Below are 51,695 nucleotides of genomic sequence, written 5' to 3'. Positions count from 1 at the left end.
CATGTAAGATAACGAGTGATTTTTGACTTTTTGATCGAATGATTATGTACGTACGATTTTGTTGTAGCGTTAAAATAAGCTTTTTTTTTAATTTCAATATTTTCTGAGTTTTTTAAATTGTTTGTTATTAAAATAAATAAAAAACATTTAATGTAGAAAAAACGTTCTCATTTTTTGAGATTTAAAAAAGATTGGTACAGATTTACATGCTGTTATATATATATTTAACATTGTGAAAGTATTTGAAAACTCTAATTTTTTAACTGCGAATAAAGGAGAAACCTTGGTTTAACTGTATATCTATCTTAGATAACTTTCATTTTTTTAAAAAATAATTTTAAAAAAAGCTAGCTATTTAAATGTTGATTAGGTATAATAGGGACAGATAGAGGGATTTCATGATCCTCTGTTACAAAAATGTGGCTATAATCACAAAAAGGAGTGATGCACGTTGTTAACACTATATACTTCCCCAAGTTGTACTTCCTGCAGAAAGGCTCGTGCGTGGTTGCAAGAGCATCAGATTCCATTTGTAGAGCGAAATATTTTTTCAGAACCACTTAATAGCTCTGAGTTAAAAGCGATCTTACAAATGACGGAAGACGGAACAGAAGAAATTATTTCTACACGTTCGAAAGTTTTTCAAAAATTAAACATGGATCTTGATGAGTTACCATTACAAGAACTTTTAGAACTTGTACAAAACAACCCAGGATTGTTACGTAGACCAATCATGATCGACAACAAACGTCTACAAGTTGGTTTTAATGAGGATGAAATTCGTCGTTTCTTACCACGAGATGTTCGTCAGTTAGAATTACGTCAAGCCCAGCTAATGGCTGGCTTATAGAAAACACAGATCAAGCTTAGGAAGATAAGAAGTCTTCCTAAGTTTTTTTTTATTAAAAATAGATTGTGTTTTTTGAGGACTTAATTATTTTTTCTTTACATTTATTCTTATTTCGCTACAATTAATCTATATGGATAGTTGGGAAAAAGTGAGGTGTAGCAAATGGAAATGGAACATATCAATGAGAATACGATTCGTGTGATGATCGGTCATGAGGACCTAGAAGAACGAGGTGTCTCATTTTTAGATTTATTAGGTAACCACAGAGAAATAGAAAACTTTTTTTATAGTATCTTAGAAGAAGTGGATATTGAAGAGGAGTTCCAAAGTAGCGAAGCTGTCACTTTCCAAGTTTTGCCAAAAGGAGATGGCCTAGAACTGTTTATCAGTAAGAACATGCCAGACGAAGAGCTGGGCCAAAACAATGAATCGACATTGAATAGCGCAGATGTTAGTGAGTTTCTTCAAGGGCAAATGCTTGCGAATGAAGAGGAAAGCGACTTAACAGAATCTACTACTGCAAGTGAGCAACGAGCAATCTTTGTGTTCAGTGACTTTGAACAAGTGATCCAGCTTGCGAATGACGTTCAGCTAGAATCAGCTTGGACAGATCTATACCAATTAGATGGACGCTATTATTTAGTCGTTCACTTCTGGATGGAGAATCTAAACCAAACGGACGTTGAAAATCAATTTGCACGTATTTTAGAATTCGCCGAAAAAAGTACACGAACCGCTGAAGCATTGAATGAATATGGGCAACAATTGATGGAACGAAATGCTTTGGAACGTGTGAAATTTTATTTTGAATAAAGCAAAGATAAGTTACCATAGCGACAGTTGGAACTGCTAGGTAGGCTTTATCGTGGAGACTGAGACAAAAACCATAAAGAGTCTCTGCTTGACCAAATAATTCGTTATCAATAATGACTGAAGTGTTTAATCGAAAAAGATCCGGAAGAAAAGTTGTTTCATTTTTCTTCCGGATTTTCTATGTTATAAACGAGATCAAAGTAAATAGACACGTACCATTAACTATATACGACGCATGGGAATCTCGTTATTAGCAGGTTTTACGATTAAATATTGCACTACATCAATATTACTTGATTGAAACCCGGCTGCACTGGCTTGTAGATATAGATCCCACATCCGATAGAAAGTTTCTCCCTTCATAGAAATCACTTCTTTTTTGACTGCATGGAAGTTACTTATCCAATGTTCTAATGTCAGTTGATAATCTCTTCTCAAGCTTTCGAGATCAATAACATGAAGATTATTCGTAGTGATTGTATCAACCAATTCTACGACCCCAGGAACATATCCCCCCGGGAAGATGTATTTGTTCAACCAAGCATTCGTTGCTCCGCCTTGTTGCCTGCTGATGCCATGGATAAGTGCTGTTCCCTTTTCTGCTAGTAATTGATCAATACTCATAAAGTATTCATTCAACCCGTCTTGACCAACATGTTCAATCATTCCGACACTTGTTATATGATCAAATTTTTTCCCTTTTAGTTCACGATAATCTGCTAAAATCACTTCACATTTATCTTCTAATTTTTCTTCTTTTATCCTTTGTTTAATATAGTGATATTGTTCGCTACTCAATGTAACCCCAGTTGATTTCACATGGTATTCCTTCGCTGCTTTAAGAATCAATGTTCCCCAACCACATCCTATATCAAGTAAGGTATCCCCTTTTTTTATAAATAATTTATCTAAGATACGTCCAATTTTATTTAATTGAGCAGTTTCTAGTGAGTCTTCAGGATTTTTGAAGTATGCACATGAATAAGTCAATGTGGGATCTAGCCATAAGCGATAAAAATCATTTCCTAAATCATAGTGATGTTCAACATCCTTTTTATTCTGTGTTTTGGTGTGTCTAGCTAATTTAGGTAGGAATTTCATATATTTACGTGATCGCAAGAAGCTATTTTGTTGAAGATAAGCATCAGCAATAATTTTTTGGATGTTCCCATTTATTTCAATTTTCTTATTCATGTATGCTTCTCCAAAAGTAATCGATGCATTGTTGATCACTTCTTTGATAGCTATTTCTTCATTAAAAGTAATTGATGCTGCTAAATCTGTCGTTGGTGATCCGTATCTCTCATTACTCCCATCCCAATAGGTTACTTCTATAGGGATTGAAAAAGATTCCGAAAATAATTTTCTATATATCTGTTTATCTAACATATAATTTTCTCCCTCGCTCTATTAATGTATACAACTAATTTTATTTAGAAGACTACTTTTTATAGTTTAGAGGGTAGAGTGGCTCTAAGGTCAAATGATTTTATGAACCATTTCTAAAATTGCTTACTAGTATGAGTATGATTTTAATGGCTTGCGTATTTACCCAGTGAAAGGGAGTGAGTAGATGCTGCTTGCAAAAGACAAAGAAGGTTCTGTTTTTTTAGCAACTGAGGCGAGAAAAGAGCGCAAGTACTATTGTCCAAGTTGTGGGAATCAAGTCTTTTTAAAAAGAGGAAAGAAAAGAATCGCCCATTTTTCTCATCATGATCCAACGAACTGCCAAGTGTTCAGTGAGGCAGAATCTGAAGAACATCTTTATCTGAAAAAACAATGTTTTGGCTGGTTAAAAAAAAGCTATCCAAGAGTAGAGATGGAAGGTTATTTATCACCATTGGCACAACGACCTGACATTATAGCTGGACATCATGTGTTTGAGATTCAATGTTCGCAACTATCCTATACTCGAATGATCGAACGGACAACCAACTATCAAGCAAATGGTTATATTGTCTGGTGGCTGTTAGGAATGAAGTTTTTCAAAAAGAAAGATCGGTTGATTCCAGAAAAAAAGTTCTGTTACTACGACCATTTACGAGGTCTTCATTTTTGGCAAATCGATTGGTCCACACAGATGATTTATTTATATAGTCAGATCATTACAGGTTTATCGGGAAAGATCAGATTTGAACAGTTTTCTTGGGCCTTTTTTGAGAAGGATCTATTAACGGTGTTAGAACGAGGAAGTGAATCCTTGCGAAAAGCAACAAACGCACATTCAGTGAAAACAAAAGACTGGTTAGCAAAACAAATTCTTCGCAAAAACAAAAGAGTATTAGCAGTGCAAGAACAGTGTTACCTAAGAAAGAAGCACCTGCTTTATCTTGAATCATGGATCTACAAAGAAAGTGACTTCTTTTTCTTTTTTACTGAACAAGTCTTCTTTTATCGGCTGTTGTTTTCACAGGTTATAAGTAAAAAGACTGATTTAACAACAAGTTATTTCAATACGTGGTATCAAAAAATCAAGGAGTATAAAAGCGAGTGGTTATTTCCTTTGATCGAGGAAGAAAACATTTATCGTTTATTTTATGAGGAATGTAAACGATTGGTAGAAAAATAGGAGAAGAATTCTCTATACAAAACATTAAGGAGTTATGATAAACTCAAGAGAGTAAATAAAAAAGTAACTGATATTTTCTAGGAAAATAAGTCTGGTTACAAAGATGATCAAAAGGAGTGGAACAGATGAGCGAAACAACAAAGTTACCAAAAAGAGAAGATTTGCCTGAGAAATTGACGTGGGATCTAACACCGATCTTCTCAAGTGATCAAGAATTTGATAAAAAATACCAAGAATTGACTGAAGAATTAAAAAATTCTGAGCATTACAAAGGTACATTGGGTAATGGTGCAACAGCATTTTTGGATGCGCTTGAATTTGTCTTAGCGATGTATCGTAAAGTTGAGCTTATTTATGTCTATTCCCATTTGAAAAATGACCAAGATACGACAAACACAACGTATCAAGCACTATACGCACGCGCAGGAAGCCTACTTTCAAAAGTCAGTGAAGCGATTGCTTGGTATGAGCCAGAAGTACTACAACTTTCTGACGAGCAAATTTGGCGCTATTTTGAAGAAGAGCCAAAATTAGAGGTTTATCGTCATTACGTAAAACAAATGGTCGATAACCGCAAACACGTCTTATCAGCGGACCAAGAAGCGTTACTTGCTGGAGCTGGAGAAATTTTTGGCGCCTCAAGTAGTACGTTTGCAGTATTAAATAATGCTGACTTAGAGTTCCCAACGATCACTGGTGAAAATGGTGAAAAAATCCAGCTGTCACATGGTGTATATGGTCAACTATTAGAGAGTACCGATCGTGAAGTACGTGAAGCGGCATTTAAAGGTCTATACAGCGTATATGAGCAATTTAGAAATACCTTTGCTTCTACGCTTGGCACACATATCAAAGGGCATAATTTCAAAGCAAAAGCACGTAACTACACTTCTGCAAGAGAAGCATCATTGAGTAATAACCATATCCCTGAAAGTGTGTATGACACATTGGTGACTGTTGTAAACAAACATTTGCCACTATTGCATCGTTATATGGAATTACGTAAACGTTTATTGGACGTAGATACATTACACATGTACGATCTATATACCCCAGTATTAGGTGAAGCGCCAATCAAATTCACGTATGAAGAAGCAGTGGAAAAAGCGATTGAATCACTTGCACCAATGGGCGAAGAATATCTTGCGGTTGTCAAAGAAGCTTTTTCAAGCCGTTGGATCGATGTGGTTGAAAATAAAGGAAAACGCAGTGGCGCTTATTCTTCTGGCAGCTATGATACAAATCCATACATCTTGATGAACTGGCATGACACGTTGGATCAATTATTCACGTTGGTCCATGAGATGGGACATAGTGTTCACAGCTATTTCACACGTTCGAATCAACCTTTCGTCTACGGTGATTACTCAATCTTTTTAGCAGAGATTGCCTCAACTACAAATGAAAATATTTTGACTGAACATTTATTAGCGACCGAAGAAGATCCTCGTGTCCGCGCCTATGTGTTGAATCATTATTTAGATGGCTTCAAAGGCACGATTTTCCGTCAAACACAATTTGCTGAGTTTGAACATTTCATGCATCAAGAAGATGCAAAAGGAACACCTTTGACTAGTGAATATCTAAGTGAAAGCTACGGCGAATTAAATGCCAAATATTATGGTCCAGCTGTTGAGAAAGATCCGGAGATCAAATATGAGTGGGCACGTATCCCTCATTTTTACTATAATTATTATGTCTATCAATACTCAACTGGTTTCTCTGCGGCATCTGCTTTAGCGAAAAAAATCTGGGATAAAGAACCAGGTGCGTTAGATGCTTACCTAACTTATCTAAAATCAGGAAATAGCGATTATCCAGTAGAAGTAATGAAAAAAGCGGGTGTCGATATGACAGAAGCTGCTTACATTGAAGATGCGATGGCTATGTTTGAACAACGATTGAATGAATTAGAAGCATTAGTGGAAAAGCTATAAAAAGCTTGAGCTGAGGGATTTTGTTGATTTGATCATTAATCATTCTTTTTAATCTTAGCAAAAAACGGAAAAGTATGGAGTGAGGAACTCGCAGGCTTTTCCGTTTTTGCATCATTAAAAATAACATGAAAATCTAAAAATCAAGGTTTGGATTTTTAGTTTGTAGTATACTGACAAAGATCGTATAGTTTATGCGGTGGCTAGCCTTTAAGAAAGAGGTGATGCCTATGTTGATCTATGGCTTTCTCCTGGAAAGGAATAAGCATGTCTGTGTTTGAGGCATTGATGTTTGCATTATCATTTGCAACATTGGTTCTGATAATCAGCGACAAAGACAACAAAAAATAACCGCCACTTAAACTTTGGAAGGTTTAACGGTTATTTTTTGTAAATATCTAAACTAGCCATTGTTTTAAACGATGCTATCTGAAGGGGAGTTGTTGATGCAACTCCTCTTTTCAACGTCATGATACCATAGTTGCTACATAAAAGCGAGTTCACTTTCTTTTGTTCTGGTAGAAGAACAAAAAGAGGTAGAAATCGCAATACTAAAAATAACAAGAAAATTTAAAAATTAAGGTTTAGATTTTCAGTTTATAGTATCCTGACAAGGATCGTATAGTTTATGCGGTGGCTAGCCTTTAGAAAAGAGGTGATGCCTATGTTGATCTGTGGCTTTCTCCTAGAAAAGGAATAAGCATGTCTGTGTTTGAGGCATTGATATTTGCATTGGCATTTGCAACATTGGTTCTGATAATCAGCGACAAGATAACCAAACTAGTCACCAGTAAAACGGTGTTATCTGAAGAGAGAGTTGTTGGCGCAACGCTCTTTTTCAAGGCCATAATACCATAGCGAATACATAAAAGCGAAGACATTTTCTCCCGTCTCGTTGGTAATAAGAGGATTATAATTGTTTTCATTTGACTTGGAGTTGACTCAAGGGGCTATACTAGAAGCAATCAATCGAAGGAGTGGAAGCTATGAAAGCAACAGTATTTTTAGAGCCAGGGAAAATGGCCATTAAAGAAATTCCAAAGCCAGAGTTGCAACGAGAAAACGAAGCCATCATTCGTGTGGTACGAGCGAGTGTCTGTGGTTCTGATCTATGGTGGTATCGGGGAATCTCTAAAAAAGAAGCAGGTTCTTCAGCAGGTCATGAAGCGATCGGTGTTGTGGAAGAGGTAGCGAAAGATGTAACAAATGTTCAGCCAGGAGATTTTGTCATTGTGCCATTTACTCATGGCTGTGGGGAATGCGAGGCTTGTTTAGCTGGGTTTGATGGCGACTGTTTATCAGATACTTCGGGTTCAACAGGTTATCAGGCAGAATATATTCGTTATCGTAATGCGAACTGGGGATTGGTGAAGATCCCAGGAAAACCAGAAGATTATTCTGAAGACATGTTAAATTCGTTTGTTACGTTGGCGGATGTCATGGCGACTGGCTATCATGCAGCAGTGAGTGCTGAGGTGAAAGAAGGAGATACGGTCGTCGTGATCGGCGATGGTGCTGTAGGTTTATGTGGCGTGATTGGCGCAAAATTGTTAGGCGCATCAAGAATCATTGCGATGAGTCGACACGAAGACCGCCAAAAGCTAGCTTTGTCATTTGGGGCAACAGATATCATTGCGGCTCGCGGGGAAGAAGCAATCGCTGAAGTCATGAAAATGACAGGGGCTGGCGCAGATGCAGTGTTAGAATGCGTTGGCACGCAACAAGCGGTTGAAACGGCAGTAAAAGTTGGACGCCCTGGTGCGGTAGTTGGACGTGTAGGTGTTCCTCATGTGGATGAATTGGATACGAATGCTTTGTTCTATCGAAATATTGGCTTACGTGGAGGGATCGCTGCGGTGACGACCCACGACCGAGCTTCACTATTAGAAGCAGTCTTATCAAATGAAATCGAACCAGGAAAAGTCTTTACGCAACAATTCGAGTTAGATCAAATCCAAGCTGCTTATGAAGCGATGGATGAACGAAAAGCAATCAAATCCTTGTTGGTCATCTCGTAATCCTTAAATTTGAACAATTGAGGAGTTAAGGATCTTGTTGCTTAACACACTTCATCAGCCCTGAAATCGTTTGTCAAACGGTTTCAATCATGATAAACTGAAAGTATATTAGAGAAAAGGAGCGATGTGACATGTGGTTGTTTTATTTGGATCAAGTATTTTTAAACAATTAATTGAATCGTTTAAAAACAACTTGTAAATGACAATTCACGGGAACCTTGCTGTTTTTCTATGCTTATTTTAGTATGGACAAATTTCTTGAAGAAGTAGTCTTTCACAGGCTGCTTCTTTTTTGTGTTTCCGTCAGAAAGCTGTTCATTTGCACAAAAGGAGTGCAAACAATGGAAGCATTAGCAGTAAAATTAAAAGATATTGAGATTAGTTATGATGGAAAAGAAATTTTAGCAATCAAAGAACAAGCAATTTATGAAAATGCGCGGATCGGTATCGTTGGGGATAATGGCAGTGGCAAATCCACGTTACTTAAACTGTTAGCTGGAGAAATCGATGCTGAAAAAGGAAGAGTGGATCGAAGGGTGGATTTCCACTATTTTGCGCAGATTGAAGCGTTGGAGCAAAATCCAATCGCAGAAATCGATTTTGAATTGCTTAGTCGTTTCCAAGTGCCCGATCAAACTGCTCATTTTAGTGGCGGAGAAGAAACAAAATATCGTTTGGCACAAGTATTATCTACGTATACACCAGGTATTTTACTAGATGAACCGACAACTCATTTAGATCAACGAAGTGTGCAAATGCTGATTGAGGAACTCCGTTATTATTATGGAACCTTAATCTTCGTGAGCCATGACCGCTTATTTTTAAATGAGTTGGCTGACAAAATATGGGAAGTATCGGAGCAGACGATAAAAGAATATCAAGGCAACTATGATGATTATCTCAAGCAAAAAGAGCAAGAAGCAATTGCGCAAGAAAACGCGCATGACGACTATTTAAGAGAACGAAAAAAGTTAGAAAACAGCATCATCAAAAAAGAGCAGCAAGCGAAAAAATTAGCGCAATCGGCTAATCAAAAAAGCAGGAGTAATAAAAATAGTCGTAAACCTGATCGTTTGTCAGGGACCAAGCAAAAAGAGAGCAGCCAAAAAAGTGTAATGAGAGCGGCTAAATCAATCGAGAAACGTTTAGAAAAATTAACGGAAGTAGCAAGCGTACAGAAAGACCGTCCGATTGATTTTCCACAATCTAAAACGACCGTCCTACACAATAAATTTCCGGTGGCAGGAGAATCCGTGATCCTCCAGTACGAAGAAAAAATCTTACTTGATCAAGTTGATTTTGCTTTTGACCGAGGGAAAAAAATTGCCATTATTGGATCAAATGGGAGTGGGAAATCTAGTTTATTGCGTCATATCTTGCAACAAAAAAATGGGGTCAAAGTAAGTCCTAAAGTAATCTTTGCTGTCTATGAACAAATGGATTATCACCTTGTTGAGGATGTGAGCGTTTTGCAGTATTTGCTACGTCAAACGGAATATCCAGAAAGCTTGATCCGCAGTATGCTTCATCATTTGGCTTTTTCATCAGAGACGATTCATCGATCTGTTTGTGCGCTAAGTGGAGGAGAAGCAACACGATTATCCTTGGCTGTGCTATTTGCAAAGCCCTCGAATGTTTTGATTTTAGATGAGCCAACTAATTTTATCGACTTACGGACAATGAATGCCTTAGCGTATTTTTTAAAACAATATCACGGAACTGTTTTGTTTACTTCACATGATCCGTATTTTGTTCAACAAGTGGCAGATCAAATTTATGAAATCAACGACCAGAAATTGATTCGACGAGATTGAATGAGTCATGCTAGAGAGGTCTAGATAATAGAAGCAGTGGAATCCAAATTAGGAAAAAACTACTTTGGATTCTACTGCTTATTTCAAAGAAAATATTTTGAGAAATTTCATTTTTGTTTTTATTTTTAACGTAATCACGCATGATTGATTCTGTTCGGTCCATCGAAATAGAAAGTCAGGAATCAAACTGCGCTGAAATGTGATAGCGTTTCCAACGGAGAGATACTATAGTTGAAATGGGGGGACGGGAATGATCAATTACCGCTTGAGTTATCTGTTTGAAGAAACAAATCTACAGAAATTGATAGATCTAACGAAGTTGGAGGAAGAAACACTAAAAAAGGAATTAACAAGAATCAATGTTTTTTCTGAAAAAACGTTTGGGCAAAAAATAAGAATCAATGGCGACGAATTACTGATTCCAGAAGGGATTAGACGACGATGGTCGGAAGTCCTTTTCGAAGTATCGAAGCAAGAGCTGTACTTTTCAGAAGAAGAAAGGCAAGCCATGATTTATCTTCTTGCATTCTCGATGGTCGATGACCTATCCGTATATTATTTTCAAGAATTCTTTAATGTAAGTAAGAATACGGTTTTGAAAGATGTCAGGAATTTAAGAGTCAAACTTCAAGAGGAGCATATCCGTTTGCTTTATTCGAGAAAAAAAGGCTTCTACTTAGACGGGGATGAATTTGCACTGCGACGTGTCGCTTCTTCTACCGTTGGGCTACTAACAGATACTAAGACCGGTCACTGGTTACTTTTTGAGGGAATCTATGGTAGTTCAAGAACGAACTATGTTGTAGTGAGAGATCGACTGATTCGCATTTTAGAGGAATTCGATTTAGTTATCGTTCCTAGTCGATTTGAGGAAATGTTGTATCTGATTAGTTTCTTATTGTCACGTATCACCAAAAAAGAAGTTTTTCTAACTGAAAAAGACAAGCAAATGTTGACTTCTTTGACTGTCTATCAAGCCAGCAAGAAATTTTTAACAGACTTTGGACAGATCAAAAACCAAGCAGAAGAAGAATGTTACATGACTGTGCTATTAAAGACCGTGATCCAAGGAGATATCGAGGACCATTCTGTAGAGTTTCTATTGGAATGTGCAAGAGAGATCATCCACGAGATGGAACGTTTATCAGCGGTACGGTTTGTCGATTATCGGAAATTGTTGATGAATTTCTTTTATCATCTTGTCCCAGCATATTTTCGTATCCGCTATCGATTCACATTGAATAATGTGTTGATCGATGAAATCAAAAATCAATATCATGAATTATTCGAATTGACTCGTTTAGCCCTTTATCCGCTCAAACAATTAGTTGGTGAGATCCCTGACGCAGAAATCGGCTATTTTACGATTCTGTTTGGAGGAGAGATCAGAAAACAAAAAGAGCGACACCATTATCAGCGATTAAAGGCGATGATCGTGTGTCCAAGTGGCATCAGTTCTGGTTTGATCATGGAATCAGAATTACAAGAGTTGTTTCCACAAATCGAGTTTTTGCCGGCACGATCGACAGAAGAATATCAGATGCTTCGTTTTTCAGAAGATATTGATATGGTCTTTTCCAGTGTCCCGTTGAAAACGCCGGTGACAAGTTATGTCGTGAAACCCATCATGACACCTTTAGAGAAAAATGAGTTAGTAAAAAAAGTCCAACAAGCATTTTATGCTTCAGGAAGAGGCGTTCATTCAATCGAAGAGATTTTGGAAGTGATTTTTCCTTATATCGAATTGAGAGAAGGAATGACAAAGACGAAACTACGACAGATCGTCGAGAGAAAAATAAATAAAGAATTGAACAGAAGGGAAGATCAACGGCCGATGTTATCTGAATTATTAACAAAAGAAACGATCCAATTTACGAACGAACAACTGACATGGCAAGAAGCTATCACTGAAGCAGCACAGCCTTTGTTAGCGACCAATAAAATTGAAGAAAAGTATGTGGGAGCAATGATCGAAAAGGTCAATGAACATGGGCCTTTTATTCATATTGGCCAAGGGATTGCTTTACCTCATGCACGACCGGAAGAGGGGGTCAAAGAAATCGGTATGTCCTTATTGAAGGTAGTCGATCCAGTCTTGTTGAACGATGATGAAAAACATCCGATCCAGTTATTTATCTGCCTAGCCGCAGTGGACAACGAGATGCACTTGAAAGCTTTAGCTAGCTTGACGAAAATTTTGTCGAATAAAGAACGTTTAGCGTTATTACTCGAAGCAAAAGATGTAGAAGAAATAATCAATGTGATCAAAGAAGGGGAAGATGAAAAATGAAATTTGCAGCAGTATGTGGGTCAGGATTAGGATCAAGTTTTATGGTGGAGATGAATATCAATTCAGTATTAAGTGATCTAGGCGTGAGTGGCGTGGAAGTCGCTCATTACGATTTAGGAAGTGCAGCACCAGAATTGGCGGATGTCTTTTTTGTAGGGAGAGACCTAGCAGATAGTGCCCAGCATTTAGGAGAAATCGTCGTGTTGGAGAGTATCATCGATCTAGATGAATTGAAAGAAAAAGTAGCTGAGACATGTAGACAAAAAGGATTACTATAAACAATTTTTTTGGGGGAGGAAAAATAAATGAGTAGTATTTTAGATGTGTTAATCGATATTGCAAGTACACCAGCGATCTTAGTTGCATTGATTGCGGTACTAGGGAATATGTTGCAGAAAAAAGACGTTGCAACGATTGTTAAAGGCGGAATCAAAACATTTGTAGGTTTTCTTGTTGTCACAGCTGGTGCGGGAGTCATCGAAAGTTCTTTGGCGCCATTTGGAGAGATGTTTCAAGTAGCGTTCAACATGCAAGGGGTTGTTCCCAATAATGAAGCCATCGTGGCTTTAGCGCTAACGACTTATGGAACGTTAACTGCTCTTATTATGTTAGCGGGTATGGCATTCAACATCTTGATTGCTAGAATCACTCGTTACAAATATATCTATTTGACAGGACATGCCACACTATATATGGCATGTATGATCGCAGTTATTTTAAATGTTACAGGGATGAGCACTTTTAGTCTTGTTTTATTTGGTGGATTAGCACTAGGGATTTGTAATACGATTTTCCCAGCAATTGCCCAGCCTTTCACTCGTCAAATCACCAAAAATGACTCTGTTGCTTTAGGACATACAGGGAATTTCGGTTATGCGTTGAGTGGGTTGATCGGTAAATATGTGGGAAATAAAGAAAAATCAACCGAAGACATCAACTTTCCTAAAGGTTTAGCTTTCTTACGTGATTCAACAGTAAGTATCACGATTACGATGGCGATCGTTTATGTGATCGTTGCGTTGTTTGCTGGAAGTGACTATATCACTAGCACATTGAGCGATGGCACGAATTATATTATTTATGCCTTACAACAAGCAGGTTCATTTGCCGCAGGTGTTTTTGTCATTTTAGCCGGTGTCCGTTTGATCTTAGCAGAAATCGTGCCTGCATTTAAAGGAATCTCTGAAAAATTAGTGCCAAATTCAATTCCAGCATTGGATTGCCCAATCGTATTTCCATATGCACCGAATGCTGTCTTGATTGGCTTTTTAACAAGCTTTGTTGGTGGCTTGGTAAGTTTGGTGATCATGGTCTTCACAGGAACAACAGTGATCATTCCTGGCGTAGTGCCACATTTCTTCTGCGGAGCGACAGCAGGCGTTTATGGAAATGCGACTGGCGGTGTACGTGGAGCGGTCATCGGTTCATTTATCCACGGGATCATCATTAGTTTCATGCCAATTTTGTTGATGCCAGTAATGGGCGATCTTGGTTTCCAAGGATCGACTTTCTCAGATACAGATTACGGTGTTGCAGGAATCTTTTTAGGAAACTTAGCAAATATGGGCGGACAAATTGCAGTTATTTCTGGTGTGGTCGCTGTACTTGCTGTCTTGATCGGTTTGACGCTTTTAAAGAAAAGTAAAAAAACAGATACAGTAGCAGAGTAAGGAGGAATTACTTTGACCGTCAATGAGGAACAGTTAAAAGAGCTGGAACGATTAGCGACAAAAATACGATTAGATACGTTGATCAGTATCAAACATATGGGGCAAGGACATCTAGGTGGATCATTTTCGATTGTTGAATTGCTAGCGGTTTTATATGGCAAACAGATGAAGATCGATCCGAAAAATCCACAGTGGGAAGAACGTGATCGATTAGTCTTATCTAAAGGACATGCAGGTGCCGGTTTATATAGTGCATTAGCCAATGTTGGATATTTCGACAGAGAATGGTTATTGACGATCAATGAAGGTGGAACACGCTTGCCTTCTCATCCAGATCGCCAAAAAACGCCTGGTGTTGATGCAACTACGGGTTCTTTAGGACAAGGCACTTCTATAGCTGCGGGGATCGCTACCGGTTTTAAGCACGCAAAAAAAGATAACTATGTATACTTGATCGTGGGCGATGGAGAATTGAATGAGGGGCAATGTTGGGAAGCATTCCAATATATCGCTCACTTTAAATTAAATCATTGCATCGTGATCATCGATGATAATAAAAAACAATTAGATGGGGAAACAAAGGACATCCTTGACCCGTTCGATATACAGAAAAAAATGGAAGCATTCGGTTTCTATACCTTAAAAGTAAAAGGGTCAGATCTACAAGGAATCGATGCTGCAATCAACGAATGTAAAGAAGTGATTGATCAAGCAGTGTGTATTGTACTTGATAGCGTGAAGGGACAAGGGATTCCTTATTTTGAAACGTTAGATGCCAATCATTCTGTAAAATTCAATACGGAATCAGTCAATCAAGCCGCAGATGACGCCATTCGAATGCTTGAAGAAAAAATCGAAAGGATGAGATAAGGGATGTTCCATTTAAGTAAATCAACTGCTATTGAAAAAGAATTACGAACTTGTGTAGTAGAAACAATCAATGAACTGATGGACATCGATGAGCAAGTCATTGCGTTAGATGCTGATTTAGGTTCGGCAAGTGGCTGGACTGCAATTGGGAAAGAACACCCTGACCGTTTCATCAACATGGGCATCGCCGAAGCAAATATGGTAGGTGTTGCTGCTGGATTGAGTTTGACGGGATACACACCATTTATCCATACTTTTGGTCCATTTGCGACACGGCGGGTATTTGATCAACTGTTTATTTCAGGTGGTTATGGCGGAAACACGATCAACATCTACGGTTCAGACCCAGGATTTGCAGCCGGCCATAATGGTGGGACTCATACGACTTGGGAAGATGTTGCATTGATGAAAGCCATTCCTCATTCCGTAGTCTGCGATGCCGCAGATGACGTCCAAATGGCATGGATTCTCAAAGAATTCCATCAAATGTCAGGCATCCATTATATTCGTGGAAATCGTAAAGGTGTCACACCTGTGTATGAAAAAGGCTCAACGTTCGTGTTAGGAAAAGGAAATGTTTTACGTAAAGGTACCGATTATCTGCTGATTGCGGCGGGACAACTTGTTTCTGAAACGTTGCAAGTAGCCGAACAATTGATGGAACAAGGAATCAGCTGTGAAGTGATCGATATGTTTACGATCAAACCAATTGATCGAGAGCTGATTCTCAGTGAATCAGTCGGTAAGAAAAAAATCGTAACCATTGAAAACCATTCGATCACGGGCGGGTTAGGAAGTTCAGTCGCTGAAGTTCTTGCAGAAGAAGGGGTTGGCGTTCCGCTGAAACGAATCGGCGTCAATGAACGTTTCGGTCAAGTGGGCACACCAGATTTCTTGCAACGAGAATTTGGGTTGGATGTTGCGAGTATACAAAAGCAAATCATTGAATAAGTGAACTATTATTTGATAGCGAATGAGGAGTAACAAAGGAGAGCTGATCCTGTGTTACTCCTTTTTTGTCCTTGTTGAGTGGATGATCTACTAGTTATATAATGAATACGTATAAAAGAAATCTATTGCATACGTCATAAAATTTGGGAAATGAAAGTGTGTTGACTAACTGATAAGAAAGCGGGTAAGTAAATGTTCGATCAACAAGTATAGGTTATTAATCTAAGACGGAAGTATGTACATATGTTTTTTTTAGTAAAAGGTGAAATTGATTTCTCAGTGGAGAATAAATCAATAAACACTAAATGGAGGAATAGGCGTTGTCGAAATTAACAAAGAATATCCTTATAGTAGGATTTGGGATTGCCATGTATTTATTTACTGAGTACGTTTATCGACATGTGAGTGTGTTTGTAGAGCCTTTGGATCAATTGTATCAATCCGATTCTGCCATTGTTCAGGGATTTGCCAATTTGATGATCGTACTATTGTTTACTCCTGCGCTGAGAATCATTAGTATCATCATATGTTTGATTTTATTAATTGTTGTCAATAAAAAAAGAAAGTTGAATGATTCTGCTAATTCAGATAGATAGTTTGGTAGCTATTTGTATCATTTATAACTTAATAGAAGCCTTTGGAGAATCGTAGGTGTGTCAAGAAGCCGACGATTCTCTTTTTTATTCAGATTCAAAAAAATATATATTTATATTTATAGAATAAAACAAAAAGAAGAAAAAAAGGATAGAATTCAATCGCTTTTTATCATAATTAACACACTTATTAAATATAAAATAAATAGTGTTGTATTACCATTCAAAAGAAATTTAACAAATAAAAACATGGCATACTATGTTCAACAAATCGATTTGTATCAAATAAAAACAAAAAGGGGAACTAAAAATGAAAACAGTAACAAAATTTATTGTAGGAGCATTTGTAGCAACGGCGTTAGGTGTAGTAGGAGGAAGTCAAACAGTCTCGGCAGATATAGAAGAAAACATACCTGGTCATGATGTTTCTAATTACTTTAATAACAAAGTAGTAACGATTTCAAGTGAAATGGATAGAAGAGTGGCATTGGACTGGGATCAAGCGAATCTTGATCAAGTAATCTTGTACAATAATAACGGCTTATGGAATCAAAAATGGAACATGTTTTATGATTTTAATGCTAAGACATATACTATCTCAACTGATCCTCACCAAATTAATGGCTATATCAGATCAGCACAGTTGGCTGTATCTGAAAGAGTTTTTGACAGTCAAGGAAATCCAAAGATTGCTACGACTGGATTAAGAGTGAATTGGAAATTATACAAAGTAGGCAAAGTCGATGAGGGTGACGTATATGTATTAAAAAATATTGAATCGGGTAAAGTTTTAGATATGGAAAACAGAAACCCTTACGATGCTAAGGGACTAGTTGCCCGTGAAGGCCAAGGAAGAGGAACAGCTAGTCAACGTTTTGTTATTAAAATAGTAGGTGACGTTTAATCTTTAGACATATATTATTTCCTATAAATCGACGAAAACTGAAAAAATACATAAAATAAAAGGGGAACTAAAAAATGAAAACAGTAACAAAATTTATTGTAGGAGCGTTTGTAGCAACGACATTAGGTGTAATTGGAGGAAGTCAAACAGTTTCGGCAGATTTGGACCCAAATATACCAGGATCTAATGTTGGCAACTTCTTTAGTAACAAAGTTGTAAGAATTGAAAGTGGTATGGATTTGGGAAAGGCACTTGATTGGGATCAAGCGAATCTTGATCAAGTAATCATGTATAATAATAATGGTTTATGGAATCAAAAATGGAATATGTTTTATGATGATATTTCTGATACGTATAGTTTTTTAACCGATCCTCACCAATTCAATGGTTTTATCAAAGCAGCATCCTTGTGTGTATCTGAAAGAGTGTTTGACGGTCAAGGAAATCCAAAGATTGCTACGACTGGATTAAGAGCGAATTGGAAACTTTATAGAGTAGGAGATGCTGTTGGCGCTGGTGTTTATGTTTTAAAAAATGTTGAATCGGGTAAAGTATTAGACCTACCAAATGGTAACCCATACGATGCACAAGGACTAGTTGCGCGTGAAGGACAAGGCACCGGAACAGCTAGTCAACGCTTTATTATTAGAGTAACAGGCAATCTTTAATCATTAGCTATTTAAATCAAAAAAAACGAAAAAAGACATAAAACAGTTTACCTTGTTTTGTGTCTTTTTATTTTGTGTGATACACACATCTATGATTTAATTTGAAAGCAAAGATAAATGGCTATTTCCGGAATGGAGTTGTGCATTCGTTGCTTGTAATGAGTGGCTGTCAAATAGGTGATAATTGTCTTCGCCTTGACAAATTGCTTTGATTTGGCGAACGCTATTCAAGCCTTCTACTAATACACCAAAATTCTGTTCACGATCATAATTGTAAATAACAGCTGATGGATGTTTCTTTATTCCCATTTCACGGGCCATTTTTTGGTCTGAGAAAAATGCTTCTTTGACAAACTCAGATTGACGATCTTCCTTGAACATGTTTAGATCTCCGATTTCTGAAAATATCGATTCAGCAAGATGTTGAGAATATGGAATTTTTTTACAGCTGACGGCTTCTTGTAATCGACTAAGAAATTGTCTTCCTTTTTTCTTTCCTTGGAAATGCGCCGCTTTGCAATCTAATGCGGCTGAATAAGTCGTTGAAAATAGTTTGTTACGCTCTTCTAGATTAGTTTGAGAAATTCCGTTAGTTTGCATGACATCCCCGATTGTCTGCAAGTTAACTAGTGGAAGAAAACGAAATTGTATTTTGAATTTAGGTTTCTTAGTATATTCCTCATCAATAAACTGAACAAGCTGTTGCTCTAAATGAAAGCAGTTTTTCCCCAATGGATTAACAAAAAAATAGATTTCGATCATACGAATCTCCCCCAAATTAGATTCTATGCAAATGATGAATAATATTCACATCGTATAACTTACCAGAAAAACTCGAAAAAATGAACTCAAGTGCCTTGGGAAAATGATAGAATTCTAATTTTTAGCCTCGAACATTCGTTGGATTTTATTTTTGGAAGGATGATAAGGAATCGATTGTCGCTGAAGAAAGTGCTCAAATGCTTTTTTACCGCTTTTAGCATCAGTGACTTCTAGTTCTAATTCATAGTCGTGAAGTTGCTCTCCCCAACTTTCGTCAATCGCTAACAAGCCTTCTTCAATAGGAAATTCGGCACGCTTCGTCGTGAGATGCCCAATGTTGATCAGTTGGCTTGAATCGATCGACAACTCCTGAAGTTTTTGAAAGACAGCTCCAGTTCGTGGCAACCTGTGTTCTTCGATCATTTTAGTGGCTTCTTGGACCGTGTAGGAATCCGTTGTTTCCAATTTACCTTCTATAGCTGGCGTTTTTAACGTGTATTCTGCATAATTATCTAACACACGAATACGTAAGCCGCAGCCATTTTGTTTTAGTTGGAAATCGGGCGTGTCGTAATAGAAGTTCGTTTGGCTATGGAAACGGTCTGCTGTAAGCTGATAGTGCGAAAGCAAACGCATGTAATCCTCTTTTGTTAGTAGTGTTTTAAATTCGATCTCTACCATTTCTGTCATTGGCTTCGCCCCTTTCCTTTTATTTTGCCTAATTTTTTGTTTTTGGTCAACTTCAAAGACAGAAGGTGCAAAAAAACTATGTTTATATGTTAGAATAACTATGAATGTTAACAAAGTAGAGGTAACGATTATGGAACGAGACTGGGAAGAGTTTTTAGCACCTTATGAACAGACAGTGTCAGAGTTAAAAGTAAAATTACGAGGAATACGCAAACAATTCAGAGAACAAAACCGACATGTCCCGATTGAGTTTGTGACGGGACGGGTAAAACCGGTAGAAAGTATCATTACTAAGTCCCAATTACGCCATATCCCAATGGCACGTTTAGAAGAAGAAATGTCAGATATCGCTGGGTTGCGGATCATGTGTCAATTTGTGGAAGATATCCATCAAGTGGTTGACATCATCCGTAACCGTAAAGATATGAAAGTCATACAGGAACGAGATTATATCACCAACAAAAAAGCGAGTGGGTATCGCTCGTATCATTTAGTGATCGAATATCCAGTCCAACTGATCAGTGGTGAAAAGAAAATCTTGGCAGAAATCCAAATTCGCACATTAGCCATGAATTTTTGGGCAACGATCGAGCATTCCTTGAATTATAAATATCAGGGAGTATTCCCAGAAGAGATGAGTGAACGATTGCAGCGTGCAGCTGAAGCCGCTTATCAACTGGATGAAGAAATGTCGAATATCCGAGAAGAGATCCAAGAAGCACAACGATTATTCTCTCATGGAAGAGGACGATCTGAAGATGCCTATTACCGATCTTTGATCGACCAAGAGAATAAACAAGAGGAGGCCAAAGATGAAGGTAGCGATCGTTCATAACAAAGAACCGAAAACATTAGCAGTCACCGAACGATTGAAAAATCTTTTGGCTCAAGCAAATATCAAAATCGATGACCAACAACCAGAATTAGTGATCTCTGTGGGCGGTGATGGGACGCTGTTAGCGGCGTTCCATCGCTTTAGCCATGCTTTGAACGATGTACGTTTTTTAGGCGTCCATACGGGCCATCTAGGCTTTTATACGGACTGGCGCGACTATGAGTTAGAAGAATTAGTCGATAGCTTGAAAACTAATCGTGAACAAAGCGTTAGCTACCCTTTGTTGGATGTCCGAATCAGCTATTTAGATGACAAACCCGACCAACATTTTTTTGCGTTGAACGAGTCCACGATCAAACGTTCCAACCGGACAATGGTCGCGGATGTCTATATCAAGAACGAATTTTTTGAAAGCTTTCGGGGAGACGGCTTAGCATTATCTACGCCTACAGGATCGACTGCTTATAATAAAAGTGTGGGTGGAGCCGTGATCCATCCAAGTATCAATGCGTTTCAATTAGCAGAAATTGCTTCATTGAATAACCGTGTGTTTCGTACGTTAGGTGCGCCGATGGTCATCGCTCAAGATGAATGGGTAGAGATCCGTTTAGAGAATACAGCAGATTATTTAGTTACGATCGATCAACTGGATGTCTCAAAAGACAATATCCGAGCCATTTATTATCGGATCGCAGAAGAAAGAATCCACTTCGCTTCGTATCGGCACATGCACTTTTGGCATCGCGTGAAAGATGCCTTTATCGGTGAGGTCTAGCAATGGAGTTTACATGGACCTACGAAAAAGAACAGCCGCAGCAAGTGAAATATTTTTTGAAAGAAAAAGGGATATCGAAAGGCTTGCTAGCAAAAATCAAGTTCCAAGGCGGTACGATCATGGTCAATGATCGGGTGGAAAACGTCTTGTTTTCTCTGACGCAAAATGATAAGGTAACCATTGTGATTCCGGCTGAAGGTGAACATGAAACTGTTCTGTTAGATGAAACACCGATCGTGATCGTTTATGAGGACGAGCACATTTTAGTCGTGGATAAACCAGCTGGGATATCCTCGATACCAGCACAGTATCATCCGAATGGAACAATGGCGAATCGAGTGAAAGCATATTATCAACAACAAGACTATGAGGATCAGGTGATCCATGTGGTGACGAGACTGGATCGCGATACTTCAGGGTTGATGCTTTTTGCAAAGCATGGGTTTGCTCATGCCAAGCTGGATGTACAGCTTCGTGAAAAGAAATTCGTCAAAAAATATCAAGCATTGGTCAGTGGGTCTGTAGATACTTTGCAAGATCACGGGCAAATCGATTTACCAATTGCTCGGGATATGACATCATTATTGAAACGCAAAGTTACTCCTACAGGAAAAAGTGCGCAGACGGAATATTGGTTAGAAAATAAATCAACGGATGTAGCATTAGTGGATATCCAGCTGCATACAGGTCGCACGCACCAAATCAGAGTGCATTTCTCTGAAATCGGCTGTCCTCTTTTAGGGGATGACATGTATGGCGGAAGAATGGATCTAGGTATTGCTAGACAAGCCTTGCACTGCTATGACTTACGGTTCTATCATCCGTTTACAGAAAAATTATTAGAATTCAAACAGCCTTTAGCAAAAGATATGGCGACAATAGTGAAACGATTTGAAGATTAAGGTGAGGTGAGATTGGTTTGGACGAAAATCAAGAATTAGAGGAAAGATTTGCCCAGTTGGCTCTGGATCTAAGAGAAAACAACATCCAGGATTTTAGAAACAACTTCCTAGAGATGCACATCTATGAGCAGGGGCAATTCTATCAATCCCTTAAGGAAGCAGATCGTCAACAGATTTATACCTATCTTTCGCCTAAGGAATTGGCGGATATGTTCGATGTCATTGAAGAAGACAACGAATACATGAAAGAATATTTGGCAGAAATGCGCCCTAATTATGCAGCAGACATGCTTTCTGAGATGTATACCGATAACGCAGTCGACTTGCTGAATACATTAGATAAGAAACAAGTGGCGAAATACCTTAGCTTGATGCCAGCAGAAGATGCGAGCGAGATCAAAGACCTGTTACATTATGAAGATGAAACAGCAGGGGCGATCATGACGACCGAATTTATTTCGATCGTTGCTAATCAAACGGTCCGTTCGGCGATGTATGTCTTGAAAAATGAAGCTGATGTAGCAGAAACGATTTATTATATCTATGTCGTCAATCAAGACAATCAACTGGTTGGAGTTATCTCATTACGTGATTTGATCGTTAATGATGATGATGCCATGATTTCTGATTTAATGAGTGAGCGGGTGTTGTCTGTTCACGTAGGCGACGACCAAGAAGACGTAGCACAAACCTTCCGTGACTATGACTTTCTTGCTTTGCCTGTAACTGATTATGATGATCATTTGTTAGGGATCGTTACGGTCGATGACATCATTGACGTTATCGATGATGAAGCAGCGAGTGACTACTCCGGGTTGGCGGGGGTCAATGTCGAAGAAATCAATGAGAATCCTGTGAAGTCTGCTTCTCGGCGATTGCCTTGGTTGATCACTTTGTTATTCTTAGGTATGTCAACTGCTTCTTTGATCAGTCACTACGAAGCCTTGGTCAGTGAAGCGAGTATTTTAGCTGTCTTTATCTCTTTGATCACCGGTACTGCTGGGAATGCCGGCACGCAATCGTTGGCGGTCGCTGTGCGGCGTTTAGCGATCTCTGATGATAAAAATCATGGCTTTGTCCGCTTGATCGTAGCAGAAGTGTTGACTGGATTAGTCACTGGTGCTGTGACTGGTTTAACGATTTTATTGATCGTAGGGATTTGGAAACAAAACTTTATTTTAGGCTTTGTCATTGGTATTGCGATGCTCTTTGCGATCACAGTGGCGAATCTTGCGGGAAGTTTGATCCCTATGTTGATGGATCGCTTAGGCTTTGACCCTGCTGTTGCGAGTGGGCCATTTATTACCACTTTAAGTGACTTGACCAGTGTGTTGATCTATTTCAATATCGCTTCTTTGTTTATGGGGTATTTTATGTAAGAGATAAAAAAGATAGGCGAAGCTTCTCTTGTTTGAGACAAGGAGAGGTTTCGTCTATCTTTTGGTTTTACTCAGATAAAGGAACGATCTTTGTGCCATGGACTTCGTGGACTTCTAAAGCATCTGCAACTGCTTGTGCGTTTTCAGAAGTGATCCCACCGCCAGGTAAAATGATGATCCGGCCATTTGCATGAGCAATCAATTGTTTTAAATGCTCCAAATTCTCTTCGATGTTCGTGCCGGCAGCGCCACCGTGTGTCAAGATGCGATGAACACCATGTTCCACTAACCAATCGATTGCTTCGAATTGACGCTCTTGAGGAATCGCATCGAAAGCCATATGAAAGGTGATCTGCAAGCCTTCTGCGGACTCTATAAGGACTTCCAAAGCTTCTTCGTCTAACCAACCAGAAGGCGTTAAACAACCGATGACCACACCGTCAGTTCCTAATTTTTTTGCTTCAATCAAGTCAGTGTGCATGATTTTCAATTCGATATCGTTATAAACAAAATCACCGCCACGTGGTCGGATGATCGTCATGACTGGTACGCTTTTTTCACTCGCGTAGCTTAGTACTTCTTCGATCACGCCAGTACTTGGTGTAGTGCCACCTACTGCCAGATTGTCGCACAATTCGATTCGATTCGTACCTTTAGCAATCGCTAAGGGAATCAATGTATAATTCTCCGCACAAAATTCTTTGATCATATTCTTACTCCTTTGTGATGCCTACTTTTTTGAAAGTATACCATAGTTTTTACAGTTGCTAAAGCGTTCATCAAACGGTAAGATGAAGTGAATCGTACAATCGCACTAATACGTAACGTATGTTTTAAAAAGCTATTTTGTCTTGTTATTGCTTTCTCATTAAGTTTTTAAAGGAATGAATAATCATTATGTTAAAAAAAATAGACCAAGGTAGACTATTTTTATCAGAGAATGCTCAGTTGTTTCGCTGTCCGTTGTGTCATGAAGCGATTACTTCAACAGCGAACGGGCTCATTTGTCAAAACAATCATCGTTTTGATTTATCAAAAAAAGGGACGTTGTATTTTTTGTCCCATGCTGTTAAAACGGACTATGACCAAGGAATGTTTGAACCAAGACGGCGAATGATCCAAGCGGGTATGTATCAGCCTGTGATCGAATTATTAGCACAACATCTGCCGGCTGATGCAAGTGTGTTAGATGTCGGTTGTGGAGAAGGCAGCTTTTTGACTGCCATCGATCAATTACAGCCGTTAAAACAAGCAATCGGCTTTGACATTTCTAAAGAAGGCGTCTATGCAGCAACTGAACAGCCAGTAAAGGCGTTTTGGTGTGTCGCAGATTTAACGAATCTCCCTTTTGCTGATCAGCAATTTTCGACGATATTGAATATTTTTTCGCCTTCTCATTATCAGGAATTTCACCGAGTGCTTGCAGATGACGGTGTGGTGTTGAAAGTTGTTCCGCAATCAGGCTATTTAAAAGAATTACGCCAAGCCTTTTATCCCGATCAACCAGAAAAACACCATTATTCGAATCAGCGTGTCGTTGACAAATTCATGGAATCAATGGAGTTGGTAGAACGTCAGCGTGTGACTTATGAGTTTTCGATCCCTGAACAGAATCGACGAGATCTCTTAGCAATGTCGCCGCTCGAATGGCAAGTAACAAAAGAAATAAAAGAGGCACTTATGGCAGAACCTCTTAGAAAAATTACAATTGACATAGAATTGTTAAAAGGAAATAAGAGAAAACGATTCCAATAAGAATATTGTAGAGTTAAGGTTGCAAAATGCGTTTAATGGTGATATAGTAGCAACAAGTTGTTTTTTCATTGGTTTTTATCAGGTTCCTGTTCTGATAAAAGATAGTGAGAAGAGCTTCACTAACGTAACGACTCGCAGTGACTGACACCGAGTTGATACGTTTTTTTTTATGCAAAAATCAAGATTTAGTCTAAAATGGATTTCACATATACATGAGAGGATGGATAGTATGAACCATATTGTTTTATTTGAACCTTTGATCCCTGCAAATACAGGAAATATTGCGAGAACGTGTGCGGCAACGAACACCCCGCTACACTTGATCGAACCACTAGGATTTTCAACAGATGATAAACAGTTGAAACGAGCAGGGCTTGATTATTGGCATGATGTAGATATTACGTACCATGCCGATCTACCAGCTTTTATGTCTTATTTAGGAGATAGAAAGTTGCATTTGATCTCTAAGTTTGCGAATAAAGTATATAGTGATGAAAATTTTGCGGATGGCGAAGAGCATTTCTTTTTATTCGGCAAAGAAACAACTGGATTGCCGGAATCCTTTATGCGCGAACATGCAGAAAAATGCTTACGTATCCCAATGAATGACACCCATGTCCGCTCATTGAATCTATCGAATACAGCTGCGATGATCGTGTATGAAGCATTGCGCCAACAAGGCTTCCCAAATTTAGAGTTAACACATCACTACGAAAATGATAAGCTAGACTAAAGGTTGTGAGAAAGGATTTGCTCCTAATATCAAGGCGAAGTGAAGGACTTTTTGACCTTCGCTTGGCGTATAGTAGGAGCTTCCTTGCGAACACCGTTTATCGACACTGAGAATGAAGTGTTGCTTCTTGCGTATCGCTGATTGAAAACGAAACTACATAATTGGCAGAGGAGCTTCTTTACAATTGATTTCAGTGAGCATCGGTTGGCGAAAGCTTCTATTTTTTTTTTGAAGAAACAAGCTTTTCTACACAATCCACTGGCAAAATCCTATATGATAGATAGTATAGCGAAAAAAAGGAAGTACAGAGTGAGGAGTCTAAAACCTATGGAACTATACTTTACAAGACATGGTAAAACGGAATGGAATCTTGAAAGACGCTTTCAAGGGAGCCAAGGAGACTCACCGTTGTTACCTCAAAGTTATGAGGAAATCAAAGCATTTGGTCAAAAGGTCAAGTCGATTCCTTTTGAAGCCATCTATTGCAGTACAGCAAAGCGTGCGAGAGATACGGCAAAAGGAATCAATCAAGAATTAGTACATCCGACAGAAATCATTTATACAGATAAATTAAGAGAACTAGGGTTAGGAAAACTGGAAGGGCAATCGATCGAAGCGATGTACCAAAAATTTCCAGAGAATTTACCTAACTTACGTAACCATTTAGATAAATATGACCCAACACCTTTTGATGGTGAGCCGATCACTGAAGCAATCACACGGATCGAAGCAGTCGTTGCTGATGCGGTATGTCAACATCAAGGGCCCATTCTTTTCGTTGGTCACGGGGCGTCATTGACGGCTGCGATCCAGTGGATGACTGGGAAAGACTTGAGCCAATTGCGAGAAATGGGCGGACTGTTTAATAGTAGTTTGACGATTTTAGAAACAGGAGAACCCAATAACCTTTTACCATACGAGCTGAAAGTATGGAATGAGGTCGATTTTTTAGGTAATGGACAGCCAGAGCCTTTACTATAAATGAAGGAGGCGGCCTCGATGCAGCCAGAAGAAATGCCTTATTTTGTCGGCACAGTTGCCGCTATCTTTTTTCAAAATCCTAGCAACTTTTACAAAGTCTTGCTGATCCAAGTCAGCGAGACAAGTGCCGATTATCGAGAAAAAGAAATCGTCGCAACGGGTAGTTTTGGCGATGTTCAAGAAAACGAGTTGTATCGCTTTTATGGCGAGTTAGTCGATCATCCAAAGTATGGCAGACAGTTGAAAGTAGAACGATACGAACAGGAAAAACCAACGACAGCAAATGGGATCGTCAATTATCTATCAAGTGACAAGTTTCCAGGTATTGGCAAAAAAACCGCAGAAAAAATCGTGGAATTGCTTGGTGAAGACGCGATTGAAAAAATCATCGAAGATCCGTCACAATTACAACAGATTTCTGGGTTAACAAAACCAAAAAGAGAGATGATTGCTGAAACGATCCGCTTGAATCATGGGATGGATCAAGTGATCATGGGGTTGAACCGCTATGGTTTTGGTAGTCAACTGGCCTTTAGTATTTACCAAGCCTATAAAAACGAAGCGTTGGATATCATCCAGGAAAATCCTTATCAATTAGTTGAAGAGATTGAAGGGATTGGGTTCAAGCGTGCAGATAATTTAGCAGAACAGATCGGTATAGCGGCGGACTCGCCGCGTCGAATCAGGGCTGCGATCTTACATCAGATCTTTCAACAGGCGATCCAAACGGGTGATACGTATGTCCCCGCAGAATCTTTATTGCAGCAGACGATCAAAATCTTAGAATCGAGTCGTCCGATCGAAATCGAACCGGATCAAGTCGCAACGGTCATTATCCAATTAGTCGAAGAGGGAAAGATCCAACAAGAAGAAACAAATCTATATGAAAATAGTTTGTATTTTTCTGAATGGGGCATCGGTAACTCGGTCCAGCGCTTATTGAGTCGGAAAAAAGAAATCAAATACGAATCAAAAGAAGTCAAAAAAAATATTCGACGAATCGAGAAAATGTTCGGCATCCAGTATGGAGATTCGCAAGAACAAGCAATTTCTGAAGCCATCCGCTCGCCACTGTTCATCTTGACGGGGGGCCCTGGGACTGGGAAAACCACAGTAATCAATGGGATCGTTCATTTGTTTGCCGAATTGAATGGCTTGGATCTTGATCCCACAAAATACACGCAAGAGATTTTTCCGATCTTATTAGCGGCGCCAACGGGACGAGCCGCTAAACGAATGAATGAAACCACTGGATTGCCGGCTAGTACGATCCATCGCCTCTTAGGTTTGAATGGACGTGAAAAAACGCCTTCGATCAGTACGAAAGAGTTAGACGGAGGCTTATTGATCGTCGATGAAATGTCGATGGTCGATACTTGGTTAGCGAACACGTTATTCAAGGCAATCCCCACAAATATGCAAGTCATACTAGTAGGGGACAAAGATCAATTGCCATCAGTAGGACCAGGTCAAGTACTACATGATCTATTAGAAATCGACCAGATCCCTAAAATCGAACTGAATCAGATCTATCGACAAGGAGATGGCTCGAGTATCATCCCATTAGCGCATGAAATCAAAGAAGGAAGATTACCAGCGGATTTTACCAAAAATCAAAAAGATCGCTCGTTCTTTGCAAGTGATGCGTATCAAATCGAACCACTGATTTCTAAAATCGTGGAAAAAGCCAAAAACAAAGGGTTTACAGCACAAGATATCCAAGTGTTGGCACCAATGTATCGAGGGGCAGCTGGTATCGATGCTTTGAATAAAATGATGCAAAATATTTTCAATCCAGGTGGAGGAAATCGCAAGGAAGTTCACTGGAATGATACGATTTATCGGATTGGCGATAAAGTCCTTCATTTAGTCAACACACCGGAATTAAATGTGTTCAATGGGGACATGGGCGTGATCACTGGGATCGTTTTAGCGAAGGATTCGGAAGATAAAGTAGATGAACTTGTCATTCAGTTTGATGCCAATGAAGTCACCTATAAACGAAATGAATGGAATAAAATCACCCTTTCTTATTGTTGCTCGATCCATAAATCGCAAGGTAGCGAATTTAAGATGGTGATTTTGCCGATGGTCCATCAATATCAACGGATGCTTCAACGAAATCTGTTGTATACAGCCGTGACTCGAAGTAAGGAGTTATTGATCCTGTTAGGGGAAGAGCAAGCGTATTTGACTTGTGCCAAAAACGAATCAGCCGTTCGTTTGACGACACTAAAAAAACGGATCGAAGACAACGAAATGACGCTTCATTTGCGGACAAAACTAGCCGCCTATGAAGATTCTTTGACAGGTGATGATCCATTTGAAGAAGGAACATATTCAGCCTCCATTGAACAAGCAGCTGAGCCTAAGAAACAACTGGTTGACCACAATGAGACCACAGAACCAGCACAAGAAGTGTCACTTTTTGCTGTGGAAGAAGAAAAAAATGAAGCGAAAGAAACTAAAGAAGTTGAAGAACCACAGTTACCTGAAAACTATATCCTGACAACCGAAGCTGTAGAAAAACAATGGATCGATCCGATGATCGGTATGGAAAACATCAAACTACAAGCGTAAGTTGAGATTGTAAATCATAAAAAACGAAAAGACATCCGAAACTATAAATTTCGGATGTCTTTTTTAGACGGTATGATTAACAAGCAATCTTAGGACTGAGCGTATCAAGAATTTGGACCTTCCTCACGGATGACTATTTTTTTACACCATAATAATTGCGTTTTATTCGCTAATTGTAGATCGAAAGATTGCTTTTCCAAATCCTCGCCATCTTCTTGACCATATTGAGGAATGGTGGAAACGATTCGAAGCTTACTTGTTGTATAGTGATGAAAATACTTAGAGTTCATTTGCTTTTTTTGGAGTAACAAAAGAAACAGCCAGATGATTTTCAATAGGTTGATACGTTCAACTACGACAAAATCAATCGTCGGTTTTGTGATATCCGCCGTAGGAACGATTGAGATCCCCCCACCAAAATAGGGATGATTGGTAGCTGTACATAAGAAAGCTTTTTTAAAATTAACCCGTTTCCCACCGATATCGACAAGAATCGGAAATCCTTTTTGTGTGAAAAGGACATGTAATAAAGAAAATAAATAAGAAAGTGAGCCTAGATTGTATTTATTCAGTCTTTTTTTTGCATTCGAATGATTCGTTGCATGGACGATCGCTGCATCTAAACCGATCCCAAAATTATTGAGCGCAAGACCTTCTCGATCGCTGACTTTTTCTTCATAGTGCAAGACATTTATTTCTTGGGGTTCATTGGTCGATAAAATCGCTTCTAATGCTTTTTCAGGGTCTCGACTGATACCAATGCCCCGAGCAAAGTCATTGCCTGAACCGGCTGGAATGAAGCCTACAGGAAATGATACACATAACTGATGAAAAGTATTCAACACTTGGTGAAGGGTGCCATCGCCGCCAACAACGATTAGAAGTGGAAACCATCCTAAAGAATCAGTAACTTGTTCCGCCTCCCACTCCATAAGTGTATCTTTTGCTAATTGTTCCGCTATTAGAGCGTCGTGTCCTTTATATTCACTGTAGTGGGCAGTATAGGAAAGTTGCTTTTTATCGAGAATCGGTAAGATCTTCTCAGCTGTTTTCTTTCCGTTTCCGCTACCAGCGGCTTCGTTAATTAATAGGTGATAATGAAAATTCATTTTTTCCTCCTGGAATACACCAAAGTATCGAACGTACGGTTGGTGGAAACAAGCCTTTCAAGATTTTTCGTTGGCATACGCTAACAACGTAGCAAAAGGAAAAGCAATCATTGCCCTGTTTATTCAGCATCCGTGAATACTTGTGGTTTTAATCATGTAAATAGATTGACGAAACTTCGATCAATGTTTTCGCAACAAAAAAAGCTTTAAGCTTTTAAGGGTGAATCGATCATTGAATAGTTAACGATACGCCTCGTCAATGTGATCAAAAGAATTACAATCTTGGTTATTATAGCAGAGGTTTAGGCAAATGAAAAAGAAGTTCAATTAGAAAACAGAATAAAGAACAAGCAAAAAACGTAGGTAAAAGAAAGGAATGGGATAATCATTCAAGTGTCGTCAGCCAATACTTAGGCTGATTTTTTTGTCATGTATACTAACATCCCTTGACTTAGCAAGCTTTGCGCTTTGCTTTGTGTATAGACATTCGTTTTGACATTGGCTGATCATTAAGAGTCACTGCTCGTTGTTGCTTTGCTTTTTATAACATTTTTCACAAACGCCTGTTTTTGCCTCACTATTTCTGCCAATTTTTGGTCTGAGAAATGTGCGAATAGTCACTGGGATAATTTTTCTGAATGAAAAAAATACAAAGAATCCCTTTTTAGAGTGAAGGTTGTAATCTTCATTTGGTGTGTTATAATACGCCTTGCGGTTCATCAACCATCCCGCGTTAACAAAACTAGGAGAAATGAGGAATAGAAAATGGAGAGAACAAAAAGTAGGCAACGACTGATGGTAGTAGTTGTCAATGGGCTGATCATGGCCTTATATCTAGCTTTAACGATTTTGGTTGCACCAGTGTCTTCAGGACCAATCCAATTTCGGATTTCAGAGAGTTTAAATCATTTAGTTGTATTCAATCGGAAGTTATTATGGGGTGTCTTAGGTGGCGTGATCGTCTATAATGCGATTTATGGTTTTGGTGTCATGGATGTGATTTTTGGCGGTGGCCAAACATTGTTGGCATTGGGATTGACTGCACTTATCCAGAATAAAGTAAAAAATGTCAAAGTCCGTTTAGCATTAAATACAGCTTTCTTTACAATCAGTATGTTTATGATCGCTTATATGTTAGTACCAACCGGAGGACAAGCATTTTGGACGACTTACGGTACGCTTGCATTAAGTGAATTTATCGTGATGGCTGTCTCTGCACCATTGATGTATTATTTAGATCGAGCAGTAAAATTCAACGATCGAGTATGATTGTTTGCAAAAGACTAAAAAAGCCAGGAATTCCAAAATCTATCGATGATTTTGGGGTTTCTGGCTTTTTTGGCATGCAATCAATAACTATTTGTGATTGTTCAGATTCTTATTTTTCAGAATCTTGTAAGTTTTCAATTTCGATCACTTTGTAATTTTTCTTCTCTAAGTGATTAACGATCGAATCACAGACACTTTTTTCTGTATCCGCAGGCAGTGTGATCAAAGTACGACGGATATATTCGTCTTTTTCGACATCTAAGGTGATACAACTAGCAATACTGCTATATTTAGCGATGATTTTTGAAATCGCCGCTAAGTCGCCTTGTTTACCTGTTGAAGCAATCGTCAAAACATAGCTACCTTGCTCTACACTCCAAGATTGAGACAACATGCTCAATAACGTGCTGTGTGTCAAAATCCCATAGAAATGGTTTTGGCTGTCAAGTACAGCGATGTATGGAAGCTCTTTGATCGTAAAGAATACTTTAAAGAAAGAGGTATCCAAATAAATGAATTTTGTTGCGTTTTTCAATAGGTGAGTGACCGGTAAAGTCATATCGCCACCGTTTGCTTTATGACGATAGATGTGCATTTTATAGATGTTCCCACGGAAAATATTACCGGAAGTATCAAGGATCGGTACACAACGGTAACCGGATGATTCTAAAATTTCTAGTGCTTCTTCTAAGTTGCTTGTCTCAGAGACAGTCGTCAAATCTTTTTTCTTGTAAACAAGTGTTTTTAATAGCATAGTCATACCTCCAGATTGCTCATTTTTAAAATCCTTTAAGTAATCATATCATAACTAAAATAAAAACAGTAGAGCGTACGATCACTAATTGACATAAAATAATTTACATGATAATGTAGTATGGTATAAATTTGGATTTCAGTGAGGAGGGGAAACGGATGGCAAAGAAAAAAGCGGCATTAGCATGTTCCGTTTGTGGTTCTCGAAACTATACGAAGTCGATTAGTGAAGGAAAAAGCGGCGAACGTTTGGAAATCAATAAATTTTGTAAATATTGTAATCAATACACATTACATAAAGAAACAAAATAACAAGGAGGAGGATTACGATGAAATTTCTTAAAAGTGTAAAAGACGAAATGAAACAAGTAACTTGGTCAAGTAAAAAACAACTACGTAAAGATACGTTAGTCGTTATCGAGACTGCGATCATCTTCGGATTGATGTTTTTCGTGATGGATACAGCGATCCAAAGTCTGTTTGCGTGGATCTTGCAATAAGTCACTAGTAAAAACCAACAAACGGTGCTATAATCAAGTAGAGGAAAAACTTCGGGGAACTGAGGTTTTTTTATTTTACAAATGAAATGAGGAGCCTTCAATGGAATCTTTTGAAAAAAATTGGTATGTATTACATACATACTCTGGATACGAAAACAAAGTAAAAGCAAATATCGAGTCACGTGCGCAAAGTATGAAAATGGCTGATTTTATTTTCCGTGTCGTTGTTCCTGAAGAAACAGAAACTGAAGTAAAAAATGGGAAAGAAAAAGAAATCGTTCATAAAACATTCCCTGGTTATGTCTTAGTAGAAATGATCATGTCAGATGCTTCATGGTATGTTGTCCGTAACACACCTGGCGTTACTGGTTTTGTTGGTTCTCACGGTGCAGGAAGCAAGCCAGCACCTTTATTACCAGAAGAAGTCAATCATATCTTACGTTCGATCGGTATGAGTTTACGTCAAAACGAACTTGAAGTAGAAGTTGGCGAAGTCGTTAAAATCATCGAAGGTGCATTTGCTGGTTTAGAAGGGCAAGTGACAGAAGTCGATGAAGAAAAAGAAAAACTAAAAGTAAACATTGACATGTTCGGTCGTGAAACAAGTACAGAGCTTGATTTTGATCAAGTAGACAAGATCGACTAAACAGTGATCAGGATAATGGAGGAGTTGGGATGCCTAGTCATCTCAGCTCTTTTTGTCTTGTACGAAAGGAGTGAGTGAAATGGTGCAACGTAATAAAGGAAACATCAATCTCGTGTTGAGTGGTGTGGTGTTGTTTGTGTTGCTGTTCCTAGCGGGGTGTCAAAAGCAAGAAAACACAACCTCAAAAGAAACTACATCCACTGAAACAACAACGACAAGTCAAGTAGATTCAGTAGAAAAGGGGACTGTACCGACGCTATTTATTCATGGCTATAAAGGAACAGTCAATTCATTTAAAGGAATGCTGGAGCGTTTAGAGACGGAAAATAAAGGGCAGCAAGAAATCGTGTTGACTGTGGATGTCAATGGAAACGTTCAAGCGCAAGGTGCATTATCAAAACAAGCAACGAATCCAATGGTCCAAGTGCTTTTTGAAGATAATGAAAATAATGAATGGAATCAAACGGAATGGATTCGTGCTTGTCTGGTTTATTTGCAGACAACTTACCAAATCGACAAAGTCAACATTGTTGGACATTCTATGGGCGGTGTCAGTGGACTGCGCTATCTGGTCACTTATGGACAAGAGCAAGCTTTACCGCAAGTCCAAAAGTTTGTAGCGTTAGGTGCGCCCTTCAATGATTTCGTGGATGATAGCGGTCAGGGGTTGGCGGAGCTACTCGAAAATGGACCGGCTGTAGTGTCTTCGCGGTATCAAGACTATCAATCATTGATAGGAAATCTCCCTAGTGATACACAATTTTTATTGCTTGCAGGGCAGTTGAGTGAAACGGACCTAAGTGACGGAACGGTTCCGTTAAATAGTGCATTAGCGGTTAATGCTTTATTGAAACAGCATGGAAATCCTGTAACGGAAAAGGTCGAAGAAGGCGAAGGGGCTTCACATAGTATGCTTCATGAAAATGAAGAAGTGGATCGAGAAGTTAGCCAGTTTTTATGGAATATCTGATCGCGATAAAAAGAGCAATTAACGAACGTTTTTAAATGAATGTTCGTTAATTGCTCTTTTTGCTTTTTCATTTGCTTATTTTTTAGTTTCGATTGCGATGTATTTCTCAACACTTTTGATAGTTAAATCGCATATTTGATAAATAATCGTTTAATAAATAGAGTTAGATTACAAAAATCCAATAAAACTCTCAAAAGTGTACCTGTATAAAACGGATAAATACAGGATTTTCAGGATTTATTTCATATAACTAGTGTTTTTTCTGAATAAATTACAAAGTTTTCTTGAAAATGTTCGTATTTTTTCTTATAATGAGACAGAACACGAATGAGGGGGAGAGAAATGAAGAAGAATGTTCCGTATTTGATCATTGCACCTGGAACGATCTTACTATTATTTTTTATGATTTTGCCACTGGTCAATATTATATGGCCAACCATTTTTACTGAAGCAGGAGCTAGTCTGAGTGCTTATACTAGTTTTCTGACAGATGATTTCAATTTGAGGATCTTTCTTCGAACGATTCGCGTTTCGGCGATCGTGACGTTGATTTCTGCCGTTTTAGGAATTCCAACTGCCTATTTTATTGCAGGTGTGGGGAAAAAGTGGAAAAGCCTATTGATGGCGATGACGATGTTTCCATTATTGACGAATTCAGTTATCCGCAGTTTTGCCTGGATCAATATTCTTGGAAGATCAGGAGTGATCAATAATTTCTTGATGCGAATCGGACTGATCGAACAACCCATCGCCTTACTATACACAGAGTTTGCAATTATTATCGGTTCTGTTTATTTATTCTTACCTACCATGGTCATGACACTTGTAGGTGTGATGGAAAATATTGAGAAAGAAACACTTGAGGCTGCTGAAACATTAGGGGCAAGTCCGTTTAAAACGTTCTACAAAATCGTGATGCCACTTTGTATCCCTGGCGTGATCGTTGGCAGTATTTTAGTGTTCACAGGAACATTGACTGCTTACACGACACCGCAACTTTTAGGTGGAAACCAAAATATGATGATGGCGACTTTCTTATACCAGAAAGCATCGACTTTAGGTGATTGGACTTCAGCCAGTGTCATTGCATTGATCATGATCGTGACTACCTTGATTGTGAATAAAGGCTTGAATATGATTGCTGCACGTTTGGATCGGAGGGAAATGAATCATGCGTAAGCAAAAAGGGATGACGATCATCGCAGTATTAGTTTTTGCGTTTTTATTTTTACCATTAGTGATTATTGTTGTGACTTCTTTCGGTCAATCATCAACGATACAATTTCCTATTGATGGATTTTCATTAGAATGGTACACAAAAGCACTAAGTTCTGAAACATTCATGAACAGCTTTAAATTGAGTTTAAGTATTGGGGTAGGTGCGACTTTGTTAGCTTTACTAGTCGGTGTGCCAACTTCTTATGCCCTTTCTCGTTACCACATGAAAAGCAAACAATTATTTAAAAATTTCTTTTTATCACCAACGATGATTCCGGGAATAGTCGTCGGTTACTCCTTGTTCCAATACATCGTGATCAAGTTTAATCTACCGGTGATCCAAGCTTTATTGATTGGCCATTTTTTGATCAGCTTACCGTATATCATTCGGGTGGTCGGTTCAAGTATGGAGCAGTTAGATTTTTCGATTGAAGAAGTTGCGTGGACACTAGGATGCACCAAAACACGCGCATTTATGCAAGTCGTTTTACCAAATGTTTCCTCTGGAATATTTGCTGCATTTATGTTGGCTTTTGTAAACTCATTCAATAATGTACCAGTTTCGATGTTTTTATCTGGACCTGGAGTAACGATGTTGCCGACTTCATTATTGAGCTACATTGAATATACGTATGATCCGACTGTGTCGGCGATTTCAGTGATGATCATGGTATTAACAGTTTTCTTGATGTTTATTATTGAGAAAACGTTAGGTTTAGCTTCGATCGCTTAAATGTGAAGGAATCGAAGAATACTTGAGAATGACTGGAAATTATGAGGGGGAGAACCGTGAGTTTTGTAAATTTGAACAACATCCGTGTGAGTTATGACGGAAAACAAAATATATTAGAAGATTTATCGATTTCAATGGAAAAAGGAGAGCTAGTATCTTTATTAGGTCCTAGTGGTTGCGGGAAAACAACGACGCTACGTGTGATTGCCGGCTTGATTTCACCAAATGATGGCTCTTTTGTTTTGGAAGATCAAGAACTAGTGAAAGTTCCTGTGCATAAACGCAATTTTGGTATGGTATTTCAAAGCTATGCGTTGTTTCCTCATTTAACAATTGCTGAAAATGTCGCTTTCGGTTTGAAATTGCGTAAAGAAAACAAAGCAGATATTGCGAAGAAAGTAGCAGATATGTTAGCGATCTGTGGCTTAGAACAGTTAGGTGATCGTTACCCGAAACAACTCTCAGGTGGACAACGCCAACGAGTGGCCTTAGCCCGAGCATTGGTTATTGAACCTAAGTTACTATTGTTAGACGAACCATTAAGTAATTTAGATGCGAAACTACGTGTCCAAATGCGGATCGAGATCAAACGTATCCAACAGCAACTTGGTATTACCACAGTTTTTGTGACCCACGATCAAGAAGAGTGTTTCTCTATTTCTGATAAAGTAGCGGTCATGAATAATGGCGTAATCGAGCAATATGATACACCTGAAACGATCTATCGACATCCCAAAACACGCTTTGTTGCACATTTTATCGGCTTTGAAAATTTCTTTCCAGTTGAGCAGATCGAAAGTATTCGCTATCAAGCTGCCGGAAATGTCATTGAAACACCTTATGAACAACCAGTAGCGGAGCGATTGGTAGCGACGATCCGTCCCGAAGATATCGAAATTGCTTCTGATGCGACACATAATCTTGTAAAAGGTGAAGTGAAAGTCAGAACATTTCTAGGGAAAAGTTACCAGTATGAAGTAGCGACAGATTTAGGCAAATTCTTAGTAAACGGTACGGATAAACAAATTTACCAAGCAGGAGATCAAATCGACCTGCATTTCCCAAAAGATAAAATCGTTCTTTTGGAAGATAAATAAGTAAAGAAAAGGGGAAAAAGAAGTGAAAAGAGGCTTTCTAGTAAGTTCAGTAGTTTTAGCAAGTATGTTTGTATTAACAGCTTGCGGAGGAGGATCTGAAACCAATTCTTCAGAAGCAAAAGAGTCAAAAGATTTAGTTGTATCGACATTTGGATTGAGCGAAGATATCGTGAAAAGCGATGTCATGGATCCTTTTGAAAAAGAATTTGATGCGAAAATCACGATGGATCTAGGGAACAGTGGCGATCGCTTCAACAAACTAATCAGCAATCCTAGAGGAATTGATGTGATTGAGTTAGCACAAGCAAATTCAGCGGATGGTGCTTCTCAAGAATTATTTGAAAAACTAGATGAATCAAAAATCCCGAATTTAGCAGATTTGACTGAAGGTGCGAAGGAAGTTTTTGATAGTGGTGCGGGTGTGCCGATTGCAGTCAACAGTGTGGGTATCGTTTACGACAGAGAAAAAGTCGGTAAAGAAATTACTAGCTGGTCAGACCTTTGGGATGCTGCATTAGAAGGAAAAATCTCGATTCCTGAAATTACAACAACTGCTGGCCCATTGATGATGTACATTGCAAGTGATCATGCAGGTGTAGCGATCGAAGATGACAATGGTGAAGCAGCATTTGAAGCTTTAGAAGAATTGAAACCAAACATCGTTAAGACCTATGCACGATCTTCTGACTTAGCAAACATGTTCCAAGCAGGAGAAATCGAAGCTGCAATCGTCATGGATTTTGCTTATGATATTGTCAAAGGAGACTCCGATACGATCGAATACGTTGTTCCTGAAAGTGGCACATACGCAAACTACAATACGATCAACATTCCAAAAGAAGCAGCGAATAAAGAACTAGCATACTCATTCATCAACTACAGAATTAGTGAAGAATCACAAAAAACAAAAGCACTTTCATTAAATGAAGCACCGACAAATGATAAAGTCGAATTAAGTGAAGAAGAAGCTGGCAATATGACTTATGGCGCAGTTGCTGATCGTGCAAAAAATATCGACTTTGATTTCGTTAATAGTCAAATGACTGATTGGATCGATCGCTGGAATCGTTTGATCAACCAATAAACAGTTTCCTAACAACGGAAATCATTGAAAAAATACACATTGGGGTGGTTGTGACGAAAGCGCACAACCCCCTATTCTTGTCTAACGGGAATAAAAGAGAGGAAGACAAAGGTGAAGATTGACTTACTGATTAGAGATGCTCAAGTATTCAACACAGCCAAACAATGTTTTGAAAAGAAACATGTCACTGTCAGTGGTGAAAAGTTTTATTACGTTACAGCAAAGGATATTCGTCACTTGGAGATTCTTCAAGAAATAGATGGACGAGGCAAATATATGATTCCTGGTTTGATCGACAGCCATATGCACATTGAAAGTTCGATGACTACGCCAAGTATTTTTTCAAAAGCCGTTTTGCCGTTTGGCGTGACGACGGTGATTGCGGATGCGCATGAGATGGCAAATGTTTTTGGGCTTGAGGGCCTGACTGAATTCATGAATGCCGAAACGGAGCTTGATATTTTCCATGCGATTCCGTCATCTGTTCCTTCCACCACACCGGAACTAGAAACAACTGGAGGAATCATCGGGTTAGCTGAAACAGAAAAACTATTAGACAATCCAAAAGTGATCTGTTTAGGAGAAGCAATGAACTTCCATGGTATTGCACATGAACCAACATCATTGATCCGCCAAATCATTGATCTATGTAAGGAAAAACGACCAACGATGCCATTGGAAGGCCATTGCCCTAAAATTTACGAAGAAGAATTGGCCGCGTTTATGTATAGTGGGATTTCTTCCGATCATACGCATCAGTTTCCAGAGTCTTTAGCAGAAAAAATTGAGAACGGCATGTTCATCCAATTTCAAAACAAATCGATCACACCAGAAAACATGGCGGTGATCACAGAAAATGAGTACTATGACTATGCGTGTATCATCACAGATGATGTGATGGCGGACGATCTGCTGACTGGGCATTTAAATGAAAATCTGAAAAAAGCAGTGGAGGCAGGCCTACCGATTGAGCAAGCAATCTATATGACAACTTTTACGCCAGCTCGCAGAATGGGGTTGAATGATCGTGGATTGATCGGTCCGGGTCGATTGGCTGATTTTATTCTGTTAGATGATTTAACGTCATTCTCTATTTCTGCGGTCTTTAAATCGGGAAAAGAAGTCTACCAGAAAGGTGACACGATCCGTTATCCAGAAAAAATTGAACAGTTTCCTGATTCATATAGTCAAACAGTTCATTGTAAACAACTTTCGTTAGACGATCTCCGCTTAGCGGTCAAAACAGAGTTGCCAAGTGTCCGTTGTAATGTCATTCGGAAACATGAGATTGGAACATTTACGGAACGAATCACGAAGGAAATTCCGGTCAAAGAGGGGTATCTCGATTGGGAAAATTCGGACTGCGCCTTGTTGATCGTCATGGAACGCTATGGGAAAAATGGCAACGTTGCTTATGCTTTGATGGAAGAACCTATTTCAAAACCAGGGAGTATTGCGACAACTTGGGCGCATGATCATCATAACGTGATGGTGATGGGGAATAACGCCCAAAATATTCTGTTGGCGCAGCAAAAATTGTTGGAATTACAAGGGGGCTATGTGGTAGTCAATGATGGGGAATTAGCAGCGACCTGCCCTCTGCCGATCGGCGGTATCGTTTCGCAAGCGCCGATTGAAGAGTTAGGACAAGATTTGAAATCTGTGCGTAGAGAAATGCAAAATCTAGGCTACAAAAATATGAATGAGATCATGTCGTTTTCCACATTATCATTGCCAGTTTCACCTGCAATCAAAATGACTGATAAAGGGATGATGAATACGAAAACACAAGAATTTTATCCATTGATTTTCCCAGAAGATGGGGTTCTATTATGAGAACCTTGATAAAAAATGTTCATATCCTAACAATGGATGATCAACTGACTGAATATAAAAATGGTTATCTGTTAATAGAAGAAAACCGTGTACTTGAGTTGGGCATATGGCAAGAAGGGATCGCCTCTGCGGAAGAAGTAATTGATGGAGAGGGTGGTATCTTATTGCCAGGGTTCGTGAATACACATACGCATGCTGGCATGATTCCTTTTCGATCTTTAGGTGATGATGTCCCAGATCGGTTGCGCCGTTTCTTGTTTCCATTAGAAGCTTACATGACACCAGAGCTAGTGGCAGCAAGCACCGCTTATGCAATCAGTGAAATGTTACTTAGTGGTGTGACTGGTTTTTGTGATATGTACTATTTTGAAGATCAAGTCGCGCAAGTGTGTGATCAATTTAAGATTCGTGCGGTCCTTGGCGAAACGATCATTGATATGCCTGTCTGTGATAATCCAGAGCCATCTGGCGGGTTGACCTACAGTGAAACGTTCCTGCCGAAATGGCAAGGGCATCCGTTGATCACGCCAGCTCTTGCGCCACATGCGCCAAATACCAATACGTATGAAGGATTGAAACAGACAGTTGAATTGAGTAAACGATTCGATGTGCCGATCACTCTACATGTCGCAGAAATGGATTACGAAATGAAAGAATTGGCGGAACGTTATCAACAAACGCCTTTTGAGCTATTGAAAGAACTGGGTTTTATGGAACGACCATTGATCATGGCACACTGTATCCATATGACAGAAGCAGATATTGCTTTAGTTGCTGCAGCAGGAGAGAAAGTCGGTATTGCCCATTGCATCGGCGCGAATACAAAGTCGGCTAAAGGGGTAGCGCCAGTAAAAGAAATGCTTTCTGCTGGCTTGACTGTCGGTTTAGGTACAGACGGCCCAAGTAGTGGCAATACGTTAGATCTCTTTACGCAAATGAAGCTATTTGCTAATTTCCATAAAACCTTTGAAAAAGATCGCGCACTTTTTCCAGCGAAGGAAATCGTCCGCTTAGCAACAAGAGGAGGGGCAGAATTGCTGGACTTTAAAGAAACTGGCCAGCTTGCCGTAGGGAATAAAGCCGATTTTATTATCGTTGAAACACAGTCTGTGAACATGTTTCCGATTTTTGATCCTTATTCTGCGTTAGTTTACTCAGCGAATGCTTCCAACGTGGCACATGTATGGGTGGATGGGAAACAGCTCGTACGTGATCATCAATTGGTCCATCACGACTTAAAAAAAATCAAAGCAAACCTTTATGAACAGATGGAGCAATTTGTTTTTGAAGCAAAGCAGAGAATGTAAAAAGAAACCGAATGACCATGGGAAAAGCAAATCTGCTCCCATGGTTATTCGGCATGTCTTTAGGAGATAAAAAACTTGTTGTGCAGTCTTTGTTCCAACTTGCAGAAAAAGGATGACTATACTTGTCTTTCTAAGATTTCTTTCGTTAATCGTTTCGCTGTAGGGGTCACTGCCAGTCCACCTTCTGCGGTTTCTTTAAAAATAGAAGGCATTTGTCGACCCACTTGATACATGGCAGCCACCACTTCATCAGGTGGGATCACGCTTTCGATGCCAGCTAAAGCCATATCAGCTGAAATGAAAGCTTGTGACGAACCTAAAGCATTTCGTTTCACGCAAGGCACTTCTACAAGCCCGGCAACAGGATCACAGATCAAGCCCATCATATTTTTCAATGTGATCGCCACCGCTTGAGCCGCTTGATGAGGCGTACCGTTTTTCGCACAAACTAAGGCAGCGGAAGCCATCGCACTCGCAGAACCGACTTCTGCTTGACAACCGCCTTCAGCTCCACTGATCGACGCATTGTTTGCGATGACTAAGCCAAAAGCACCAGCTGTAAACAAAAAGTCGAGTTGCTGTTCGTGTGTTAATTGCAAACGATCACGTACGGCCATCAAGACACCAGGAACGACCCCAGCACTACCGGCAGTAGGGGTTGCACAGATCAACCCCATTTTTGCGTTGACTTCATTCACCGCAATCGCATTACGGACGGCTGTCAAAATCGTTTCGCCGCTCAGAAAATCATCATGAGAAAGGTAGTCGTCCATTTTCTTTGCGTCACCACCCGTGATCCCTGTAACGGAGGTCACTCCTTCATTGCCTTCTGCAATCGACTGTTCCATTACCGCTAGATTTTTTTCCATGATGGAAATGATCTGTTCACGAGAACGGCCATTCATCTCCATTTCGATCGCAATCATCAATTCAGCAACGCTAGGGTAGTGTTGTGCTTGTTGGACTAATTCTTCAATTGATAAAAACATACCTCGTCTGCTCCTTTACTCGAAATAATTGACACTGTCAATATTTGGCAATTGCTTCAGTTTTTTTACTGTGTCTTCTACTTGGCGATCATCTACTTCAATGATCATGATGGCATTTTCCCCTTTTGATTCACGGGTAACCGTCATTGTTCCAATGTTGGTGTTGGTTTCTGAAAGAATATTCGTCACTTTAGCGATCATTCCAGGAACATCTTGGTGAACGATGATCAAAGTTGGCGTTCCCATGCTTAATGAAATCTTGAAACCATTCAATTCAGAGATCTGGATATTGCCTCCGCCAATGGAGATACCTGTCACAGACAATTTTCGATTCCCTTTTTTTAGCAACATTTTGACCGAATTGGGATGATCCGCTTTCTCATTTTTCGGCACAAACAAAACTTCCATGCCAGCTTCATGTGCTAATTTCAAAGAGTCAGCTAAACGAGAATCATCTGGTTCCATACCTAACAACCCGCCGACCAAGGCAATATCGGTGCCATGTCCACGATACGTTTTTGCAAAAGACTCATAAAGGTAGATGTCAACAGAATCTGGTTGCTCACCAAAAATACTTCGAACGATCTTTCCGATCCTTGCAGCCCCAGCGGTATGCGAGCTGCTTGGCCCAATCATTACAGGGCCGATAATATCAAATACACTTCTGTACTTTAATTCTTTCATTATTTCACCTCATTAGAATAGAAGACTTGGTTATTTTCGTATATATTCGCTTCATACAGGCGTAAGTTTAGCATAAATAAGCGATTTATAAAGACTTTTATACATGTTTTAACGAGAAATTTAGCTTTTATTTGGAGGAAGCTGAAAATAATTAGAAAAAAATGTTGAAAAAAAAGAAAAATTTGCTATACTGTATCAGTGTGCATTCGTTATGTACATGATATGTCGATTGATTTTAGGATCAACTGACAGTACGTGGGAGGAGAAATATGCATCTCCAATTAACCACATCACGGACTTAAGGAGGTATGTCTCGTGGCAAAGAAAGTAGAAAAAATCGTTAAATTGCAAATCCCTGCAGGTAAAGCAACTCCAGCTCCCCCAGTAGGTCCTGCGCTAGGTCAAGCGGGTATCAACATCATGGGATTCACAAAAGAATTCAATGCTCGTACAGCTGATCAAGCAGGTTTGATCATTCCAGTTGTGATTTCTGTATACGAAGATCGTTCATTCACATTCGTTACAAAAACACCACCAGCTGCAGTATTATTGAAAAAAGCAGCGAAAATCGAAAAAGGTTCAGGCGAACCAAACAAAACTAAAGTTGCTAAAGTTTCTAGCGATCAAGTAAAAGAAATCGCTGAATTAAAAATGGAAGACCTAAACGCAGCTAACGTTGAAGCAGCAATGCGCATGGTTGAAGGAACTGCACGAAGCATGGGGATCACTGTAGAATAATCTTCTGCACCCTAAGAAAGTAGCTTCTCAGTTGGCTCTGTATTGAAAGATACGGAACACGTGGGAGGTACAACCGTTATAACCACAATCAAGGAGGAACCAAAATGGCTAAAAAGAGCAAAAAAATGCAAGAAGCATTGAAAAAAGTTGATTCAAGTAAAGTTTATTCTGTTGCTGAAGCAGTAGCATTAGCAAAAGAAACAAACATTGCTAAATTTGATGCAACAGTTGAAGTTGCATACCGTCTAAACGTAGACCCTAAAAAAGCAGACCAACAAATCCGTGGAGCTGTTGTATTACCAAACGGAACTGGTAAAACACAAACTGTTTTAGTATTTGCTAAAGGAGACAAAGCAAAAGAAGCTGAAGCAGCTGGTGCAGACTTCGTTGGTGACGACGACATGGTTCAAAAAATCCAAAATGGATGGTTTGACTTTGACGTAGTTGTTGCAACACCTGATATGATGGCTACTGTAGGTCGTCTAGGACGTGTATTAGGACCTAAAGGCTTAATGCCAAACCCTAAAACTGGTACTGTAACAATGGACGTAACAAAAGCTGTAAACGAAGTAAAAGCTGGTAAAGTAACTTACCGCGTTGACAAAGCTGGAAACATCCATGTACCAATCGGTAAAGTTTCTTTCGACAACGAAAAATTAGTTGAAAACTTTGCTGCGATCCATGATGTATTAGTGAAAGCTAAACCATCAGCAGCTAAAGGTCAATACATGAAAAACATTACTGTAACAACAACATTTGGACCTGGTATCCATGTAGACCAAGCTTCTTTCTAATCCATCGATTAGGACGTTGATTGATCCAACTGAAAAATAATTCTTGACTCAACTAGCTTAGCGTGCTAAGCTAGTTGAGGTTAATAATTAACTTGTACCGAAGACAGTAGGTGGCTTAGCCTTAATTTCCTACCGAGGACGTTTATTGAATATATTCAATAGTCCCTCTATGTCTACGGTGGCATAGAGTTTTTTGTTGTGAATCACTAAGAACGAAGTGATTAGATGATGAACAATACTCGTTGAGTGGAGCGAAAGGAGTGTCCTTTCGAGGCAAGCGAGCTGAATCACTAAGAACGTAGTGATTAGATGAGGCACAAATGATTCAATCGTAAGAAACTCTTCCATCAAAATTCAGGAGGTGAAACTCAAAAATGAGTGAAGCAATTATCGCAAAAAAAGCAGCAATCGTTGATGAAGTAAGTGCAAAATTTACAGAAGCAGCTTCTGTAGTCGTAGTTGACTACCGTGGATTAACTGTTGATGAAGTAACACGCTTACGTAAACAACTTCGTGAAGCGAACGTTGAAATGAAAGTTATCAAAAACTCTATCCTTTCACGTGCAGCTAAAAAAGCAGGCCTAGATGGCATGGACGAAGTTTTCACTGGACCTACAGCCGTTGCATTCAGTAACGAAGACGTAGTAGCACCAGCGAAAATCATGGACGAATTTGCTAAAGAAGCAAAAGCATTAGAAATCAAAGGCGGTATCATCGAAGGTAAAGTATCTTCATTGGAAGAAATCACGGCATTGGCAAAATTGCCAAACCGCGAAGGACTTCTATCTATGTTGCTATCTGTACTACAAGCGCCAGTCCGCAACGTGGCTTACGCTATCAACGCAGTCGCAGAAAAAGAAGATGGAGATGCAGCTTAATCGCCGCATAGCATGATCAATAAATAAAAAAAGAACATTTAAAATGGAGGAAACAAAAATGGCATTGAACATTGAAAACATCGTTGCTGAGTTAAAAGAAGCAACTATCCTAGAACTTAACGACCTAGTTAAAGCTATTGAAGAAGAATTTGGCGTATCTGCTGCTGCTCCTGTAGCTGCAGTTGCTGCTGGTGGCGGTGCTGCTGCTGAAGAACAAACTGAATTCACTGTAGAATTAACTGCAGCTGGAGACCAAAAAGTTAAAGTTATCAAAGCAGTTCGTGAAGCAACTGGCTTAGGCTTGAAAGAAGCTAAAGCAGTAGTTGACGGCGCTCCTGCACCAGTTAAAGAAGGCGTTTCTAAAGAAGAAGCTGAAGAATTAAAAGCTAAACTTGAAGAAGTTGGCGCTTCTGTAACAGTTAAATAATTTTCATTAATTATTATGCACCGGAATCCTTGATATGAGAGGATTTCGGTGTTTTTTATTTTTTTGACCATACTTCTAGAAACTTAATCTATTGTGCGAATTTATCGGCGGATTGTTTTTTGTTTTTTGATTGCATGGGTGTAAATATTCATTGTTGTATGAATATCTGAATGGCGAAGAAGTTCTTGTCCCTCTTTTAAAGATAAAGCAGCTGCAAATAACAGACTACAATGAGTATGACCAAATCCATGAATATTATTATCTTTTGAATTTATTTATTTTTCAGTAGGATACGTATTTAGGAAAAGTTGATATAATTTCAAAATAGCAAATTTTTTTGAAAGTTAAGTAGATACTCTAGATTTATTTTTAATAGTTGATCTATAATGATATACTTCTTTTAAGTACTCAGTGAAAAATTTATCTATAACTACATCTATTTTCATGGAGAAAGGAAATCAATGATGGATGATAAAGTCAAACAAAAATTATTTACTGTTAAAGAAGCATTAGAAGAGAAGGGAAAGAATGAAGCAATACTAAGACATCCTAAAGCATCTTTTGAGGACCTTATAGATGAGTTAGTTTTAAAGGGGATAGGATTTAATATAATGAATAAGAGTGAGGCTAAGAAAATTCTAAGCAACTTAAATTACTATTATAAATTGACTGTGTATAGGCGAAATTTTAAAAGAGATGCAGATGGCAAATATGTAAATTTAGAATTTAGCTATCTAACAGATTTAGCGAGTGTGGATATGCAATTAAGATATATACTTTTAACAGCAACTTTAGATATTGAGCATGCGATGAAAACTTTCCTAATAACACATATCACTGAAAATCTAAATGAAGATGGGTATAAGATAGTTAATAAATTTTTTCACTCTACTTTAACAACTTCTTACGAGATGAACAGAGAAAAAATTTTACATAAAATTAAAGAGAAAAGTCATTATCAAAGGAAATTATACGAAGCACATAAAGATTCCCTTTCAATTTGGGTTCTTGTAGAGGTAATGAGTTTTGGTGAATTTACTAGATTATTTGAATTTTATTTTAAAAAATATTCTATAACTGAATTTGAAATCCGACGCATGAGTGGAATCATACACGCTGTAAAAAGAATTAGAAATAGTTGTGCTCACAATAATCCATTACTATTTTATTTAAGTAGAAATGAATTAGAACATCCAAATAGGATTATTAGTGATTATTGTAAAAAAGCCAAGATAGGCGAAGCTTTTTATAGATGTGTAAAAGTTCATGATATTGTAGCAGTTCTTTATGCACATGATTTTTTTGTTAAAGGTATAGGGACTAGAAAATTTCGTCATAAAGAATTATTAAATTTAACTATCAGAAGTATCGATCGATTTGATTATTTACCTAAGGATAATGATATCTATTATTTTTTCCGTTTATTAAGGATGTTGCTTAATTCATACAAAATCGAGTGATTTTCTCTTGACAATACATATGTATAGCGATAACATAAAATATGTAGAAACAACGTGTTGGAACGTTGGGCGTGGAAGGATTTATTCTGAAATGCTTAAATAATTTTATTATAAAGGTGTTAACCTCAAGAGGTTAACACTTTTTTTATATAATGATAAACTAACAATGAGTATGACTAAGTAGAAGGAGAAGTCGTTATGAAAAAGCAACATATTCGCTATACATTGATTGGGATAGGTTTACTGTTGATTCTGTTTGTTGGTTATCATCTTTATTTACAATATCGAACAGATATCCATTTATTGCTCGATCCACAAGCAAGTCGGAAAGAGTGGATGACGGAGATCCGTTCTCATGGGGTTACAGCAGCAATCATTTTGGTTGTGCTGATCAGTTTGATGTGCGCGGTTCCCGGTATTCCAACTTCTGTGATTGGCGTACTCGTCGGTTTAAGTTATGGACCATTGCTAGGAACAGCGATCAACGTATCAGGCAATGCACTTGGAAATATACTATCAATCGCCTTGATGCAACATGTATCTTTTGTGGACCATAGCAAAAAAGAGAATCGTTGGGTCAAAGCAATCAGACGGATGAAACATCCAAAAATAGGTGTGATGATCGGTTATATGGTGCCGGTGATCCCATCTTCCGTGGTTAATTTTGCCGCCACATCTTTAAATCTTTCGATTCGTGAGTTAGTCTTGTCGATCCTTATTGGTGTCGTACCATCCTCACTTTTATACGCGTGTGGCGGAGAAGCATTGTTTCATGGGAAACATATAAAAGCGATTCTGTTGGTAGCTAGTGTGTTAGTTTTAACTGTTTTAGTGATTATTATCTATCGAGATCGTAGAAAACACGCTGTTAAATAACTTATACTATTTTATTTAAGCCTTCCTGTTTTCAATTATTCTTAGAAGTTGTAAACTAAGAAAGGAAATGGGGGAATCTGATGGAAACAAATAAGCAAACACCGCTTTCGAAATCATTGATTTTATTATTAGCGATCACCTGTGGGGTAGTCGTTGCCAATATGTACTACATCCAACCGATTGGCACTAAAGTAGCGGCGAATTTGTCAGTCAGTACGAGTGCTGTCGGTTTATTGACCATGCTGACTCAACTTGGCTATGCTTTAGGTTTATTATTTTTAGTTCCACTGGGAGATGTCGTGGATCGACCTAAATTGATCATTCGTATGGCAGGGTTATCTGCGCTATCTTTGTTAGCCGCTTTCTTTGCACCAAACTTTGCTTTATTTGCGGTTGCATCTTTCTTGATCGGGCTATTGTCGATCGTACCGCAAATCATTATTCCTTATGGAGCGGTACTTGCTGGACCAGCTGCACGAGGAAAAACGATGGGCGTCTTACTGAGTGGTTTACTGATGGGAATCTTGCTTTCTCGAACAGTCTCGGGATTACTTGCTAGTTGGTTCTCATGGCGTAGTGTTTATCTGTTTGCGCTTTTCCTAGTCGCAGCGTTGACTTTTTTACTCTATTTAAAACTGCCGAGAACACAAGGGACGTTAGAAAAAGAATCAACAGTGTCTTATCTTGAATCGTTAAAAAGCTTACCGAAGCTTGTCAAACATCAACGATTGTTACGTGAAGCAGCGATCAATGGCTTTTTTATGTTTGGTACGTTTTCGCTTTTTTGGTCGACCTTGATTTTTTATATCAGTAGTCCAGCTTATGGTTGGGGAACCTTTGAAGCAGGAATCTTGGCGATTTTTGGCTTATCTGGTGCGGTAGCTGCACCAATCGTCGGTCGATTGGCAGATTCATACTCTGAAAGAAGAATCGTTGGAATGGGCTTAGTGATGCAGACGATCAGTTTTCTTGCCCTATTCATTGCTGGTGATTATATCGCTGTTTTATTAGTTGCAATCATATTGTTAGATGTCGGCAATCAGTTTGGACAAGTAGCGAATCAAAGTAGAGTGCAAGGACTTGGGGAAGCAACGAGCAATCGAAACAACACGATTTTTATGTTTATGTATTTTATTGGCGGAGCGACAGGTTCTTTATTAGGTTCAGTGATGTGGCAACATTATGGTTGGACAGGAGTAACTGTTACAGGATTGGTTTTTCAGTTGTGTGCTTTTTGCTTTCAAGCAGTTGTCTATCCTAATAAAAGAAGATAGAGATAGAATAAGATCGGTATAATAAATCTAGAATACCAACTAAAGTAGAGGACCAACCCTTTGTTTAGTTGGTATTTTTTTTTAGCATAATTATGAATTTATATGTAGATTACTAAACCAATATTGCAATCTATTTTAATAAATGCTATTTTTATTAAAATAGATTGAGGGAGAAGTGATAAAAATGAGCTATAAACCATTAAAAATTACTTTTTATGAAAATAGAAATAAGTTTGAGGAAGAATATCAGCTTAGGTTTAACTTTTTTTCCACTTTTAAGACTGGACTTAATATCCATCCTTTTGATCGGCAGCAGCGGATTACAACAGAAAGTTATGAGTTGTTTTACATACCATTATTAGAACATGAAAACCTGAAAGAAAAAATTCAAAAAAATTCATCAGAAATTGAAAGATATATTAGTATGCTTCCCCCAATTATCCAGAGAAATATTTTTAATTCTCAAATTATTGATGAAATAAAGTCAACAAATGATATTGAAGGTGTGCGAAGTACAAGAAAAGAAATCGGAACAGCAATTAGGAAAAGAAATAGTGATGAAATAGTTAGATTTAAAGGAATAGTAAATATGTACATGAACTTGGGTGAATCTGGGTATGAAGAAATTCACGATATTGTGAAAATAAGAAATATATACGATGAATTATTTAGTAAAGATATTCCAGAAGAGGATCAACCAGATGGTCAGTTATTCAGAAAGGAAGTAGTCTATATAGGATCTGAGGATAAACGAGTTCATCAAGGTAATCCTAATGAGGAAACAATAATAAGAGATTTAAATAATCTCGTTTTATTTATGAACAGGAAAGATATTCCTTTTTTATTAAAATGCGTGATTACACATTACTATTTTGAGTATATTCATCCTTTCTACGATGGTAATGGTCGGATGGGAAGATTTTTAATTTCAAATTATCTTTCTAGAAAATTAGATTTTTTAACAGGAATCACAATTTCAAATGCGATCACACATGACAAAAAAACTTATGGAAAGTTATTTGCAGAAGTTTCAAATCCGAGAAATAAAGCGGATTTGACTTTGTTTGTCCAAAATATGTATCAATTGATTATTAATGGACAAACAAAAGTAATCGAAGAGTTACAGACAGCAAAAGCTAAATTAGATAATGCAGTTAATGTCCTTAATAAATTAGATTTGAAAGACAAAGATACGGTTGAAGTACTATTTGTACTGATTCAAGGTCATTTATATAATGAGGTAAATGAATATATTACGGATATAGAATTAAGAAAGCACCTTAACATATCTTATCCTAAACTAAAACAAATCAGTCAAAATTTAATCGAAAAAAAACTAGTTGTACAGATAAAAAAGAAACCATCGATCCATATTCTTTCAACAGAATTTCAAGACCAGCTAGAGTCATTCTCTTAACTAGAAGATTATGTGATCAGTTTTATTTATCTACTATTAATTTTCAAATTATCAGGTAATTATTATAGTAAGGGAAATAATGCTAATTACTCGTGTAATAAATATTTTTTCTCTATTTGGTCTATACAGATATTGTCATTTTGAAATAAAGATGCTATAATTGGGCTATACCAAAATAAAAGGAGTAATCGTTATGGAAATCATTCGTGTGAAAAATGCTGAAGAAGGCGGAAAAAAAGCTTTTGAGATAATTAAAAATGGAATGGAAAATGGTGCGAAAGTTCTAGGTTTAGCAACAGG

At 38.5% G+C, this 51,695-nt stretch carries 49 protein-coding genes, 2 pseudogenes and 1 other annotated feature; of the genes and pseudogenes, 42 read left to right on the top strand and 9 right to left on the bottom strand.

Going from position 1 to position 51,695, the window contains the following annotated elements; translation table 11 throughout:
* Positions 1–451: 451 nt before the first annotated feature.
* On the top strand, positions 452–850 hold the full coding sequence (spxA, locus tag JZO83_RS05860) for a transcriptional regulator SpxA (RefSeq protein ID WP_019723016.1): 399 nt from the start codon (positions 452–454) through the stop codon (positions 848–850).
* Positions 851–1,012: 162 nt separating this feature from the next.
* Positions 1,013–1,663, top strand: coding sequence for an adaptor protein MecA (locus JZO83_RS05855; RefSeq protein ID WP_206854932.1), 651 nt, complete (start codon positions 1,013–1,015; stop codon positions 1,661–1,663).
* A gap of 222 nt (positions 1,664–1,885) precedes the next feature.
* Here the strand turns inward: JZO83_RS05855 and JZO83_RS05850 are convergent, their stop codons facing one another.
* Positions 1,886–3,052: a cyclopropane-fatty-acyl-phospholipid synthase family protein gene (locus JZO83_RS05850; protein WP_206854930.1), complete on the bottom strand. Its 1,167-nt coding sequence runs from the start codon at positions 3,050–3,052 to the stop codon at positions 1,886–1,888.
* 184 nt (positions 3,053–3,236) lie between these two features.
* Here JZO83_RS05850 and JZO83_RS05845 point away from each other — a divergent pair, with 184 nt between their 5' ends.
* The 12 genes from JZO83_RS05845 (at position 3,237) to JZO83_RS05790 (ending at position 17,944) form a co-directional block, all read left to right on the top strand.
* Complete coding sequence (locus JZO83_RS05845) at positions 3,237–4,232, top strand: competence protein CoiA family protein (RefSeq protein ID WP_207115221.1); 996 nt, start codon at positions 3,237–3,239, stop codon at positions 4,230–4,232.
* Positions 4,233–4,357: 125 nt separating this feature from the next.
* Complete coding sequence (gene pepF / locus JZO83_RS05840; protein ID WP_206854925.1) at positions 4,358–6,169, top strand: oligoendopeptidase F; 1,812 nt, start codon at positions 4,358–4,360, stop codon at positions 6,167–6,169.
* Positions 6,170–7,152: 983 nt separating this feature from the next.
* Positions 7,153–8,184, top strand: coding sequence for a zinc-dependent alcohol dehydrogenase family protein (locus JZO83_RS05835; RefSeq protein WP_207115220.1), 1,032 nt, complete (start codon positions 7,153–7,155; stop codon positions 8,182–8,184).
* A 341-nt stretch (positions 8,185–8,525) separates the two neighbouring features.
* The gene (abc-f, locus tag JZO83_RS05830; RefSeq protein WP_207115219.1) at positions 8,526–9,998 is read left to right on the top strand and encodes a ribosomal protection-like ABC-F family protein; all 1,473 of its coding nucleotides are present in this window, start codon (positions 8,526–8,528) and stop codon (positions 9,996–9,998) included.
* Between the two features lie 250 nt (positions 9,999–10,248).
* Positions 10,249–12,288 carry a BglG family transcription antiterminator gene (locus JZO83_RS05825; RefSeq protein WP_207115218.1) on the top strand — a complete coding sequence of 680 codons (2,040 nt, stop codon included), beginning with the start codon at positions 10,249–10,251 and terminating at the stop codon, positions 12,286–12,288.
* Positions 12,285–12,566, top strand: a complete 282-nt coding sequence (locus JZO83_RS05820; protein WP_207115217.1) for a PTS sugar transporter subunit IIB — start codon at positions 12,285–12,287, stop codon at positions 12,564–12,566. The genes JZO83_RS05825 and JZO83_RS05820 overlap by 4 nt, the downstream gene beginning before the upstream one ends.
* A gap of 27 nt (positions 12,567–12,593) precedes the next feature.
* Positions 12,594–13,958 carry a PTS ascorbate transporter subunit IIC gene (locus tag JZO83_RS05815; RefSeq protein WP_206854910.1) on the top strand — a complete coding sequence of 455 codons (1,365 nt, stop codon included), beginning with the start codon at positions 12,594–12,596 and terminating at the stop codon, positions 13,956–13,958.
* Between the two features lie 12 nt (positions 13,959–13,970).
* Positions 13,971–14,828 carry a transketolase gene (locus tag JZO83_RS05810; RefSeq protein ID WP_207115216.1) on the top strand — a complete coding sequence of 286 codons (858 nt, stop codon included), beginning with the start codon at positions 13,971–13,973 and terminating at the stop codon, positions 14,826–14,828.
* Positions 14,829–14,831: 3 nt separating this feature from the next.
* Positions 14,832–15,779, top strand: coding sequence for a transketolase C-terminal domain-containing protein (locus JZO83_RS05805; protein ID WP_207115215.1), 948 nt, complete (start codon positions 14,832–14,834; stop codon positions 15,777–15,779).
* Positions 15,780–16,099: 320 nt separating this feature from the next.
* On the top strand, positions 16,100–16,375 hold the full coding sequence (locus JZO83_RS05800; RefSeq protein ID WP_207115214.1) for a hypothetical protein: 276 nt from the start codon (positions 16,100–16,102) through the stop codon (positions 16,373–16,375).
* A gap of 307 nt (positions 16,376–16,682) precedes the next feature.
* On the top strand, positions 16,683–17,276 hold the full coding sequence (locus tag JZO83_RS05795; RefSeq protein WP_207115213.1) for a hypothetical protein: 594 nt from the start codon (positions 16,683–16,685) through the stop codon (positions 17,274–17,276).
* Positions 17,277–17,350: 74 nt separating this feature from the next.
* Positions 17,351–17,944: an RICIN domain-containing protein gene (locus tag JZO83_RS05790; RefSeq protein ID WP_207115212.1), complete on the top strand. Its 594-nt coding sequence runs from the start codon at positions 17,351–17,353 to the stop codon at positions 17,942–17,944.
* Between the two features lie 96 nt (positions 17,945–18,040).
* On the opposite strand, the gene JZO83_RS05785 is transcribed toward JZO83_RS05790, so the two are convergent.
* Together JZO83_RS05785 and JZO83_RS05780 are read right to left on the bottom strand one after the other, a co-directional pair.
* A complete protein-coding gene (locus JZO83_RS05785; protein ID WP_206854902.1) occupies positions 18,041–18,706 on the bottom strand; it encodes a DsbA family protein in 666 nt (221 codons plus the stop codon).
* Between the two features lie 114 nt (positions 18,707–18,820).
* A complete protein-coding gene (locus JZO83_RS05780) occupies positions 18,821–19,396 on the bottom strand; it encodes a CYTH domain-containing protein (RefSeq protein ID WP_207115211.1) in 576 nt (191 codons plus the stop codon).
* Positions 19,397–19,526: 130 nt separating this feature from the next.
* Here JZO83_RS05780 and JZO83_RS05775 point away from each other — a divergent pair, with 130 nt between their 5' ends.
* Genes JZO83_RS05775 through mgtE form a run of 4 tightly spaced genes read left to right on the top strand, consistent with a single transcriptional unit; the run spans position 19,527 to position 23,287 of the window.
* Positions 19,527–20,231: a GTP pyrophosphokinase family protein gene (locus tag JZO83_RS05775; RefSeq protein ID WP_206854896.1), complete on the top strand. Its 705-nt coding sequence runs from the start codon at positions 19,527–19,529 to the stop codon at positions 20,229–20,231.
* The gene (locus JZO83_RS05770; RefSeq protein ID WP_206854893.1) at positions 20,209–21,006 is read left to right on the top strand and encodes an NAD kinase; all 798 of its coding nucleotides are present in this window, start codon (positions 20,209–20,211) and stop codon (positions 21,004–21,006) included. Before JZO83_RS05775 ends, JZO83_RS05770 begins: the two co-directional genes overlap by 23 nt.
* Before the next feature lie 2 nt (positions 21,007–21,008).
* On the top strand, positions 21,009–21,908 hold the full coding sequence (locus tag JZO83_RS05765) for an RluA family pseudouridine synthase (RefSeq protein WP_207115210.1): 900 nt from the start codon (positions 21,009–21,011) through the stop codon (positions 21,906–21,908).
* Positions 21,909–21,925: 17 nt separating this feature from the next.
* Entirely contained in the window at positions 21,926–23,287 is a 1,362-nt protein-coding gene (gene mgtE / locus JZO83_RS05760; protein ID WP_207115209.1) for a magnesium transporter, read from the top strand.
* A 67-nt stretch (positions 23,288–23,354) separates the two neighbouring features.
* Here mgtE and JZO83_RS05755 read toward each other — a convergent pair whose 3' ends face one another.
* The gene (locus JZO83_RS05755; RefSeq protein ID WP_207115208.1) at positions 23,355–23,996 is read right to left on the bottom strand and encodes a copper homeostasis protein CutC; all 642 of its coding nucleotides are present in this window, start codon (positions 23,994–23,996) and stop codon (positions 23,355–23,357) included.
* 188 nt (positions 23,997–24,184) lie between these two features.
* On the opposite strand from JZO83_RS05755, the gene JZO83_RS05750 reads away from it, so the two are divergent.
* The 4 genes from JZO83_RS05750 to JZO83_RS05735 all read left to right on the top strand — a co-directional run bounded on the left by JZO83_RS05750 (position 24,185) and on the right by JZO83_RS05735 (position 29,336).
* On the top strand, positions 24,185–25,042 hold the full coding sequence (locus JZO83_RS05750; RefSeq protein ID WP_207115207.1) for a methyltransferase domain-containing protein: 858 nt from the start codon (positions 24,185–24,187) through the stop codon (positions 25,040–25,042).
* Between the two features lie 229 nt (positions 25,043–25,271).
* Complete coding sequence (gene trmL / locus JZO83_RS05745) at positions 25,272–25,775, top strand: tRNA (uridine(34)/cytosine(34)/5-carboxymethylaminomethyluridine(34)-2'-O)-methyltransferase TrmL (protein WP_206854880.1); 504 nt, start codon at positions 25,272–25,274, stop codon at positions 25,773–25,775.
* A gap of 327 nt (positions 25,776–26,102) precedes the next feature.
* Entirely contained in the window at positions 26,103–26,756 is a 654-nt protein-coding gene (locus tag JZO83_RS05740; RefSeq protein WP_206854878.1) for a histidine phosphatase family protein, read from the top strand.
* Positions 26,757–26,774: 18 nt separating this feature from the next.
* On the top strand, positions 26,775–29,336 hold the full coding sequence (locus JZO83_RS05735; RefSeq protein WP_207115206.1) for an ATP-dependent RecD-like DNA helicase: 2,562 nt from the start codon (positions 26,775–26,777) through the stop codon (positions 29,334–29,336).
* Between the two features lie 104 nt (positions 29,337–29,440).
* On the opposite strand, the gene JZO83_RS05730 is transcribed toward JZO83_RS05735, so the two are convergent.
* Positions 29,441–30,445 (bottom strand): YegS/Rv2252/BmrU family lipid kinase, encoded by a 1,005-nt coding sequence (locus JZO83_RS05730; RefSeq protein WP_207115205.1) that lies wholly within the window; start codon positions 30,443–30,445, stop codon positions 29,441–29,443.
* Positions 30,446–31,210: 765 nt separating this feature from the next.
* Between JZO83_RS05730 and JZO83_RS05725 the strand changes: the two genes are divergently transcribed.
* Positions 31,211–31,714 (top strand): QueT transporter family protein, encoded by a 504-nt coding sequence (locus JZO83_RS05725; RefSeq protein WP_206854871.1) that lies wholly within the window; start codon positions 31,211–31,213, stop codon positions 31,712–31,714.
* Between the two features lie 109 nt (positions 31,715–31,823).
* On the opposite strand, the gene cbpA is transcribed toward JZO83_RS05725, so the two are convergent.
* Positions 31,824–32,468, bottom strand: coding sequence for a cyclic di-AMP binding protein CbpA (gene cbpA / locus JZO83_RS05720; RefSeq protein WP_206854869.1), 645 nt, complete (start codon positions 32,466–32,468; stop codon positions 31,824–31,826).
* Positions 32,469–32,626: 158 nt separating this feature from the next.
* Between cbpA and rpmG the strand changes: the two genes are divergently transcribed.
* The 10 genes from rpmG to JZO83_RS05670 all read left to right on the top strand — a co-directional run bounded on the left by rpmG (position 32,627) and on the right by JZO83_RS05670 (position 41,858).
* Positions 32,627–32,779: a 50S ribosomal protein L33 gene (rpmG, locus tag JZO83_RS05715; RefSeq protein WP_005878997.1), complete on the top strand. Its 153-nt coding sequence runs from the start codon at positions 32,627–32,629 to the stop codon at positions 32,777–32,779.
* 17 nt (positions 32,780–32,796) lie between these two features.
* Complete coding sequence (gene secE, locus JZO83_RS05710) at positions 32,797–32,967, top strand: preprotein translocase subunit SecE (protein WP_206854866.1); 171 nt, start codon at positions 32,797–32,799, stop codon at positions 32,965–32,967.
* A 100-nt stretch (positions 32,968–33,067) separates the two neighbouring features.
* On the top strand, positions 33,068–33,613 hold the full coding sequence (gene nusG / locus JZO83_RS05705; protein ID WP_034687107.1) for a transcription termination/antitermination protein NusG: 546 nt from the start codon (positions 33,068–33,070) through the stop codon (positions 33,611–33,613).
* 79 nt (positions 33,614–33,692) lie between these two features.
* Positions 33,693–34,583, top strand: coding sequence for an alpha/beta fold hydrolase (locus JZO83_RS05700; RefSeq protein ID WP_207115204.1), 891 nt, complete (start codon positions 33,693–33,695; stop codon positions 34,581–34,583).
* A gap of 342 nt (positions 34,584–34,925) precedes the next feature.
* Positions 34,926–35,762, top strand: coding sequence for an ABC transporter permease (locus JZO83_RS05695; RefSeq protein WP_206854860.1), 837 nt, complete (start codon positions 34,926–34,928; stop codon positions 35,760–35,762).
* Positions 35,755–36,534 (top strand): ABC transporter permease, encoded by a 780-nt coding sequence (locus tag JZO83_RS05690; protein WP_206854857.1) that lies wholly within the window; start codon positions 35,755–35,757, stop codon positions 36,532–36,534. Before JZO83_RS05695 ends, JZO83_RS05690 begins: the two co-directional genes overlap by 8 nt.
* Before the next feature lie 56 nt (positions 36,535–36,590).
* Entirely contained in the window at positions 36,591–37,631 is a 1,041-nt protein-coding gene (locus JZO83_RS05685) for an ABC transporter ATP-binding protein (protein WP_207115203.1), read from the top strand.
* A gap of 22 nt (positions 37,632–37,653) precedes the next feature.
* Positions 37,654–38,715, top strand: coding sequence for an ABC transporter substrate-binding protein (locus tag JZO83_RS05680; RefSeq protein WP_207115202.1), 1,062 nt, complete (start codon positions 37,654–37,656; stop codon positions 38,713–38,715).
* A 111-nt stretch (positions 38,716–38,826) separates the two neighbouring features.
* Positions 38,827–40,551, top strand: coding sequence for an adenine deaminase C-terminal domain-containing protein (locus JZO83_RS05675; protein WP_207115201.1), 1,725 nt, complete (start codon positions 38,827–38,829; stop codon positions 40,549–40,551).
* Positions 40,548–41,858 carry an amidohydrolase gene (locus JZO83_RS05670; protein ID WP_207115200.1) on the top strand — a complete coding sequence of 437 codons (1,311 nt, stop codon included), beginning with the start codon at positions 40,548–40,550 and terminating at the stop codon, positions 41,856–41,858. The genes JZO83_RS05675 and JZO83_RS05670 overlap by 4 nt, the downstream gene beginning before the upstream one ends.
* 116 nt (positions 41,859–41,974) lie before the next feature.
* On the opposite strand, the gene sdaAA is transcribed toward JZO83_RS05670, so the two are convergent.
* Complete coding sequence (gene sdaAA, locus JZO83_RS05665) at positions 41,975–42,847, bottom strand: L-serine ammonia-lyase, iron-sulfur-dependent, subunit alpha (RefSeq protein ID WP_207115199.1); 873 nt, start codon at positions 42,845–42,847, stop codon at positions 41,975–41,977.
* A gap of 15 nt (positions 42,848–42,862) precedes the next feature.
* The gene (sdaAB, locus tag JZO83_RS05660) at positions 42,863–43,531 is read right to left on the bottom strand and encodes an L-serine ammonia-lyase, iron-sulfur-dependent subunit beta (RefSeq protein ID WP_206854842.1); all 669 of its coding nucleotides are present in this window, start codon (positions 43,529–43,531) and stop codon (positions 42,863–42,865) included.
* 315 nt (positions 43,532–43,846) lie between these two features.
* Here sdaAB and rplK point away from each other — a divergent pair, with 315 nt between their 5' ends.
* The 4 genes from rplK to rplL all read left to right on the top strand — a co-directional run bounded on the left by rplK (position 43,847) and on the right by rplL (position 46,368).
* On the top strand, positions 43,847–44,269 hold the full coding sequence (gene rplK, locus JZO83_RS05655; protein ID WP_016624597.1) for a 50S ribosomal protein L11: 423 nt from the start codon (positions 43,847–43,849) through the stop codon (positions 44,267–44,269).
* A 104-nt stretch (positions 44,270–44,373) separates the two neighbouring features.
* Positions 44,374–45,063 (top strand): 50S ribosomal protein L1, encoded by a 690-nt coding sequence (gene rplA, locus JZO83_RS05650; protein ID WP_206854840.1) that lies wholly within the window; start codon positions 44,374–44,376, stop codon positions 45,061–45,063.
* A 79-nt stretch (positions 45,064–45,142) separates the two neighbouring features.
* Positions 45,143–45,268 (top strand) — a sequence feature (ribosomal protein L10 leader region).
* A gap of 169 nt (positions 45,269–45,437) precedes the next feature.
* Positions 45,438–45,941 (top strand): 50S ribosomal protein L10, encoded by a 504-nt coding sequence (gene rplJ / locus JZO83_RS05645; protein ID WP_206854838.1) that lies wholly within the window; start codon positions 45,438–45,440, stop codon positions 45,939–45,941.
* 58 nt (positions 45,942–45,999) lie between these two features.
* Positions 46,000–46,368 (top strand): 50S ribosomal protein L7/L12, encoded by a 369-nt coding sequence (gene rplL, locus JZO83_RS05640; protein ID WP_010734285.1) that lies wholly within the window; start codon positions 46,000–46,002, stop codon positions 46,366–46,368.
* 88 nt (positions 46,369–46,456) lie between these two features.
* Here the strand turns inward: rplL and JZO83_RS14385 are convergent.
* Positions 46,457–46,622, bottom strand: a pseudogene (locus JZO83_RS14385) (site-specific integrase); the annotation flags it as partial.
* 210 nt (positions 46,623–46,832) lie between these two features.
* Between JZO83_RS14385 and JZO83_RS05635 the strand changes: the two are divergent.
* From JZO83_RS05635 to JZO83_RS05615, 5 genes and pseudogenes are all read left to right on the top strand, one after another.
* The gene (locus JZO83_RS05635; RefSeq protein ID WP_207115198.1) at positions 46,833–47,828 is read left to right on the top strand and encodes an Abi family protein; all 996 of its coding nucleotides are present in this window, start codon (positions 46,833–46,835) and stop codon (positions 47,826–47,828) included.
* 198 nt (positions 47,829–48,026) lie between these two features.
* On the top strand, positions 48,027–48,704 hold the full coding sequence (locus tag JZO83_RS05630; protein ID WP_207115197.1) for a VTT domain-containing protein: 678 nt from the start codon (positions 48,027–48,029) through the stop codon (positions 48,702–48,704).
* Positions 48,705–48,784: 80 nt separating this feature from the next.
* Positions 48,785–49,978 carry an MFS transporter gene (locus JZO83_RS05625; RefSeq protein ID WP_207115196.1) on the top strand — a complete coding sequence of 398 codons (1,194 nt, stop codon included), beginning with the start codon at positions 48,785–48,787 and terminating at the stop codon, positions 49,976–49,978.
* Positions 49,979–50,162: 184 nt separating this feature from the next.
* Positions 50,163–51,395: a Fic family protein gene (locus JZO83_RS05620; RefSeq protein WP_207115195.1), complete on the top strand. Its 1,233-nt coding sequence runs from the start codon at positions 50,163–50,165 to the stop codon at positions 51,393–51,395.
* 193 nt (positions 51,396–51,588) lie between these two features.
* A pseudogene (locus tag JZO83_RS05615) lies at positions 51,589–51,695 on the top strand (glucosamine-6-phosphate deaminase); the annotation flags it as partial.

This window comes from Enterococcus sp. DIV1298c (genome assembly GCF_017316315.1).
Classification (GTDB): Bacteria; Bacillota; Bacilli; order Lactobacillales; family Enterococcaceae; genus Enterococcus_B; species Enterococcus_B mangumiae.
Note: the sequence above shows the minus strand (reverse complement) of the source record. Positions and strands in the feature narration are given on the sequence as shown.

What these genes read in the sequence shown, in the direction of transcription:
- JZO83_RS05855 (WP_206854932.1), top strand. Translation starts at nt 1,013, where the DNA reads ATGGAAATGGAACATATCAATGAGAATACGATTCGTGTGATGATCGGT.
- JZO83_RS05850 (WP_206854930.1), bottom strand. Translation starts at nt 3,052, where the DNA reads ATGTTAGATAAACAGATATATAGAAAATTATTTTCGGAATCTTTTTCA.
- JZO83_RS05845 (WP_207115221.1), top strand. Translation starts at nt 3,237, where the DNA reads ATGCTGCTTGCAAAAGACAAAGAAGGTTCTGTTTTTTTAGCAACTGAG.
- pepF (WP_206854925.1), top strand. Translation starts at nt 4,358, where the DNA reads ATGAGCGAAACAACAAAGTTACCAAAAAGAGAAGATTTGCCTGAGAAA.
- JZO83_RS05835 (WP_207115220.1), top strand. Translation starts at nt 7,153, where the DNA reads ATGAAAGCAACAGTATTTTTAGAGCCAGGGAAAATGGCCATTAAAGAA.
- abc-f (WP_207115219.1), top strand. Translation starts at nt 8,526, where the DNA reads ATGGAAGCATTAGCAGTAAAATTAAAAGATATTGAGATTAGTTATGAT.
- JZO83_RS05825 (WP_207115218.1), top strand. Translation starts at nt 10,249, where the DNA reads ATGATCAATTACCGCTTGAGTTATCTGTTTGAAGAAACAAATCTACAG.
- JZO83_RS05820 (WP_207115217.1), top strand. Translation starts at nt 12,285, where the DNA reads ATGAAATTTGCAGCAGTATGTGGGTCAGGATTAGGATCAAGTTTTATG.
- JZO83_RS05815 (WP_206854910.1), top strand. Translation starts at nt 12,594, where the DNA reads ATGAGTAGTATTTTAGATGTGTTAATCGATATTGCAAGTACACCAGCG.
- JZO83_RS05805 (WP_207115215.1), top strand. Translation starts at nt 14,832, where the DNA reads ATGTTCCATTTAAGTAAATCAACTGCTATTGAAAAAGAATTACGAACT.
- JZO83_RS05795 (WP_207115213.1), top strand. Translation starts at nt 16,683, where the DNA reads ATGAAAACAGTAACAAAATTTATTGTAGGAGCATTTGTAGCAACGGCG.
- JZO83_RS05790 (WP_207115212.1), top strand. Translation starts at nt 17,351, where the DNA reads ATGAAAACAGTAACAAAATTTATTGTAGGAGCGTTTGTAGCAACGACA.
- JZO83_RS05785 (WP_206854902.1), bottom strand. Translation starts at nt 18,706, where the DNA reads ATGATCGAAATCTATTTTTTTGTTAATCCATTGGGGAAAAACTGCTTT.
- JZO83_RS05780 (WP_207115211.1), bottom strand. Translation starts at nt 19,396, where the DNA reads ATGACAGAAATGGTAGAGATCGAATTTAAAACACTACTAACAAAAGAG.
- JZO83_RS05775 (WP_206854896.1), top strand. Translation starts at nt 19,527, where the DNA reads ATGGAACGAGACTGGGAAGAGTTTTTAGCACCTTATGAACAGACAGTG.
- JZO83_RS05770 (WP_206854893.1), top strand. Translation starts at nt 20,209, where the DNA reads ATGAAGGTAGCGATCGTTCATAACAAAGAACCGAAAACATTAGCAGTC.
- JZO83_RS05765 (WP_207115210.1), top strand. Translation starts at nt 21,009, where the DNA reads ATGGAGTTTACATGGACCTACGAAAAAGAACAGCCGCAGCAAGTGAAA.
- JZO83_RS05755 (WP_207115208.1), bottom strand. Translation starts at nt 23,996, where the DNA reads ATGATCAAAGAATTTTGTGCGGAGAATTATACATTGATTCCCTTAGCG.
- JZO83_RS05750 (WP_207115207.1), top strand. Translation starts at nt 24,185, where the DNA reads ATGTTAAAAAAAATAGACCAAGGTAGACTATTTTTATCAGAGAATGCT.
- trmL (WP_206854880.1), top strand. Translation starts at nt 25,272, where the DNA reads ATGAACCATATTGTTTTATTTGAACCTTTGATCCCTGCAAATACAGGA.
- JZO83_RS05740 (WP_206854878.1), top strand. Translation starts at nt 26,103, where the DNA reads ATGGAACTATACTTTACAAGACATGGTAAAACGGAATGGAATCTTGAA.
- JZO83_RS05735 (WP_207115206.1), top strand. Translation starts at nt 26,775, where the DNA reads ATGCAGCCAGAAGAAATGCCTTATTTTGTCGGCACAGTTGCCGCTATC.
- JZO83_RS05730 (WP_207115205.1), bottom strand. Translation starts at nt 30,445, where the DNA reads ATGAATTTTCATTATCACCTATTAATTAACGAAGCCGCTGGTAGCGGA.
- JZO83_RS05725 (WP_206854871.1), top strand. Translation starts at nt 31,211, where the DNA reads ATGGAGAGAACAAAAAGTAGGCAACGACTGATGGTAGTAGTTGTCAAT.
- cbpA (WP_206854869.1), bottom strand. Translation starts at nt 32,468, where the DNA reads ATGCTATTAAAAACACTTGTTTACAAGAAAAAAGATTTGACGACTGTC.
- rpmG (WP_005878997.1), top strand. Translation starts at nt 32,627, where the DNA reads ATGGCAAAGAAAAAAGCGGCATTAGCATGTTCCGTTTGTGGTTCTCGA.
- secE (WP_206854866.1), top strand. Translation starts at nt 32,797, where the DNA reads ATGAAATTTCTTAAAAGTGTAAAAGACGAAATGAAACAAGTAACTTGG.
- nusG (WP_034687107.1), top strand. Translation starts at nt 33,068, where the DNA reads ATGGAATCTTTTGAAAAAAATTGGTATGTATTACATACATACTCTGGA.
- JZO83_RS05700 (WP_207115204.1), top strand. Translation starts at nt 33,693, where the DNA reads ATGGTGCAACGTAATAAAGGAAACATCAATCTCGTGTTGAGTGGTGTG.
- JZO83_RS05695 (WP_206854860.1), top strand. Translation starts at nt 34,926, where the DNA reads ATGAAGAAGAATGTTCCGTATTTGATCATTGCACCTGGAACGATCTTA.
- JZO83_RS05690 (WP_206854857.1), top strand. Translation starts at nt 35,755, where the DNA reads ATGCGTAAGCAAAAAGGGATGACGATCATCGCAGTATTAGTTTTTGCG.
- JZO83_RS05670 (WP_207115200.1), top strand. Translation starts at nt 40,548, where the DNA reads ATGAGAACCTTGATAAAAAATGTTCATATCCTAACAATGGATGATCAA.
- sdaAA (WP_207115199.1), bottom strand. Translation starts at nt 42,847, where the DNA reads ATGTTTTTATCAATTGAAGAATTAGTCCAACAAGCACAACACTACCCT.
- sdaAB (WP_206854842.1), bottom strand. Translation starts at nt 43,531, where the DNA reads ATGAAAGAATTAAAGTACAGAAGTGTATTTGATATTATCGGCCCTGTA.
- rplA (WP_206854840.1), top strand. Translation starts at nt 44,374, where the DNA reads ATGGCTAAAAAGAGCAAAAAAATGCAAGAAGCATTGAAAAAAGTTGAT.
- rplJ (WP_206854838.1), top strand. Translation starts at nt 45,438, where the DNA reads ATGAGTGAAGCAATTATCGCAAAAAAAGCAGCAATCGTTGATGAAGTA.
- rplL (WP_010734285.1), top strand. Translation starts at nt 46,000, where the DNA reads ATGGCATTGAACATTGAAAACATCGTTGCTGAGTTAAAAGAAGCAACT.
- JZO83_RS05635 (WP_207115198.1), top strand. Translation starts at nt 46,833, where the DNA reads ATGGATGATAAAGTCAAACAAAAATTATTTACTGTTAAAGAAGCATTA.
- JZO83_RS05630 (WP_207115197.1), top strand. Translation starts at nt 48,027, where the DNA reads ATGAAAAAGCAACATATTCGCTATACATTGATTGGGATAGGTTTACTG.
- JZO83_RS05625 (WP_207115196.1), top strand. Translation starts at nt 48,785, where the DNA reads ATGGAAACAAATAAGCAAACACCGCTTTCGAAATCATTGATTTTATTA.
- JZO83_RS05620 (WP_207115195.1), top strand. Translation starts at nt 50,163, where the DNA reads ATGAGCTATAAACCATTAAAAATTACTTTTTATGAAAATAGAAATAAG.